Source organism: Pseudomonas sp. KBW05 (genome assembly GCF_003852405.1).
Taxonomy (GTDB): Bacteria; Pseudomonadota; Gammaproteobacteria; order Pseudomonadales; family Pseudomonadaceae; genus Aquipseudomonas.
In genome coordinates this window covers 168,076-225,746 of sequence record NZ_QAJM01000002.1, presented here as the reverse complement: position 1 = coordinate 225,746, position 57,671 = coordinate 168,076, and the positions used below count along the sequence as shown (strand labels likewise).

Annotated in this window: 43 protein-coding genes (2 of these 43 only partly in view); 23 read left to right on the top strand and 20 right to left on the bottom strand. The window is 60.7% G+C overall.

Going from position 1 to position 57,671, the window contains the following annotated elements:
- A protein-coding gene (locus tag DBR46_RS01960) for an ATP-dependent DNA helicase (protein WP_124524798.1) crosses the window boundary here: on the top strand, positions 1–1,950 show its 3' portion. 306 nt of this gene lie to the left of the window's left edge; only the last 1,950 of its 2,256 coding nucleotides appear in the window; its start codon lies beyond the left edge, outside the window; its stop codon occupies positions 1,948–1,950.
- An 81-nt stretch (positions 1,951–2,031) separates the two neighbouring features.
- Positions 2,032–2,964 (top strand): alpha/beta fold hydrolase, encoded by a 933-nt coding sequence (locus DBR46_RS01955; RefSeq protein ID WP_124524797.1) that lies wholly within the window; start codon positions 2,032–2,034, stop codon positions 2,962–2,964.
- Here DBR46_RS01955 and DBR46_RS01950 read toward each other — a convergent pair.
- Both DBR46_RS01950 and DBR46_RS01945 read right to left on the bottom strand, forming a co-directional pair.
- A complete protein-coding gene (locus DBR46_RS01950; protein WP_124524796.1) occupies positions 2,927–4,393 on the bottom strand; it encodes a HAMP domain-containing sensor histidine kinase in 1,467 nt (488 codons plus the stop codon). The two genes, DBR46_RS01955 and DBR46_RS01950, sit on opposite strands and share 38 nt — an antisense overlap.
- Positions 4,390–5,100 carry a response regulator transcription factor gene (locus DBR46_RS01945; RefSeq protein ID WP_124524795.1) on the bottom strand — a complete coding sequence of 237 codons (711 nt, stop codon included), beginning with the start codon at positions 5,098–5,100 and terminating at the stop codon, positions 4,390–4,392. The genes DBR46_RS01950 and DBR46_RS01945 overlap by 4 nt, the downstream gene beginning before the upstream one ends.
- Before the next feature lie 277 nt (positions 5,101–5,377).
- Here DBR46_RS01945 and msrB point away from each other — a divergent pair, with 277 nt between their 5' ends.
- The 3 genes from msrB to msrA all read left to right on the top strand — a co-directional run bounded on the left by msrB (position 5,378) and on the right by msrA (position 8,450).
- The gene (gene msrB, locus DBR46_RS01935; protein ID WP_124524793.1) at positions 5,378–5,878 is read left to right on the top strand and encodes a peptide-methionine (R)-S-oxide reductase MsrB; all 501 of its coding nucleotides are present in this window, start codon (positions 5,378–5,380) and stop codon (positions 5,876–5,878) included.
- A 32-nt stretch (positions 5,879–5,910) separates the two neighbouring features.
- Entirely contained in the window at positions 5,911–7,614 is a 1,704-nt protein-coding gene (locus tag DBR46_RS01930; RefSeq protein ID WP_124524792.1) for a cytochrome c biogenesis protein DipZ, read from the top strand.
- A gap of 143 nt (positions 7,615–7,757) precedes the next feature.
- Positions 7,758–8,450: a peptide-methionine (S)-S-oxide reductase MsrA gene (gene msrA, locus DBR46_RS01925; RefSeq protein ID WP_124524791.1), complete on the top strand. Its 693-nt coding sequence runs from the start codon at positions 7,758–7,760 to the stop codon at positions 8,448–8,450.
- A gap of 129 nt (positions 8,451–8,579) precedes the next feature.
- Here the strand turns inward: msrA and DBR46_RS01920 are convergent, their stop codons facing one another.
- Together DBR46_RS01920 and DBR46_RS01915 are read right to left on the bottom strand one after the other, a co-directional pair.
- The gene (locus DBR46_RS01920) at positions 8,580–9,530 is read right to left on the bottom strand and encodes an alpha-E domain-containing protein (RefSeq protein ID WP_124524790.1); all 951 of its coding nucleotides are present in this window, start codon (positions 9,528–9,530) and stop codon (positions 8,580–8,582) included.
- Positions 9,531–9,532: 2 nt separating this feature from the next.
- Positions 9,533–10,942: a circularly permuted type 2 ATP-grasp protein gene (locus DBR46_RS01915; protein ID WP_124524789.1), complete on the bottom strand. Its 1,410-nt coding sequence runs from the start codon at positions 10,940–10,942 to the stop codon at positions 9,533–9,535.
- Positions 10,943–11,362: 420 nt separating this feature from the next.
- On the opposite strand from DBR46_RS01915, the gene DBR46_RS01910 reads away from it, so the two are divergent.
- The gene (locus tag DBR46_RS01910) at positions 11,363–11,908 is read left to right on the top strand and encodes a hypothetical protein (RefSeq protein ID WP_124524788.1); all 546 of its coding nucleotides are present in this window, start codon (positions 11,363–11,365) and stop codon (positions 11,906–11,908) included.
- Positions 11,909–11,919: 11 nt separating this feature from the next.
- Positions 11,920–12,087, top strand: a complete 168-nt coding sequence (locus DBR46_RS30270; RefSeq protein ID WP_177413982.1) for a hypothetical protein — start codon at positions 11,920–11,922, stop codon at positions 12,085–12,087.
- Here DBR46_RS30270 and DBR46_RS01905 read toward each other — a convergent pair.
- From DBR46_RS01905 to DBR46_RS01890, 4 genes are all read right to left on the bottom strand, one after another.
- Entirely contained in the window at positions 12,033–16,883 is a 4,851-nt protein-coding gene (locus tag DBR46_RS01905) for a TcdA/TcdB catalytic glycosyltransferase domain-containing protein (RefSeq protein WP_256659194.1), read from the bottom strand. The genes DBR46_RS30270 and DBR46_RS01905 overlap by 55 nt on opposite strands.
- Positions 16,884–17,003: 120 nt before the next feature.
- Positions 17,004–18,248: an EAL domain-containing protein gene (locus DBR46_RS01900; RefSeq protein WP_124524787.1), complete on the bottom strand. Its 1,245-nt coding sequence runs from the start codon at positions 18,246–18,248 to the stop codon at positions 17,004–17,006.
- Positions 18,233–18,634: a response regulator gene (locus DBR46_RS01895; protein WP_124524786.1), complete on the bottom strand. Its 402-nt coding sequence runs from the start codon at positions 18,632–18,634 to the stop codon at positions 18,233–18,235. The genes DBR46_RS01900 and DBR46_RS01895 overlap by 16 nt, the downstream gene beginning before the upstream one ends.
- The gene (locus tag DBR46_RS01890; RefSeq protein WP_124524785.1) at positions 18,619–19,965 is read right to left on the bottom strand and encodes a HAMP domain-containing sensor histidine kinase; all 1,347 of its coding nucleotides are present in this window, start codon (positions 19,963–19,965) and stop codon (positions 18,619–18,621) included. The genes DBR46_RS01895 and DBR46_RS01890 overlap by 16 nt, the downstream gene beginning before the upstream one ends.
- A gap of 325 nt (positions 19,966–20,290) precedes the next feature.
- Here DBR46_RS01890 and xylB point away from each other — a divergent pair, with 325 nt between their 5' ends.
- Positions 20,291–21,751 (top strand): xylulokinase, encoded by a 1,461-nt coding sequence (gene xylB / locus DBR46_RS01885; protein WP_124524784.1) that lies wholly within the window; start codon positions 20,291–20,293, stop codon positions 21,749–21,751.
- Between the two features lie 115 nt (positions 21,752–21,866).
- Here xylB and DBR46_RS01880 read toward each other — a convergent pair whose 3' ends face one another.
- Positions 21,867–22,313: an Lrp/AsnC family transcriptional regulator gene (locus DBR46_RS01880; protein WP_124524783.1), complete on the bottom strand. Its 447-nt coding sequence runs from the start codon at positions 22,311–22,313 to the stop codon at positions 21,867–21,869.
- Between the two features lie 109 nt (positions 22,314–22,422).
- On the opposite strand from DBR46_RS01880, the gene DBR46_RS01875 reads away from it, so the two are divergent.
- Positions 22,423–23,325 (top strand): DMT family transporter, encoded by a 903-nt coding sequence (locus DBR46_RS01875; protein ID WP_124524782.1) that lies wholly within the window; start codon positions 22,423–22,425, stop codon positions 23,323–23,325.
- On the opposite strand, the gene DBR46_RS01870 is transcribed toward DBR46_RS01875, so the two are convergent.
- From DBR46_RS01870 to DBR46_RS01850, 4 genes are all read right to left on the bottom strand, one after another.
- A complete protein-coding gene (locus DBR46_RS01870) occupies positions 23,303–25,282 on the bottom strand; it encodes a U32 family peptidase (RefSeq protein ID WP_017738168.1) in 1,980 nt (659 codons plus the stop codon). The genes DBR46_RS01875 and DBR46_RS01870 overlap by 23 nt on opposite strands.
- Before the next feature lie 246 nt (positions 25,283–25,528).
- Positions 25,529–25,909, bottom strand: a complete 381-nt coding sequence (locus DBR46_RS01860) for a RidA family protein (protein WP_124524781.1) — start codon at positions 25,907–25,909, stop codon at positions 25,529–25,531.
- 66 nt (positions 25,910–25,975) lie between these two features.
- On the bottom strand, positions 25,976–27,298 hold the full coding sequence (locus DBR46_RS01855) for an OprD family porin (RefSeq protein ID WP_124524780.1): 1,323 nt from the start codon (positions 27,296–27,298) through the stop codon (positions 25,976–25,978).
- Positions 27,299–27,628: 330 nt separating this feature from the next.
- Entirely contained in the window at positions 27,629–28,714 is a 1,086-nt protein-coding gene (locus DBR46_RS01850) for a GlxA family transcriptional regulator (protein WP_256659192.1), read from the bottom strand.
- A 47-nt stretch (positions 28,715–28,761) separates the two neighbouring features.
- On the opposite strand from DBR46_RS01850, the gene DBR46_RS01845 reads away from it, so the two are divergent.
- The 3 genes from DBR46_RS01845 to DBR46_RS01835 all read left to right on the top strand — a co-directional run bounded on the left by DBR46_RS01845 (position 28,762) and on the right by DBR46_RS01835 (position 33,283).
- Positions 28,762–29,733 (top strand): ABC transporter substrate-binding protein, encoded by a 972-nt coding sequence (locus DBR46_RS01845; protein ID WP_124524778.1) that lies wholly within the window; start codon positions 28,762–28,764, stop codon positions 29,731–29,733.
- A 61-nt stretch (positions 29,734–29,794) separates the two neighbouring features.
- Entirely contained in the window at positions 29,795–30,904 is a 1,110-nt protein-coding gene (locus DBR46_RS01840) for an aryl-sulfate sulfotransferase (RefSeq protein WP_124524777.1), read from the top strand.
- A gap of 78 nt (positions 30,905–30,982) precedes the next feature.
- Positions 30,983–33,283: a TonB-dependent receptor gene (locus DBR46_RS01835; RefSeq protein ID WP_124524776.1), complete on the top strand. Its 2,301-nt coding sequence runs from the start codon at positions 30,983–30,985 to the stop codon at positions 33,281–33,283.
- A 93-nt stretch (positions 33,284–33,376) separates the two neighbouring features.
- Here DBR46_RS01835 and DBR46_RS01830 read toward each other — a convergent pair whose 3' ends face one another.
- The 4 genes from DBR46_RS01830 to DBR46_RS01815 all read right to left on the bottom strand — a co-directional run bounded on the left by DBR46_RS01830 (position 33,377) and on the right by DBR46_RS01815 (position 40,182).
- Positions 33,377–34,246, bottom strand: a complete 870-nt coding sequence (locus tag DBR46_RS01830) for an oxaloacetate decarboxylase (protein WP_124524775.1) — start codon at positions 34,244–34,246, stop codon at positions 33,377–33,379.
- A gap of 115 nt (positions 34,247–34,361) precedes the next feature.
- On the bottom strand, positions 34,362–37,412 hold the full coding sequence (locus DBR46_RS01825) for an efflux RND transporter permease subunit (RefSeq protein ID WP_124524774.1): 3,051 nt from the start codon (positions 37,410–37,412) through the stop codon (positions 34,362–34,364).
- Positions 37,413–37,421: 9 nt separating this feature from the next.
- Entirely contained in the window at positions 37,422–38,600 is a 1,179-nt protein-coding gene (locus tag DBR46_RS01820; RefSeq protein WP_124524773.1) for an efflux RND transporter periplasmic adaptor subunit, read from the bottom strand.
- Positions 38,601–38,616: 16 nt separating this feature from the next.
- A complete protein-coding gene (locus DBR46_RS01815; RefSeq protein ID WP_124524772.1) occupies positions 38,617–40,182 on the bottom strand; it encodes an efflux transporter outer membrane subunit in 1,566 nt (521 codons plus the stop codon).
- 255 nt (positions 40,183–40,437) lie between these two features.
- Here DBR46_RS01815 and DBR46_RS01810 point away from each other — a divergent pair, with 255 nt between their 5' ends.
- The 8 genes from DBR46_RS01810 to DBR46_RS01775 all read left to right on the top strand — a co-directional run bounded on the left by DBR46_RS01810 (position 40,438) and on the right by DBR46_RS01775 (position 51,040).
- Positions 40,438–41,394 carry an ABC transporter substrate-binding protein gene (locus DBR46_RS01810; protein ID WP_124524771.1) on the top strand — a complete coding sequence of 319 codons (957 nt, stop codon included), beginning with the start codon at positions 40,438–40,440 and terminating at the stop codon, positions 41,392–41,394.
- A gap of 23 nt (positions 41,395–41,417) precedes the next feature.
- Positions 41,418–42,734, top strand: a complete 1,317-nt coding sequence (locus DBR46_RS01805) for an LLM class flavin-dependent oxidoreductase (protein WP_124524770.1) — start codon at positions 41,418–41,420, stop codon at positions 42,732–42,734.
- A gap of 1,734 nt (positions 42,735–44,468) precedes the next feature.
- Entirely contained in the window at positions 44,469–45,077 is a 609-nt protein-coding gene (locus DBR46_RS01800; RefSeq protein WP_124524769.1) for a dTMP kinase, read from the top strand.
- Positions 45,078–45,170: 93 nt separating this feature from the next.
- On the top strand, positions 45,171–46,340 hold the full coding sequence (locus tag DBR46_RS01795; protein WP_124524768.1) for a hypothetical protein: 1,170 nt from the start codon (positions 45,171–45,173) through the stop codon (positions 46,338–46,340).
- 121 nt (positions 46,341–46,461) lie between these two features.
- Positions 46,462–47,604 carry a hypothetical protein gene (locus DBR46_RS01790; RefSeq protein ID WP_124524767.1) on the top strand — a complete coding sequence of 381 codons (1,143 nt, stop codon included), beginning with the start codon at positions 46,462–46,464 and terminating at the stop codon, positions 47,602–47,604.
- A gap of 266 nt (positions 47,605–47,870) precedes the next feature.
- On the top strand, positions 47,871–49,304 hold the full coding sequence (locus tag DBR46_RS01785; protein WP_124524766.1) for a hypothetical protein: 1,434 nt from the start codon (positions 47,871–47,873) through the stop codon (positions 49,302–49,304).
- Positions 49,305–49,341: 37 nt separating this feature from the next.
- Positions 49,342–50,292 (top strand): hypothetical protein, encoded by a 951-nt coding sequence (locus tag DBR46_RS01780; protein WP_124524765.1) that lies wholly within the window; start codon positions 49,342–49,344, stop codon positions 50,290–50,292.
- A gap of 256 nt (positions 50,293–50,548) precedes the next feature.
- Entirely contained in the window at positions 50,549–51,040 is a 492-nt protein-coding gene (locus DBR46_RS01775) for a DUF4019 domain-containing protein (RefSeq protein ID WP_124524764.1), read from the top strand.
- Positions 51,041–51,118: 78 nt separating this feature from the next.
- Here the strand turns inward: DBR46_RS01775 and DBR46_RS01770 are convergent, their stop codons facing one another.
- Entirely contained in the window at positions 51,119–52,732 is a 1,614-nt protein-coding gene (locus DBR46_RS01770; protein WP_124524763.1) for a methyl-accepting chemotaxis protein, read from the bottom strand.
- 140 nt (positions 52,733–52,872) lie between these two features.
- Between DBR46_RS01770 and DBR46_RS01765 the strand changes: the two genes are divergently transcribed.
- Positions 52,873–54,081: a multidrug effflux MFS transporter gene (locus DBR46_RS01765; RefSeq protein WP_124524762.1), complete on the top strand. Its 1,209-nt coding sequence runs from the start codon at positions 52,873–52,875 to the stop codon at positions 54,079–54,081.
- 167 nt (positions 54,082–54,248) lie between these two features.
- Here DBR46_RS01765 and xerC read toward each other — a convergent pair whose 3' ends face one another.
- Complete coding sequence (gene xerC / locus DBR46_RS01760) at positions 54,249–55,163, bottom strand: tyrosine recombinase XerC (RefSeq protein WP_124524761.1); 915 nt, start codon at positions 55,161–55,163, stop codon at positions 54,249–54,251.
- Between the two features lie 108 nt (positions 55,164–55,271).
- Entirely contained in the window at positions 55,272–56,072 is an 801-nt protein-coding gene (locus DBR46_RS01755; protein ID WP_124524760.1) for a M949_RS01915 family surface polysaccharide biosynthesis protein, read from the bottom strand.
- 365 nt (positions 56,073–56,437) lie between these two features.
- Between DBR46_RS01755 and arnC the strand changes: the two genes are divergently transcribed.
- Positions 56,438–57,475, top strand: coding sequence for an undecaprenyl-phosphate 4-deoxy-4-formamido-L-arabinose transferase (gene arnC / locus DBR46_RS01750; protein WP_124524759.1), 1,038 nt, complete (start codon positions 56,438–56,440; stop codon positions 57,473–57,475).
- Positions 57,472–57,671, top strand: partial view of a bifunctional UDP-4-amino-4-deoxy-L-arabinose formyltransferase/UDP-glucuronic acid oxidase ArnA gene (arnA, locus tag DBR46_RS01745; protein WP_124524758.1) — the 5' portion only. It continues 1,792 nt past the right edge of the window; 200 of the gene's 1,992 nt are visible here — the first part of the coding sequence; its start codon is at positions 57,472–57,474; its stop codon lies off the right edge, out of view. Before arnC ends, arnA begins: the two co-directional genes overlap by 4 nt.

The following is a 57,671-nucleotide window of genomic DNA, read 5'->3' as shown; positions in this document are numbered from 1 at the left end:
AAGGTCTACGGTTGGCTGCTGTGCCAGAAACTCGGGCTGGCCCAGATCAACCTGGCGCTGGTGTACTTCGATATCGTCGGTGAAGGCGAGACCGTGCTCAACCAAAGTGCCCAGGCGACGGAGCTGGAAGCGTTCTTCAACAGGCAGTGCGCGCTGTTCCTCGGTTGGGCCGAGCAGGAAATGCAGCACCGCGATGCCCGCAACCGCGGGGCGCAAAGCCTGGGTTTCCCCCACGCCGGCTTTCGTACGGGCCAGCGAGCCCTGGCTGAGACGGTATACAAAGCCGTCACCACCGGCCGCTGCCTGATGGCCCAGGCGCCCACCGGCATCGGCAAGACCATCGGCACCATCTTCCCGCTGCTCAAGGCGCTGGCGCCGCAGCAACTGGACAAGGTGTTCTTCCTCACCGCCAAGACCCCGGGGCGCAAGCTCGCCCTCGACGCCGCCAGCGTGCTGCACCGCAGCAGCGCCGATTTGCCCCTGCGGGTGCTGGAACTGGTGGCCCGTGACAAAGCTTGCGAACACCTGGACAAAGCCTGCCACGGCGAGTCATGCCCGTTGGCCAAAGGCTTCTACGACCGCCTGCCCGCCGCGCGCGCCGCCGCCGCCCAGGTGCGCCTGCTCGACCAGCGCAGCCTGCGGGACGTAGCCCTGGCCCACAGCGTGTGCCCGTATTACCTGAGCCAGGAAATGGCGCGCTGGGCCGATCTGGTGGTCGCCGACTACAACTACTACTTCGACTTCGGCGCCATGCTGTTCGGCCTCGCTCAGCTCAACCAGTGGCGCGCGGCCGTGTTGGTGGACGAGGCCCACAACCTGGTGGAGCGCGCCCGCTCGATGTACAGCGCCAGCCTCGACCAGTACAGCCTCAAGACCCTGCGCGACACGGCGCCCGAACCGCTGAAGAAACCCCTGCAACGCCTGAACCGCGAATGGAATGCACTGCACAAGGATCAGCTCGCGCCCTACCAGGCCTATGCGGCCCGCCCGGAAAAACTCCTGCAAGCCCTGAGCCTGTGCACCAGCGCCCTGGGCGACTACTTCAACGATCACCCCGAAGCCCTTAACGGCGAGCTGCAAACTTTCTACTTTGACGCCCTGCAATTTGCCAAGGTCGCCGAGCTGTTCAACGAACACTTCATCTTCGACATCAGCAAGCGCCAGCTCAACGGCAAGCGCAGCAGCTCAACCCTGTGCCTGCGCAATGTGGTGCCAGCCGAGTTCATCCGCCCGCGCCTGACCGCCGCCCGCAGCAGCGTGCTGTTTTCCGCAACCCTCAGCCCACGGCATTACTACGCCGACCTGCTGGGGCTGCCGTCCGACACCGCGTGGATCGATGTGGAGTCGCCGTTCCAGGCTGCGCAATTACAGGTGCGGATTGTCGATGCAATCTCTACGCGCTTCGTGCACCGCCAGGCGTCGCTGGAACCCATCGTCGCGTTGATCGCCCAGCAGTTCGCGCAACGGCCGGGCAACTACCTGGCATTTTTCTCCAGCTTCGATTACCTGCAACAGGTGGCGCAATTACTCGCCGAGCGCCACCCGCAGATCCCGCTGTGGCAACAATCACGGGGCATGGCCGAGGCCGAGCGCCAGGCCTTTCTTGACCAGTTCACCGAACACAGCCAGGGCATCGGCTTCGCGGTGCTGGGCGGCGCCTTTGGTGAGGGGATCGACCTGCCCGGTGCGCGGTTGATCGGTGCGTTTATTGCCACCCTGGGCTTGCCGCAACTGAACCCGGTCAACGAGCAGATGAAGCTGCGCATGGCCGCGATCTTTGGCGCCGGCTATGACTACACCTATCTGTATCCGGGGCTGCAAAAAGTCGTGCAGGCCGCCGGCCGGGTGATCCGCAGCCAGCAGGACGAGGGCGTGGTGATGCTGATCGACGACCGCTTCGGCGAGGCGCGGGTGCGGCAACTGTTGCCCCGCTGGTGGGCGGTGGAGTGAGGCATTCCCGGTATCAATGATGCTGGCATCGCCGCTGACAATCCTCCACGCTGGGTGAAAATCTCTACACAGGGCCCGCCCATGCGCCAGCAACTGATCCCCGTCAACGGCATTACGCTGAGTGTGCACATCGCTGGCCCCGAGCATGGCCAGCCGGTTTGGCTGCTGCACGGTTTCCCGGAGTGCTGGCACTCCTGGCGTTTGCAGGTCCCGGCGCTGGTGGCGGCGGGTTATCGGGTGTTTGTCCCTGAAATGCGTGGCTATGGCCAATCCAGTGCGCCCGCTGAAATCGCCGACTATGACGTGCTGACCCTGTGCGCCGATATCCAGCAGGCCATGGACGCTTTCGGCCACACCGAGGTGGTGATGGTTGGGCATGACTGGGGCGCCGTGGTGGCCTGGCACCTGGCGTTGCTGGAGCCTGAGCGCGTGACGCGGCTGATCACGTTGTCGGTGCCGTTCGCCGGGCGCGCGCGGCGGCCGGTGATTGAAATCATGCGCGAGCTGTACGCCGACCGCTTCAATTACATCCTGTATTTCCAGGAACCCGGCGTCGCCGAGCAGGAACTGGACGCCGATATCGAACGCACCCTGCGCCTGTTCATGCAGGATCAGGATGTGTTTTTGCAGCAGAAACCCGCCAACGCCCGCTTGCTTGACGGCGTTGCCGCGCCCGGCCCATTGCCGTCGTGGTGTACGCGTGCGGACCTCGATGTGTACGTGCACACCTTTGCCGAACAGGGCTTTCGTGGCGCGCTGAACTGGTATCGCAACTTCCCGCGCAACTGGCAGCGCAGCGAGTTCCTGGCCGGCCAGCAGGTGCTGCAACCCACGCTGTTCCTGATTGGTGACCGCGACCCGGTCGGCGTGTTTGAAGCCCACACCCTCAAGCGCATGCCGGATACCGTGCCCGATCTTGAGCAGCACGTGCTGCCCAATTGCGGTCACTGGATCCAGAACGAGCAAGGGCAACAGGTCAACGGCTTGATGCTTGCCTTTCTAGGGAGAACGTAAACGTCGCGCCGTGCCCAGGGCGCTCCACCAGGCGGATATTGCGCCCGTGCAATTGCAGGATGCGATGCACGATGCGCAAGCCCAGGCCGCCATCGCGGCGCGCGCCGCCAATGGTGAAGGCCCTCAGGAACAAGCCTTCACGCAGCTCGGGGTCAATCCCCGGGCCACTGTCGCTGACCGTCACGGCGACACCTTCGGGCCCTGGCACGAGGATCACTTCGACTTCGCCGTTCACCGGCGTGTGACGCAGGGCGTTGTCCAGCAGGTTGGTGAGCACCCGCTCGATCAAACCGAGGTCGGCCAGCACCGTCGGCACCTGCGGCGGCAGGGTGGCCGTGAGGGTAATGGCGCGGGCTTCGGCGCTCAGTTCGAACTTCTGGAACACGTCCTGCACCAGGTCCGGCAGGGAAAACCCTTCGATCACCGGCTGCACAAAGCCGTGTTCCAGGCGCACCAGCTCCAGCAGGGATTGGGCCAGGCCGCCGACCTTGCGGCTCTGGTCCAGGGCGATGCCCAGGTAGCGCCGGCGTTCTTCGGGGCTGAGGCTGGCGTCCTTGAGGGACAGGGTTTCCAGATAACCGTGCAGCGACGCCAGCGGGGTGCGCAGGTCATGGGAGATGTTCGCGACCATGTCCCGACGTTCCTGATCCTGGTGGGTGAGGGCACGCCACTGTTCGCCCAGGCGGTTCTCCATTTGCACGAAGGCGTGGTCGAGCACGGCGATTTCGTCACCGCTGTGCAGCGCCTCGGCGGCCGGCTCCGGGGTTTTCGGCGCGCCATTGATATCGAACTGGCCGACCTTGTCAGTCAACTGGCGCAACGGGCGGGTGATCCAGGCAAAGGCGATCAAGCCGGCCATCAGGCACAGCAACGCCACCAGACCGATGGACCACAGCGCGATTTTCAGCGCCATGCCGGTGGCATCCTTGGCATCGAACACATCGTGGGCCTCACCTAGCAGCACCACATACAGGAAACCGGTCTGCTTGCCGTTGGCCTTGAGCGGCGCGGCGCTGAACACCTTGCGTCCCTCGACGCTGCGCGGGTCATCGCCGAGGATCGGCAGCATGGCGCCGCTGAGGAAGCGCCGCACCGGCGCCAGGTCGACGCGGTCGCGCAACAAGTGGCCGCTGGGTGCGGCGTTGCCGACCACACGACCGTCGATGTCGAGCAGGTACACCTCGACGCTCGGGTTCACCAGCATCAACTGGCTGAACAGCGTGCGCACCGCCTCGGGCTTGAGGCCATCGGCGTCCATCAGTTGCGTGTCACGGGCGATATGCGCCGCGAGGTCGCGGGACAGGCCTTGCACCACTTCCAACTCGTGCATGCGGTTGGACCGTACTTGCAGCCACGCCGAGGTGCCGCTGCAAATCAGCAGCAACACGGCAAACACCACCGACAGGCGCTGGGTCAGGGTCAGCTTCATGGCGCGGTCTCGGCAAACTTGTAGCCACGGCCCCACACCGTGAGGATGCGCGCCGGGTTGGCCGGGTCGGTTTCGACCTTGGCGCGCAGGCGGTTGATATGGGTGTTCACCGTGTGTTCATAGCCCTCGTGGCTGTAGCCCCACACGGCGTTGAGCAGGTCCATGCGCGAAAACACCTTGCCCGGCTGGCGTGCGAAGAAGTACAGCAGGTCGAACTCACGCGGCGTGAGGTCCAGGCGCTGGCCTTGCAGGGTCACGTCGCGGGTCAGCGGGTTGATGAACAGTTGGCCCAGGTCGAGGCTGCCGGCGTCCATCTTCAGGTTGCGCGCCATGGCGTCCACCCGGCGCAGCAACGCCTTGACCCGCGCCACCAGCTCCGGCATCGAGAACGGTTTGGCCAGGTAATCGTCGGCGCCCAGCTCCAGGCCGAGGATGCGATGCAGTTCGCTGGAACGCGCACTGGTGATGATGATCGGCGTGTAGCGCGTCATGGCACGGGCGCGCCGGCAGATCTCCAGGCCATCGACGCCGGGCAGCATCAGGTCGAGGATCAACGCATCCCAACCGCCTTGCTCCAGCAGGCGCAGGCCCTCGTTGCCATCGGCGCTGTGCACCACGTCAAACTGCTCGTCACGCAGGTGCAGGCAGATCAAGTCGGCGATATGGGCATCGTCCTCGACCACGAGGACACGTTTGGGCTGATCCATGTAAGCGAAACCTTGGCTTGTAGTCGGCGCATTGTGCGGCTTTTGCCACAGTGTAGTTATCACGAATTGTTTAACTCTGCGTGAGGATTTGGCGACCGGCCGGGGGGCAGGATGGCGTCATTGCAGTTGGGGAAGGGCTTGTATGTGGCGAGGGAGCTTGCTCCCGCTCGACATCGCAGTTGGAGCCGGCTTTTTGGGAGCGTTGCGCACTCCAGCGGGAGCAAGCTCCCTCGCCACAACAAGCTCCCTCGCCACAGGGCCTTGAATGGAGAAACCTATGTACTCACGCAGACAAATCCTGCTGGCCGGCGGTGGCCTGGGTGTCGCAGTCCTCGCCGGTGGCTTGCTGAAGCAGCTCAACCTGGGCAGCGAAGCCGAGGCGGCTGAAACCTTCGAGGTCAGCCACAGCGACGCCGAGTGGCGCAGCCTGCTCAGCGCCGAGCAATACGCCGTGCTGCGCGAGGAGGGCACCGAGCGCCCTTACAGCAGCCCGCTCAACAATGAACACCGCGTCGGCACCTTTGCCTGCGCCGGTTGCGCGTTGGCGCTGTTTTCGTCCACCACCAAGTTCGACAGCCATACCGGCTGGCCGAGTTTCTGGCAGCCGCTGGATAACGCGGTGGCCAGCCGTACCGACCGTTCTTTCGGCATGGCACGCAACGAAATCCATTGCCGCCGTTGCGGCGGTCACCAAGGGCACGTGTTCGACGACGGCCCTCAACCCACCGGCCTGCGTTATTGCATGAATGGCGCGGCCATGACGTTCACGGCGGCTTAAGCCGATGTCTCTTTCTTATAAGGTCTTATCCCATGTGGCTTCTGCTTCTCGCGTACCTGGGCGGCGTGCTGACCATCGTCAGCCCGTGCATCCTGCCGGTTCTGCCTTTTGTCTTCGCTCGCACCGGGCAGCCGTTTTTGCGCAGTGGCTTGCCGCTGTTGGCGGGGATGGCGGTGACATTTGCCCTGGTGGCCACGCTGGCCGCCGTGGGCGGCGGTTGGGTGGTGCAAGTCAATCAATACGGGCGCTGGCTCGCGTTGCTCTGCGTGGCGCTGTTTGGGCTCACGCTGCTGCTGCCGCAACTGTCGGAACGCCTGACGCGGCCTCTGGTGGCCGCCGGCAGTCGCTTGTCGGAAGCCGCCGGGGCCGACGCCAGGCCGCGTGCGGGCGCCTCGTTCCTGATCGGCGTGGCCACCGGGTTGCTCTGGGCGCCGTGCGCCGGGCCAATCCTCGGGCTGCTGCTGACCGGCGCCGCGCTGCAGGGCGCCAATATCGGCACTACCTTGCTGTTGCTGGCCTACGCCGCCGGTGCGGCGACGTCCCTGGCGCTGGCGTTGCTGGTCGGCGGTAAAGTCTTTGGCTTGATGAAGAAGTCCCTGGGTGCTGGTGAGTGGTTGCGTCGCGGCCTTGGCGCACTGATGTTGGCCGGTGTCGCAGCGATTGCCCTGGGCCTGGACACTGGGGTGTTGTCGCGCTTGTCGACAGCGTCCACCGGTGGCCTGGAACAAAGCCTGGTGGACCGCCTGAACGCCAAGCCGCCAGCGCAGGGTGGGGCGATGATGATGGCGGCCAACCACAACAGCGATTCGCTGCCGATCGAAGGCGCGCTGCCGCCGTTGGACGGCGCCGTGCAATGGCTCAACAGCGCGCCGCTGAGTGCCGAAGCCCTCAAGGGCAAAGTGGTGCTGGTGGATTTCTGGACCTACTCCTGCATCAACTGCCTGCGCACCCTGCCTTACGTCAAAGCCTGGGCCGAGAAGTACCGCGACCAGGGACTGGTGGTGATTGGCGTGCACGCCCCGGAGTTTGCCTTTGAACGGGACGTGGGCAATGTCACACAGGCCATGAAAGACCTGGGCATCACCTACCCGGTGGCCATCGACAACAACTACAAGATCTGGCGTGCGTTCAACAACCAGTACTGGCCGGCGCATTACTTTGCCGATGCCAACGGCCAGATTCGCTATCACCACTTTGGTGAAGGCAGCTATGCCGAATCGGAGCGGGTGATCCAGCAACTGCTGCGCGAGGCCGGGGCAAAAAACGTCGCGGGCGGCTTGATCGACGTGGATGCCAAGGGCGTGCAACAGGCGCCGGACCTGAACACCGTGCAGTCGCCGGAAACCTACCTGGGCGCGCAGCGCGCCGAGAACTTCGTCAAGTCTGGCCCCTTGGCGTTGAACAACTGGACCCTGGGAGGCCAATGGAATGTAGGCGGCCAGCAAGTCACGCTGGAGCAGGCGGGTGGGCGCATTGTCTACCGCTTCCATGCCCGAGACTTGCATCTGGTGCTGGCGCCTGGCGCGGATGGCAAGCCGGTGCGCTTCAAAGTCACGGTCGATGGCCAGGCCCCGGGCGAGGCGCACGGCACGGATGTGGCGCCGGATGGCAGCGGTACGGTGACTGAGCAGCGCTTGTACCAACTGGTGCGGCAGCCGGGTGAGGTGCAGGACCGTACTTTCAGCATTGAGTTTCTGGACCCGAATGTGGCGGCGTATGCCTTTACCTTTGGCTAACCGATTTATGAACTGACAACCCAATCAATGTGGGAGCGGGCTTGCTCGCGAATGCAGTGTGTCAGCCACTGAAATGCTGACTGACCCACCGCATTCGCGAGCAAGCCCGCTCCCACAGTTGACCGTGTTCTGGAGTGAGATTTATGAAAGTTCTCAGATTACTACCTGCACTGGCCTTGGTTGCCTTTATCGGCCAAGCCCAGGCCTTTTCCTTTGGTTCTTCCGACGATGCCGTCGTCATCGCACCACCCGCCCTGGACCTGCCAGCCTCGGCCAACCTGCAAACCGCCGTGTTCGCGGGCGGCTGCTTCTGGGGCGTACAAGGCGTTTTCCAGCATGTGCAGGGCGTCAAAAACGCAGTCTCCGGCTATGACGGCGGCGCGGCGAGCACGGCGCAGTATGAGTCTGTCAGCGCGGGCGATACCGGCCATGCCGAGGCGGTTTCCGTCACCTATGACCCGAGCAAAGTCAGCTACGGCAAGCTGTTGCAGATCTACTTTTCGGTGGCCCACAACCCCACGGAACTGAACCGCCAGGGCCCGGATACCGGCACGCAGTACCGTTCGGCGATCTTTGCGCAGAATGCCGAGCAGCAGAAAGTTGCTCAGGCGTATATCGCGCAACTGGATGCTGCGAAGTCCTTCGACAAGCCGATCGTGACTCGGATCGAGATGGGCAAGCCGTTCTATCCGGCGGAGGCCTACCATCAGGACTTTCTCACCGAGAATCCGTCTTACCCGTACATCGTGATCAATGATTTGCCGAAGGTGGTGCAGTTGAAAAAGCTGTTTCCTGAGCAGTACAGCGCGGAGCCGACCTTGGTAAAAACTCAATAAACACCGCAAAACCCATGTGGGAGCGGGCTTGCTCGCGAATGCAGTGTGTCAGTCGGCTCATCTGGTACTGACCCACCGCATTCGCGAGCAAGCCCGCTCCCACACAAGCCCGCTCCCACATTTTGTTCCTTAGACCACTTCCAGGTAAGAGCTGTGTATCGCCCGTGCCAGCTCGCGCACGGTGTCGATAAAGTCCGTCAGGCGGCTGTGCAGGCCGTCTTCCAGAATTTCATCAATCCCCGTATACCTCAGCCGCGCTTCGAACTCTGCTGCCAAACGCTGCGCCGTGCGCCCGTAACTGCCGGGCAAGTCGGCGAGGATGTGGCTCAATTCCTCGATACACGCATGCAAGGAGCGCGGCACGTCGCTGCGCAGTAACAGCAGCTCGGACACGGAGCGCGCATTCAGCGCATTCGGGTACAGCTCGGTGTACGCCTCAAACGACGACAACGCGCGGAGCAGGGCGCTCCACTGGTAATAGCCGCGCGCCGAGACGTCGCTGACTTCCTCCGACTCTTCGCCAAACATCTCGTAGCGCGCATCCAGCAGGCGCAAAGTGTTGTCGGCGCGTTCGACAAAGGTACCCAGGCGGATAAACCGGTAGGCGTCGTTGCGCATGATCGTCCCCGACGTGGCGCCACGGAACAGGTGCGAGCGCTGCTTGACCCAATCACAGAAGTGGCTGATGCCATGCCGCGCCAGGCCACCGGCGGCGATGCTGCGCATTTCCAGCCAGGTGGCGTTGAGGTTTTCCCACATGTCCGCGGTGATGCGCCCGCGTACCGCATGCGCATTGCCGCGAGCGGCGCGCAGGCAGTTGTAGATGCTCGCCGGGTTTTCTTCGTCGAGGGCGAAGAAGTGCAGCATGCGCTCGGCGTCCAGTTCCTTATGGCGTTCCAGGTAGCTGTCGAGGGTTCCGCTGCTGAGCAGCGACATCGCCAGTTCATCCAGGCCATCGCTGCGCCCGGATTGGGGCATCAGCGACAGCGAATAACTGACTTCCAGCATGCGCGCCAGGTTCTCGGCGCGCTCCAGGTAGCGGGACATCCAGTACAGATCTGCGGCGGTTCTACTCAACATAATCAGCCCTCCACCACCCAGGTGTCCTTGGTTCCGCCGCCTTGCGACGAGTTGACGATCAGCGAGCCTTCACGCAAGGCCACGCGCGTGAGGCCACCGGGCACCAGGCGGGTTTCCTTGCCCGACAGCACGAACGGCCGCAGGTCGATGTGCCGGGGGGCGATGCCGTTTTCGACAAAGGTCGGGCAGGTGGACAGGCTCAACGTGGGTTGGGCGATATAGGCATGGGGGCGGGCCTTGATGCGTTGGCGGAAGTCCTCGATCTCGGCCGCGCTGGATGCCGGGCCCACCAGCATGCCGTAGCCACCGGAGCCCTGGGTTTCCTTGACCACCAGTTCCGGCAGGTGCGCCAGTACGTGGGACAGCTCATCGGGCTTGCGGCACTGGAAGGTCGGTACGTTCTGCAACACCGGTTCTTCGTCGAGGTAGAAGCGGATCATTTCCGGCACATAGGGGTAGATCGACTTGTCGTCGGCCACACCGGTGCCGATGGCATTGGCCAGCACCACGTTGCCCGCGCAGTAGGCGGCGACCAGGCCGGGCACGCCGAGCATCGATTCGGGGTTGAACGCTTGCGGGTCGAGGAACGCGTCGTCGATGCGCCGGTAGATCACGTCCACGGCCTTGGGGCCATCGGTGGTGCGCATGAACACCTTGAGGTCGTGCACGAACAGGTCGGCACCTTCCACCAGCTCCACACCCATTTCCCTGGCCAGAAACGCATGTTCAAAGAACGCGCTGTTGAAGCGGCCAGGGGTGAGCACCACGACGTTGGGGTTGTCCAGGCGGCTGGAGCTTTTCAGGGTCTTGAGCAGCAGGTTGGGGTAATGGTCCACCGGCGCTATGCGTTGCTTGGCAAACACTTCGGGGAACAGGCGCATCATCATTTTGCGGTCTTCGAGCATGTAGCTCACGCCGCTGGGGGTGCGCAGATTGTCTTCGAGCACGTAGTAGGTGCCGTCGCCATCGCGCACCAGGTCGACACCCGAGATATGCGAGTAGATGTCGCGGTGCAGGTCGAGGCCGACCATGGCCTTCTGGTAACCCTCGTTGCCCAGCACCTGGTCGGCGGGAATGATCCCGGCCTTGATAATGCGCTGGTCGTGGTAGATGTCGGCGAGGAACATGTTCAGGGCGCTGACGCGCTGGATGCAGCCGCGTTCAATCACGCTCCATTCGCTGGCGGGGATGCTGCGCGGGATGATGTCGAAGGGGATCAGGCGCTCGGTGTCCTGCTCGTCGCCATACAGGGTGAAGGTGATCCCGGCGCGGTGAAACAGCAAGTCGGCTTCGCGGCGACGCTGGGCCAGCAGTTCCGGTGGCGTATTGGCCAGCCAGCGGGAGAATTCCTGATAATGCGCACGGCACACGCCGTTTGCGTCATTCATTTCATCGAAGAAAGATCGAGCCATTCCAGTACCTTGTCAGTGCCGAGGGACGCTTGGGTGGCACTGCCGCTTTGAAAAACGCATGTTTTTATGAGCCCGTGGCTAAGGGTGCCACTGGGCCTGGTCCTTACTTTCTGATGGGGTCGGCTCTGGGTCGGGGGGTAACCAATGCTCCTGTATCCGGGCAGATGAATGGATAAAGCAATGCCTGTGCCGAAACCCCCAACGCCCCTGTGGTGAGTGGGCTTGCTGTGGCGAGGGAGCTTGCTCCCGCTGGGCTGCGTAGCGGCCCCAAAATCCTGGGAGCGCTGCGCACTCCAGCGGGAGCAAGCTCCCTCGCCACAGTTAGGTGCGTGGGTTGCCTTGGATTGGTGCATGAACGAACTTGAACTTCGGGCCAGTGCGGTTCTTCTAACGTCTCTCGAATCTTCTTGGAGCACCGCCGTGCCCAGAATCATCTCGCCTCAGTCGCCGGAAACGGCCCTGACCGACCACAGTGAACACAACGCCAAGATCTTCGGCTCGCCCAAGGACCGCCTGGACTTCTACCGGCGCGAGATCCAATACGAAACGACGATCCTGGCCAACCGCACCGATGCCTACCTCACCGCGCAATCCTTTCTGGTCATCGCCTTCGTCTCGGGCATGGGCAACCTCAACCCCGAGTGGGGCAAGTTGTTCACCTTGGTGGTGCCGGTGCTCCTGGTACTGCTCGGTATCCTCAGCTCGCTGAACGCCTGGCCGGGGATCCGTGCCGCCTACGAGATCATCGACCACTGGCACTACAAGCAAAGCGAATTGCTGCGCAGCGAACCGGTGATGGGCCTGGCGTATGACGATTCGCCGCTGTTTTGCGAGACCGAGTCGTCCCACAAGGGCTATCGCAAGTCGCTGCTATTCTCTATGCGTGCGCCGTGGTTATTCATGGTGTTCTGGCTGTTGCTGGGGGCGTATGCGTTTTATATCCAGGTGGATAACCCGGGTTCATAGAGGTACAGGTCATGTCAGATGAACGTGAGAACGAACTGGACGAGGAGCTCAACGACCCGGGTAACGAAGACCCGGGATCATTGATGGATGATGCGCAGGTGCCGCTCAAGGATGGCGGGCCGGATCAGGAATCGATCCAGGAGTGCTCGGCGCCGATCTTGACGTTGAACCGGTGCTGAAGCGGGAAGTAGTGCTCCTTCAGTTGTTTAATCTGCTTCCCCAGTGTGTCAGGTGGGACGATGCCGCTTCGCAGAAAGGACTGGCGAACATCGTTTTCAATGTTGACTATCGAACCCTGCGGTTCGAGTCTGCCCCGGACCACCTTGTTCTCCCTGGCCGCCCCGTCAAAGCCCAAGTCGTACATGTCAGGACGCTTGAGCTTGAGGTTGTCGTTGAACAGCGTCGGGCCGACTGTTTCGAAAATCTTGCTTTCATAGGCCTTGAACTCAGGGGTGTACTGCACGACACCGTTGGCGTCCCTGGCCACAGTGGGCCGGTTGGCCATGAAATAGGCTTTGTTGGCAGCGAAACGCTTTTTCATCTCGGTGATCATGTCGGTAATCACCGGGTTGTTTGCCTGGGTGCCAAAATTGCTGGTGTTGTAGAAGGGCTTGTAGTTGCTGAGGACATGACCAACCGGCCTGTTGAGCAGCACATCATTGGCGCCCGCATTCACCACCTCGGTGCTGACTTTTGTCTGAATGACATCATCGGTATCGAGATAGAACCCTCCGTATTTATTGGTAATGGGGTAGCGCGCAACATCTGAAGCCGCGGCCAGGTTTTTCCCTTGCCCTTGTCGGAAGTAATCGTACATCTCGTCGTTTTTCAATTGTTTGAAGACGTCATCTTCGTGAAGGTTCTTCACCTCAAGGCCTTGGACCTTGCTTTCCAGTTTCTGCTTTATCTGTTGAAAGAGGGCCGGGGTGTCGGCATCCACGTGCAGGATGGAGGTGTATCCGGGGGCCTGGGCAGCATTTTGGGCGATGTTGTCAGCCAGGTTGGCAGGTATGTCCTGACCCGCCCAAAAATAGTGAAGGTTCTTGGGGATCGGTTTGGCATCACTCGGGATTTTCACAGTTGACGCCGGCATGACATCAACAAACGCATAGTGATGCGCGTCCTTTTTTTTGGCTTTCAGGAAATCGCTGAACGGCCCTCGTACCCATTTGCCTTTGTCGGTTCGCCAGAAGTACTGGTGGTTGAACACGTCGATCCCGGTTGAAAGATTGGCCTCTTTCCAGGCCCCCGCCACACTGTCGAAGATGACCTTATGATCCACGCCCTTGTAGTTGAGCTTGAAGGGAGTCGTCGAGTTTTCCACCGCCTTGATGCCGTCCATCGGCACCACATAGGTATGGTCCCCCAGTTTCCAGCGCGAGGTGGAGTCGCTTGCACCACCGAGCAGGCGAGCGGACCGGCTTGAGGGCTCCCATCCCGCAGTACCCAGGTCCCTGACCGGAATATCGGGGCCCGTGCCCTTGGGGTGTCGGATGATGCGCTGGCCGTCCTTGAGCCGCGACTCGTACAGCACGCCATCGATCTTGACATATTCCTTCTGGCTGCGACCCACATACACGTTGCCTTGCAAACCCTTGGTCGCGAGTTCATCTGGGACAATGTATTTGGCTTCATACCCCAGCAGGGTCGTGTCCAGGGGCCGGACCTCGCCGCCGGCGGCAATCCGGCTAGGCGTGAAGTCTTTCAGGGGCGAGCCGTAGGGTTGTTTCTTGATCGCGTCGTAACGGTGCCAGTTGCCCTCGAACATGACGGCGGTGTCTTCCAGCGTTTTTTGCCCATCCTTGAACTTGCCACTGGCGGCCAGGCCGTGTCGCTGGCTGGCGCCCAGCACCCCATCAGCACTGCCAATCGCTCGCAAACTGTCGGAAGCGGCGGCACCCGGGCCGTCAGCGACGAAGTTGTCCAGCGCTTTGCCATAGGCTTGCTGGGTGCGTGGGTCCACGGCGTACCACTTGCCTGCCGCCTCATCGAATTTGGCCAGGGCTTTGCTTTCAACCGTGGTGTTGATTGCCTTGTAGGTGCCTTCGGCGATGTCCGGTTGTTTGGCCAACTTGAGCAGGTCGCCGCTGCGGTAGCTCCTCAGGTGGTTGACGCCCCTGTACCCCGCCTTGAATACGCCTGACGTGGCTCCTAGCGCGCCACGCGCCAGATCATCCAGCCCGCTCACTGGATTGAGCGCGCCCAGCCCGGCGCGCCCGACAATCTTGAGCGTATGCCCGATCCTGGCGAGCGCGGAAGCCCCGGTGGCTACCGCTTTCGCGCCTTTGAGCCCGGCGCCGAAGCCAACGAGGAAGCCGAATATATCCCATGACAAGTCCCCCAACCCCTGGGCGACGTTACCCTTTTGGAAGTTGACGATCGCCGATCGGAATGGAATGAGGTTGAGGGCAAATTCCGCCGCTTTTTCATGGGTTGGTACTTCGGTATCAAAGGTGGTTTGACCCTTGGCCCATTTTTTCACCCCGGGCAGGTCCATGTCGTGGAGGATGGCATCTGCAAGGTAGGCGATTCTCGCGCTGGTGAAGCTGTCAGGGTGACCGGTCGCGCCTTTGGACTCTTCGGTCAGCCCGTCCGGGTATTGGCCCTCGGGGGTGATGACCTTGAATTCGTTTAAGGGCCGTCCTTCCTTGTAATAAGGCTCCCCGGTCTTGAAGTCGCCCAGGTCTGGACGTTGGGTGATGGTTCCGCTCAGGCGGTCCAGTTGATAGTTGTGGACCTTCCCATCGCGCTTGATCTTGATTTGCAGGCAACCTTCGGGAGTTTCTTTGCGTACACCGCCCCATTCATAATGGACTTCCTTGGCGATTGTGATTTTGCCGAACTCGAAGTTCTGACGATCTGCCAGGGGCAGTTTCGATACCATGTGCTTTATGTGCGCGGCAGTTGCCGTCTTGATCGCACCCGAATAAGCCGAAAACGCCGTATTGAATGCCTCGAACAGCGGCGGCAATTGTTCAAGCTTTGGCATGACAGCGTTGATGTCCAATGCCGCCGAAGACGAAACCCAGGCACCCGGTCTGCCGTCCTCGGGTGAGTTCACCGCGCCAGATGTGAAATGCCGCACCAGGCTTCTGCCCGTTTCCCCCCAGTTGTCCGCAGAATCAGGTGCCTTCGGAATCCCCCGGCCATCGATGTACAAATCCAGTATCGAATAGGGCCCTGGAAAATGTCGGTTGGACGGTTGAACGCTGATGCACTTTTCTTCGAATAGCTTCGGGTCTGTATCTGGCAGGGCCTGTTTCAGCTGCTCCAGTGCCATGTCCTTGGCGGTCGGCATCTCTACCATGGAGGCCTCAGACGCCTTCTTGAGTTCGTTGACTTGTGCTGAGAACGCCTCACGCGCGCGTGTCAATGCGGCTTTGTTGGTCGGATACGGCATGCCATTGGCGACGGCCCACTCGTTGATCGCTGCACCCTGGGCGACAAACTCAATGCGCTGCTCCTCCTCGGAGATCGGCGCAATGCTCGCCCGGAGCATCACTTGGGCGTAGCTCATTGTCGCTGTCGCCCCCGGGGCCAGTGCTTCGATACGGGCGACAGCGGTGGTAAAGCTGACCCAGCTGTGGGTGCCTACCACCAGATCCTGCGGAATGTCCTTGACCAGAAACTCCGGTGCCCGGCTGGCCAACATCAGTGTGGCTTGAATCGCGGCCTGCTCAGGCGACGAACCCTTGCCAGCCTTGGCCAGCTCGGCCGTCAATTCACCCAATACCGTCGTGGTGCTCTTGCCTGCATTCTGTGGGGCTAACAACGTATAACCCGCGATAACGGTTGACCCGGTTGCCCGAGCGGCCTCTGCCGGTGCGGACGGGTCCAGTGTCAGTGCGGCCAGCAACCAGTCGTTGGCATTGCCCTTGACCGAACGCGCCTCGAACTGCGCCTGAATCGCCTGGCCTAATGCCTGGCCTTTGGGTGACGCGATCAGACGATCGATCAGGCGCCTGGGATCAGTGGTGTGTGAAGGAAGCGCTTGTTCGCCATCGAGCAAATATTCCAACACGCTCGTGGCGGGATGGAGGTCAATCTCGCCGATCTTGCCCTGCAGGATATGGGCGCTCAATTGTTGCGCACTCTCGGTATCCAGCGGCACAGGCCAGGCGCGCGCGCCGCCGTAGTTGCCGTTGACGGGTGCTTGGGGGAAAGGGGTCAGCAGCGCGTTGACGAGATTGTCCAATTGATCGAGGGTGGTGGGGATGGTCCAGCCCTGGTCCTCAATAAATTGCTTCAAACTCACGCTGTTATGATTGCCGGTGTTCGCCGGTGTGTAAGTACCTGAACTGTCGACATAGACAACACGAGCGCTCAACTCGTCGGCTATCTCCGTTTCATCCCGGGTGCCTTCCCTGACGAAGTCTGCAAGGTGCCGCAAATCGAAAGCCGCCTGGTAGCGATTGCGGATATCGGCCAGTTGCGCCCGATGTTCCGCCAGCCGCTCCTCATTGCGGTTGTTGTGCAACGGCGAAAAGACTGCCGTTGCCTTGAAAAAATGCTTCATCAGCGCTAACGGAGCGTTATTGGCAGTGGCTGACAACGGTGGGGAAAACGTTGTGGCGGTGCCGTTGGCCACGATGATACGGCCAGCATCCAGGATCGGACCGCTGACGGCTGCCCAGCCCGGGTCGTCGAGGCCCACGGTATGCACCCGTTGCCCAGGCTCTGTTTTAATCGTGAACTGGATCTGGCCTGAGGTTGGGTTGAGGCTTATCGAGCTGGGGGTTATGCCTCTGTCTTGTATCCACTGCTGGACGTCAGGGGACTGAAACGCTTGCCCCAGTTGGTTCCACCATTGCTCGAAGGTCGAATTGGCGGGAACGGGAAGGAGCGTGGGGGCGCCCTGGGGAGGCGTATCAGCCGCACGACGCTGCGGTGCGGCATGTACCTGAAGCTTGTCGGAGGGGAATGGGTGATTGGAAGTCGCACGGCTTGGATGGATCATCGTGGCATCGCTCGTCATGTGGTTGGCAGGTTTTTCGTTGAGGCATTGCAGCCTCTCGGATAAATCTGTGTGTCACATGCGCATTCGATGATTCCGGTCATGGGCTTGTTTTATATTGCCGCGCGTATCCGGCCCGGTTCATTGAGGCTTGAGCAATTTCCCCCGAAACCATCGCTCCAGCGCCGCCACCGGCAGCGGCCGGCTGAAGAGATACCCCTGCAACTGATCGCAGCCAGCCTCTTTCAAAAACGCCAACTGCGCTGGCGTTTCCACCCCTTCGGCCACGGCGCGCAGGCCCAGGCTGTGGGCCAGTTCGATGATGGTACGGGCAATCGCCGCGTCCTGAGGGTTGCTGGTGACTTCGCGGACAAACGCGATATCGATCTTCAAGGTGTCCAGGGGAAAGCGCCGCAGATAAGCGAGGCTGGAGTAGCCGGTGCCAAAGTCATCAATGGCGATCTTCACCCCCATCGCTCGCAGGCGTTGCAGGCTGCTGATGGTGTGCGGGGTGTTTTCCATCAGTGAGCTTTCGGTGAGTTCAACCTCCAGCCAGTGGGGTTCTACCCCGGCATCGGCCAATAGCTGGCCGATATCGGTAATCAGGTCGCCTTCGATCAATTGATGGCCGGACACGTTCACCGACACTTCCATCGCGCCAATGTCCGAATGTTGCCATTGCGCGATTTGCTGGCACGCCTGCTCGATCACCCAGCGCCCCACGATGTTGATTAACCCCAAGCGTTCCAGGATCGGCACAAATACCCCTGGCGACACTGCACCGTAACCGGGGCGCTCCCAGCGCAGCAGCGCCTCCACGCCACTGATCCGACCGTTGGCCAAATCCAGCTTGGGCTGGTAGTGCAACGTGAATTCACGCGCAGTCACCGCCTGGCGCAGGGCATTTTCCAGGTCGAGCATTGCCAGGTTGTGAACGTTCATCTTTGCCGTTGCGCTGCCACGTTCGCGCAACTGTTGTTCCAGTATGAGGCTATGGCTTTTCAGCTGGTCGCCATAGGTCTTCAGACGCAGCAGGTTGCGCACCCGCAGCCATAACTCGACACGCTCCACTGGTTTGCTGATGAACTCTTCGGCACCGGTTTGCAGGCCACTGAGGCGCGCACTCGGTTCGCTCAGTGCCGAAAGCATGATGATCGGGATGTTTGCCGTGGCGGGGTCGCCCTTAAGCTGGTGAGCCACTTCATAGCCGTCCATGCCGGGCATCATGATGTCCAGCAGGATCAGGTCCGGCGGTTGCTGCGCCACCAGCGCAAGGGCTTCTTCGCCGCTGGCGACGCTTTGGGTGTGGTAACCCTCGTATTGCAGCAAGGTTTCCAGGAGTTTGCGCACCTGGAGTTCATCATCGACGATCAGCAGCGTGGCCATAGTGGGGACTCATCCGAGTGGGGCTTTGCAAGTAGGGCGTCAATCACCTGATACAGCTCCTTGTAGCGCAAGGGCTTGATCACATAGGCGTCGCACCCGGCCAGGCGGGTTTTTTCGCGGTCTTCCTTCATCGCCATGGCGGTCAGGGCGATCACCGGGATGTGCGCGGTGAGCGGGTCGTGCTTGAGCAGGGCGGTCGCGGCCAGGCCGTCCATGCCCGGCAGTTGGATATCCATCAGGATCAATGCGGGTTGGTGTTCGCGGGCCAGGGTCAGGCCGCTTTCCGCATCGGAGGCCCAGCGCACGCTGTGCCCGGCATTGGTCAGCAGCAAGCGTGCCAGACGCATATTGGCTTCGTTGTCTTCGATGATCAGGATATCGGCCATGGGCTCTCCAGGCTGGCTGTGCGCAGCAACGGCAGCCACACCACAAACCGTGCGCCCTGGCCCTCGCGGCTGGCGACGGCGACGCTGCCGCCATGCAGGTCGGCCAGTTGCTTGACCATCGCCAGCCCCAGGCCGGTGCCTTCGAATTTGCGTGCCAGGCTGCTGTCGATCTGGCTGAACGCCTTGAACAGCTTGCCCATGTCGTTTTCGGCGATACCCAGGCCGGTGTCGCTGACGCTGAACTGCAAAAACGCCTGATGTGCGCCGGGCGGCACGTCAAAGCCACGCACCGGCCAGTCCCCGGGGACCTTGCCGACTTGATCAGCCTTGACCTCGCGCACCGCCAGGGTCACGCAACTGCCGTGTTCGCTGAACTTCACCGCATTGGCCAACAGGTTGTAGATGATCTGTTTGGTCTTGCGCAGGTCCAGGGCCAGGGGGCCGAAGTCGTCAGGACTGTCGAGTTTCAACTGGATCCGTTGCAGCGCCGCCTTCTCACGCACGATCAGCAGACTGTTGGCCAACAGCCCCGGCAGTTCTGCCGCTTCCAGCTCCAGTTCCATCATCCCGGCCTCGACCTTGGACAGGTCGAGAATGTCGTTGATCAACGACAGCAAGTGCTGGCCGCTGGTGAAAATATCGCCGATGTATTCGCGCTGGGTCTCGGTCATGTTACCCACCAGCCCGTCTTTGAGTGCTTCGGAAAACCCGATCACCGCGTTCAACGGCGTGCGCAGTTCGTGGGACATGGTGGCGAGGAACTCGGACTTCATGTGGCTGGCGTGCTCCAGCTCCAGGTTCTTCTCTTCCAGGGCGCGTTCAAAGCCTTTGCGCTCGGCTTCTTCCTGCTTGCGCGCAGTGTTGTCGGTGCCGATCAGCAGGTAACCGATGATGGTGTCATGGCGGTTGCGCAGGGCGGTTACCGAGACCATGGCGGACAAGCGGCTGCCGTCCTTGCGGATGTAGGTCAGCTCGTAGATGTCTTCAATGCCCCGCGAGGCCTTGAATACCAGGGCTTCAAAACCCGGCGTGATGGGCGTGTCGAGTTCCAGGCTGAGGGCGGCGGCACGGGTGATCAGCTCGACGGGGTCGGAGATGTCGGCGGGGGTGATGCGGTTGACCACATCAAAGGCGGCATAGCCCAGCATGCGTTCGGCGCCGACGTTGAAGATCTGGATCACGCCTTTTTCGTCAGTGGCGATGCTGGAAAAGTACGCGCTGTTGAAGATGGCATCCTGCAAGGCACCGGCCTTGAGCAGGGTTTTCTGGCGTTTGAACTCGACGATCTTTTCGGCGCGTGATTGCGCGGGGCCGGGTAAAGGTGTGTCCATCGCTGGGTCATTCCGTGAGGTTCAGGCCCGCCATCGTCAAGTGGCGACGGCGCAGAGCATGCTCACAGAAGATCGCGGTGAGGCGACGAGGAGGAGATGAGGTCCTTGGACAGTAGCAGAGATTGTGGCGTTTTGATGTCTGGATTGCAGCGATAAACCCTCAATTGGATAGAAAGGCGGGCAAATTGAATGTGAAGCCATAGTTGCAAGATTAAACGTTTCATCTACTGTCTGCTTTAGAGTCGCTCGCGCTCGACCGTGCGCCTGGCGCCCAGCCTGCAACTGCGCCATTCATGTGGCTGTATCTGATTGGAATGAAACGCGTATGAGCAGTCCTGTTTCCCTCGGCATTGACCTCGGCACTTCGGAACTCAAGGCGATCCTGATGGACCTTGACGGCACGGTATTGGCCCACGCCGGCGTGCGTTTGAGCGTGTCGCGGCGCCACAGTGGCTGGTCCGAACAGGCGCCGGAAGACTGGTGGCAGGCGTGCTTGCAGGCGCTGGCGCAATTGCGTGGCCATCCTGCGTTTGTGCGCGTGGCCTGTATCGGCTTGTCGGGGCAGATGCACGGCGCCGTATTGTTGGGGGCGGACGACCGGGTGTTGTATCCCGCGATCCTGTGGGACGACTCCCGCGCCATCGCCGAGGCTGAGGCGTTGGGCGCAGGCTTTGCCGACGTCACCGGCAGCCTGCCGATGGCCGGGCTGACGGCGCCGAAACTGCTGTGGCTGCAACGCCACGAGCCGGAGGTGTTCCAGGCGATTGACTGTGTGTTGTCACCCAAGGACTACCTGCGGTTGCGCTTGAGTGGCGAGCGCGTCAGCGAGATGTCGGACGCCGCCGGTACGCTGTGGCTGGATGTGGCCCAGCGCGAATGGTTCAGCCCGATGGTGCAGGCCAGCGGCCTGACCCCGCAGCAGTTGCCGAGGTTGGTGGAAGGCGGCGCGGCGAGCGCGGTGCTGACCGCCACCGGCCTGGGGTTGCCCGGCGGGGTGGTGATCGCCGGTGGCGGGGGCGACAACCCGGTGGCGGCGGTGGGCATCGGTGCAATCAACGCCGGCGACGGCTTTATCACCCTGGGCACCAGTGCCGCGATTGTGGCGATTACGGACCACGCCGCCGGCAACCCGGCCAGTGCCGTGCACAGCTTTTGCCATGCGCTGCCCAATCGTTGGTACACCATGGGCGCCATGCTCGCCGGAGCCAGTTGCCTGCGTTGGGTCACGCGCCTGACCGGTACGGCGGATGAGCAAACGTTACTGGCGTTGGTGCAGGCACAACTGCCGATTACCCAGGCGGTGTCACTGTCGGCGCCGCTGTTTCTGCCTTACCTGGCTGGAGAGCGCACACCCCATAACGACCCCTTGTTGCGCGGTGGTTTCATGAACCTGGGCCACGACTGCACCCCGGCGCTGCTCGGCTATGCGGTGATGGAGGGCGTGGGCTTTGGCCTGCTGGACGCCCTGCACGCGGTGCAATCGGCGGGGGCCGACGTCGGCGCCTGTGCCTTGGTGGGCGGTGGGGCGCGCAGTGAGTATTGGGCGCAGTTGCTGGCCAATATCCTGCAACGGGAGATCTACACATTGCACGGCAGTGAGCTGAGCGCCTGCGTGGGGGCGGCGAAGCTGGGGTTTATGGCGATCGGGGAGGGGGCTGACCTGTTGCAGGCCGGTATGCCGGTCAAGGCGCGCTACTGGCCGGATGCCCGGCAGCAGCCGGTGTTGGCGGCGCGGTATGGCAAGTTCAAAGGGTTACTGGCGGCGGCGAAGGCGCTGCATGACTGAGGGGCTTTATTGGCCTTTCTGCCGTCATCGCAGGCAAGCCAGCTCCCACATTTTGAACGTGTGAACCCGATCAATTGTGGGAGCTGGCTTGCCTGCGATGGGCTCACCTCGATCCTCAATCCCCACCACCCAGCGGCGGCAAGCGCCGCTTGACCGGGGTTTTCTTGACGATGGCCGTGTTGGTCTCGGCGTAGACGTTGAGCCGATCGAGCAGGGTGTCCAGTTGTTCCATGGTGCGCACATGCAGGCGTGCGATAAAGCAGTCATCGCCGGTGACCTTGTCGCACTCGGTGAACTCGGGAATCGCCTGGATCTGGCGCTCCACTTCCTGCAACTTCCCAGGCAACGGACGAATGCGCACGATGGCTTGCAGCAGGTAGCCGAAGTGTTTGGCGTCGATGTCCACGGTGTAGTGGGTCAGCACACCGCGCTCTTCGAGGCGGCGCAGGCGCTCGCCGACGCTGGGCGACGACAGCCCGGTGATGCCCGCCAGGGCCTTGAGGGACAGGCGCGAATCGTCCATCAAGGCGGCGATCAGTTGCTGGTCGATGCTGTCGATCATGCTATTTGCCTAATAAGAAAAGGTAATCCGGGGTTCTGGCCTTTTTTAGTCGCTGGAGGCGCTGCCCAGCAGATTGCCATAATTGAGCCTCACTTGAGGAGCAGCAATCGTGGATACATCCATCCGTCGCGGTTCGTGGGAAATGGTCGCCGCCATGCTGATTTCGGGAACCATTGGCTGGTTCGTGCTGGTGTCAGGTGTTTCGGTGATCGAAGTGGTGTTCTGGCGCTGCGTGATCGGCGGGCTGGCCTTGCTGCTGGTGTGCGCCGTGTTGGGTTACCTGCGCGTGGACCTGCTGAGTGGGGCCACGCTCGGGCTGGCAATGCTCAGTGGCGTGGCCATCGTCGGCAATTGGCTGCTGCTGTTCGAATCCTATTCCCACGCGTCCATCGCCATCAGCACGGCGGTGTACAACGTGCAGCCGTTCATGTTGGTGATGCTGGCGGCGGTGTTTCTCGGCGAGAAGATCACCATGCAGAAACTCACGTGGTTGAGCGTGGCGTTTGCCGGGATGTTGGCGATTGTGACCGCCCATGGCTCGCAGCAGAGCGGTGGGGATTACCTGGCGGGCATCGCGTTGGCGTTGGGCGCAGCGTTTCTGTATGCGATTGCCGCGCTGATCATCAAACGCTTGAAAGACGTACCGCCCCATCTGATGGCGCTGATCCAGGTGACCACCGGCGCCGTCTTGCTGGCGCCTCTGGTGCCGTGGGGCGGCGTGCCCGTGGCGCCCACTGCCTGGGCGGCGCTGGTTACTTTGGGTGTGGTGCACACGGGTGTGATGTATGTGTTGCTGTACGGCGCGATCCAGAAACTGCCAACCGCATTGACCGGCGCCTTGTCATTTATCTACCCGATTGCGGCGATCTTCGTCGATTGGATCGCCTTCGGGCATCGCCTGGGCTGGCAACAATGGTTGGGAGTGGCGGCGATTCTATTGGCCGCGGCGGGGTTGCAGCGGGGCTGGTGGTGGCCCCGCTCCCAGAGGGTCAGTGCGTACCCTGGAAAATGATGTTTTCCGGGTTGAAGTGCTCCACTGCGCTGCCCGGTTGCGGCAGGCCGAGGATATGCCCCTTGATCTTGCCCACCACGTGCATCTCGCAGGGTTTGCAGTCGAACTTCAGGGTCAGCACTTCATCCCCATGGATCAACTGCATCGGCGCGACCTTGGTCTTCACGCCCGTGACACCCTTGGCCTGTTTCGGGCATAGGTTGAACGAGAAGCGCAGGCAGTGCTTGGTGATCATCACCGGCACTTCGCCGGTTTCTTCGTGGGCTTCGAAGGCGGCGTCGATCAGCTTCACGCCGTGACGGTAGTAGAAGTCGCGGGCCTTCTGGTTGTAGACGTTGGCCAGGAACGACAGGTGCGCTTCCGGGTACACCGGCGGCGGCGTGGTTTCGGCTTTACGCCCACCACGCGGGTGCGCGGCCACACGGGCGGCGGTCAGCGCTTCGATCACTTCGCGGCGCAAGGCCTTGAGCTGCGAGTTGGGGATGAAGAACGCTTGCGGCGCATCCAGCTGGATGTCGGTGGCGTGGTATTCGGTGGTGCCCAGTTGGCCAAGCAGGTCGCGCAGGGTGTCGAGCGCCTGTTCCGGCTTGTTGGCCACGCCGAACGGGCCGGGCAGGGTGACGCTGGCGCTGATGCCTTCTTCGCTGGTGGCGGTGACTTCCAGCTGTTCTTCACGCAGGCGTGCGGCCCAGGTCAGGCCGATACGGCGCTCGGACGAAGTCTTGAGCAGCGCCTGTTGCCAGTTGTGGTCCAGGTTGCGGTTCAGCGGGTGGTTCGGGCGCAGCTGGTGCAGGCCGGCCGGCATTTCATTCGGCTCGACGCGGTAGCGGTAGCGCTTCTCGCCGTCTTCCTCGAATTCGCCTTTGGGCTCGGCGATGTTGGCGCGGAAACCCACGACTTCGCGCTTGACCAGCACATTGAGGCCGTCGCCATTGGACAGCGGCTCATGGGTCACCACCTGCAAATCGCGCTTGCCGGCTTTTTCCACCACACCCACCGGCAGGCCGGTGAAGGTCGGGGTGTCAAAGGCGCCGATGTCGACCTTGCGGTCGGTGACGAAATAGTCGGTGCTGCCCCGGTGGAAGGTTTTTTCCGGATCGGGCAGGAAGAAGTGCACGGTACGGCCGCTGGAAGCACGGGCCAGGTCCGGGCGGTCTTCAAGCACGTCGTCGAGGCGCTGGCGGTAGTAGGACGTGATGTTCTTCACGTAGCCCATGTCCTTGTAGCGGCCTTCGATCTTGAACGAGCGCACGCCGGCTTCGACCAGGGCGCGAATGTTGGCGCTCTGGTTGTTGTCTTTCATCGACAGCAGGTGCTTTTCAAAGGCCACGACGCGGCCCTGGTCGTCTTTCAAGGTGTACGGCAGGCGGCAGGCCTGGGAGCAATCGCCACGGTTGGCGCTGCGGCCGTTCTGCGCGTGGGAGATATTGCACTGCCCGGAGAACGCCACGCACAGCGCGCCGTGGATAAAGAACTCGATGGCGGCATCGGTTTCGTCGGCGATGGCGCGGATCTCTTGCAGGTTCAGCTCACGGGCCAATACCAACTGGGAGAAACCGGCCTGGTCGAGAAACTTCGCGCGGCCCAGGGTGCGGATGTCGGTCTGGGTGCTGGCGTGCAGCTCGATGGGCGGGATATCCAGCTCCATCACACCCAGGTCCTGCACGATCAACGCATCCACACCGGCGTCGTAGAGCTGATGGATCAGCTTGCGCGCGGGTTCCAGTTCGTTGTCATGCAAAATTGTGTTGATCGTGGTGAACACGCGGGCGTGGTAACGGCGGGCGAATTCCACCAGCGAGGCGATGTCGCTCACGTCGTTGCACGCATTGTGGCGGGCGCCGAAGCTCGGGCCGCCGATGTAGATGGCGTCGGCGCCATGCAGGATCGCCTCGCGCGCGATGGCCACATCGCGGGCAGGGCTGAGCAATTCAAGGTGATGCTTGGGCAAGGACATAGTTTTTTTAGTCAGGCTTGTCACGGTTGAGGCGGGCATTGTAGCTGTGAAACGCTGGGGGGGCACCTACCACAGGGCTGGCGGGGGTTTCCTGTGCCTTGGGATTGCAAACCCAATCAAATGTGGGAGCGGGCTTGCTCGCGAATGCGGTGGGTCAGCCCATGAATCTGTTGACTGACACACCGTATTCGCGAGCAAGCCCGCACCCACACAAGCCCGCTCCCACATTTTCAGACTGTGTCTGGCTTAGGCTTTTGCGGCCATCGCGGTCACTTCGACACGCATGCCTTCAACCGCCAGGGAAGCAACACCCACCGCCGCCCGCACCGGCCACGGCTTGGCAAAGAAGCGCTTATAGACTTCATTGAACGCCGCACGATCAGCCATGTCCGTCAGGTAGATGGTCAAATGCATCACCCGGTCCATCGAACTGCCGGCCTTTTCCAGGGCGACTTTCAGCGCTTGCAAGGTGCATTCGCTTTGCAGGGTGATGTCGCCCAGTTCCAGGCTGCCGTCGGCGCGGGTCGGGATCTGGGTGGAGACCAGGATGCCGTTGAAACCGACAACGTCGGAAGAAATCGAGTCGGCATCCGGGTCGGGGGTGTAGGACAGGTCGTGGTTGGCCATGGGCGCCTCTCATTGGCAGGTATCAGAAAGGCGCCCATGGTCCGCGAAAATGACCGCAGGGGCAAACTACAGCAAGGTAAACGGGTAATCGACGATCAGCCGCAGTTCGTTCAACTTGCCATCACCCTGGTCGGCATTCGACGACACGATGGCATCGCGCATCCGTAGCGATAGATTCTTCGCCGGGCCGCTCTGGATCACGTATTTGGCTTCCACGTCGGTCTCGTGGTGCGCGCCATCCGAGCCGTAGTCGTTGACGTAGGCGCTATGCTCCGGCGTGTGCGTGCCGTCGATGTCCGAGCCGTTGATATAGCGGCTCATGAAGCTCAGGCCGGGTACGCCGTAACTGGCCATGTTCAGGTCATAACGAATGCCCCAGGACTGTTCGCCCGGGCCGTTGAAGTCGCCCCACTGCACCGAGTTGGCGAGGAATACCGAGTCGCCACCTTCGCCCGCGCCGTTGTTGCCGGTGCCGATGTAGTCAAACGGCGTGTCGCCATGCACCTTCTGGAACGACAGCGTCAGCGTGTGGGCCTGCAAGAACGAATAGGCCGCCGCCAGCGAGTAGGTGGTGTTGTTGATCGCCCCGGCCTTGGCGCTGCCGGTGTCGAGGGTACGGTACAGGTTACCGTCCAGGGCCAGCGACTGGTCATTCGGCAACGGGATCACGTAGTTGAGGTTGGTGTAGTACTGGCGCCAGATATCTTCCAGCTCACCCGCATACAACGTGGCACTCAGGTTCGGGGTGAAGGTGTATTTGCCGCCGACAAAACTCGCGCTGTTGGCGGGGATGTTGGCGTAGGTTGCATAGATATCGTGGTCATGGTTGCTGGTCATGCCGCTGTTGGTGCTGGTGAAGTGCCCGGCTTCCAGGTCGAGGCCGGCGATTTCGCTGCTGGTCAGGTCGAAACCGGTGGCGGTCTGCGGTAGCAGGCGCGTGCCGCCGGTGGCGAAGACGGGGGCGGTGGGCTGCATGTCACCGAATTTCAGCTCGGTCTTGGAGATTTTCACCTTCACCGCTGCGCCCACGGAACCGTAGGCGTTTTCCGGATCGCCATGGCGATCGGTGGGCAGGTTGCCGGTGCCGGCGTCTGCATGGGTGGCGTCCAGCTTCAATCCGCCGTAGGCGTAGGCATCCACACCGAAGCCAATGGTGCCCTGGGTAAAGCCCGAGGCGTAATTGAGCATGGCGCCTTGGGTCCAGTCGCGGTTATCGGCCTTGCCGCTTTGGCGATCGCGGTCCATGTAGTAGTTGCGCAACAGCCCGGTAATGCTGCTGCCTTCGATAAACCCCTTGGCATCCGCCTGGTCCGTCACGGACTCGGCAAAGGCCATCTGACTGATACCGGCACACACCGCCAGCGCTAACAGGCTCGACTGCTTAATCATGGTATTCACTTCCCCGGGTAATGAACGCGCGCACAGAAACACTGCACTTTTTAAATGGCGCAAAACGTATGATCGGCAGAGTTTTACAAGGTGGGCGTTACAGTTTTTTATTGTGTTCGGCGTGGTTGCCGAAGTTGATTCTAAGCCCACTTTGCGGGGGCTACAGCCAGGCAAAGGATGAAACTCGATTAATTAAACTTCACGTTATTCAAGCGTCGCAGGGTGTAGCGTGGGACCTGTCTTAGCCGCTCTGCTTCGACAAAATCCTTTGGTTGCCGCCGCAGACTCTGCGGCGGATTTTTTTGTTGGGATAATTTCAAGTTGAGGCGCTTAGTGCGCCAAGCCGTGTAAAGCGATACCCATCGGGAACGGCGGCTGGCTGGCGGGCGCAGCCTTCATCTGCGTGCGATAACCGAGCGGGCTGGTGCCCAGTTGTTTTTGAAACGCCCGGCGCATGCGCTCCTCTCGACCAAAGCCCACCGTTTCGGCAATCCGCTTGATCGGCTCGTTGGTGGTCGCCAGCACCCGGCAAGCGGCCTCCAGGCGCAGGCTTTCTACCGCTTGCGCGGGCGTATCGCCCGTGGCGGCGACATAGGCTCGGGCAAAGTGGCGCGGGCTCATGCCGAATTGCTCGGCCAAGCGTTCTACCCGTAGATCACCGTTCAAGTTCCCCGCAATCCAGGCATGCAAACGCGCCAGACGCACATCGGGATCGGTGCGCAAGGCCGTGGACTGCGCATTCAGCGAAGCACTCAGCTGCGGCTGTTCGCCCGAACGCCACAGGAACACCGTGAAATAACGCGCCAATGACAGCGCGGCCTCGGCGCCGAGATCCTGTTCCACCAGCCCGAGGGCCAGGTCGATGCCAGCGGTGGCGCCGCCACAGGTCCACAGGTTGCGGTCGTGCAGGTACAACACGTCGGTCTGGCAGATCACCTTGGGATAACGCGCCTGCAGTTCATCGGCAAATTTCCAGTGGGTCACCACCTTGCGCCCATCCAGCAAGCCGGCAGCCGCCAACGCAAAGGCCCCGGTGCCGATCGAGCACAGGCGGCGGATCTGCGCCGCGCGCCGCTGCAACCAGGCGCACGCCTGTTCGTTGGCCTCCAGCGCGGCCATGCCGGGGCCGCCCGCGACAATCAAGGTGTCAATCAGCGGCGCCTGCCCGTCGATCTGCGCTATTGACAGGGTGTTGGCGCTGATCCCCGACACGGACGTAATCGTGCCCCCCTGCGGTGAAGCCAACAGCAGCCGATACGGCGCCGCACCGCCCAACAGGCGCGGAATCGCCGCAAACACCTCCAGCGGGCCGGCCGCGTTCAGCAGCAGCAAGTCATCGAACGCCAGCACGACGACCGTGCGCACGCCGTTGTCCGGCGTGGCAGTAAAGGAGGGGTGTTTGGCATGGAGCGTCACGGCGTGCCTCGACATACTGGGTTCAACGCAAAAATGAGGGCACGACAATGACGCTAAAACCTGACGCTGCCAAGCATCCCGTACTGCGCCGCCTGGCCGGGCTGGCGTGCCTGGCGACGCTGTTGATGGTGCAGCCGGTGTCGGCGGCGCTAAAGGTCGGTGACCAGAGCGGCCTGATCCAGGCCATGCTGCATGCGTCCGGGGAAGACAAGGACCTACCGGCCGCGCTGATGTGGCATCCGTTCAACGCCGGCACCACGCTGCTGGAGGCGCTGAGCGCCGGTGCCATCGATATCGGCGTGGTCGGCAATGCGCCGCCGGTGTTTGCCCAGGCCGGTGGTTTTGATGTGCGCATCATTGGCGTGGCGAGCGGGGCGCAGAACAACAATGCGCTGTTGCTGCCGGAAGGTTCCGCCGTGCAGCGTGTCGCCGACCTCAAGGGCCAGCGCGTGGCCGTGGCCAAAGGCACCAGCGGGCATTACCTGCTGCTAGCGGCGCTGCACGAAGCCGGGTTGACGACGCGGGATGTGAACATTGCCTACGTCAGCCCGCTCGACGCGCAAACCGCATTTGCCAGCGGCCGGCTCGACGCCTGGTCGGTGTGGTACCCCTTTGTCGGCCAGGCCACTTCGCGGGGCGCTCGGGTATTGGTAGACGGCGGCGCCTGGCCGGAAACCGGGCAGAACTTCACCCTGGCGAGCCTCAAGGCGTTGGCCGACCCACAGCGCGCCGCCGAAGCCGGCGATTTGCTCGCCAGGCTCGCCCGCGCGCAAGCCTGGGCCACGGCCAACCCGGATGCCTGGGCGCAGGTGTTCGCGCAAACCACGCGACTCCCGCTGACATTGGTGCGCGACATGCTCGCTCATCAAAACCTGCGTTATGTGCCGATTGATCCCTCGGTCATCGCCTTGCAACAGCGCCTGGCGGATCTGTTCGCCGCCGAGCGGGTGATCCCGCACCCGCTGGACGTCGGGCAGATCTTCGACGCGCGCTTCAACACCGTTCTTCCCCCTAACTGATCCCTGTTTTTGACCTTGCCGGTGTGCCGCCGGCAGGGGTTCCTGCACCCGGAGAAAAGCCATGCACAGCACCACCCTCAAGCGCCAGAAGACCGGCCTGATCGGCGTCGACCACGCCCGCAGCGCCGGCGGCTACACCTTGTTCGCGCCGCAAACGGCCGACGGCAACGTGTTCCTGGTCGACCTCGACGGCGAGGTCGTCCACCGCTGGAAGCTGCCCCAACGCCCCGGTCGCGACGCAGTGATCCTGGCCAACGGCAACCTCGGCTACAACGGCAACCACCCGGACTCCCCGGAGCTGTTCCCCGGCTGGTCGGTGTGGCACGGCGGCGCGTTCAGTGAAGTGACTCCCGAAGGGGAAGTGGTGTGGCAGCACACCGACCTGCTGCACCACCACGATGCCCAATGGCTGGGCAACGGCAACCTGCTGTACACCACCGTCGAGCCCCTCAGCGCGGAACTGGCCAGCCGTGTGGTCGGCGGCATTCCCGGCAGCGAGGCGGCCGGTGGCGTGATCTATGCCGATGTGGTCAAGGAAGTCAACCGCCAGGGCCAGGTGGTATGGGAGTGGCGCAGCTGGGAACACCTGCTGCCTGAGGACTACCCCCTGCACGCGACATTCGAGCGCTACCACTGGCCGATGACCAATGCGGTCTCTCCGGGCCGTGACGGCAAAGTCATCCTCAGCCTACGCAGCGTGTCGTCGGTGATTGCTATCCAGCGTGGCAGCGGTGAGGTGCTGTGGCGCCTCGGTCACGACCTGGTGGCGCAGCAACACTGCCCGAGCGAGCTGGAAAACGGCAACATCCTGGTGTTCGACAACGGCATTTCCCGCCCGCACATCAGCATGCCGCACTCGCGCATCCTCGAAATCGACCCGCAGCAACAGCGCATCGTGTGGCAATACGCCGACACGCCGGGCTATGCGTTCTTCACCCCGTTCATGGGCGGCGCCCAGCGTCTGCACAACGGCAACACCCTGGTGACCGAGGCCAACTTCGGTCGTTTGTTCGAAGTCACCCCGGCCGGTGAAGTGGTGTGGGAATACGTCAACCCGCACTTCGCTACCTATCCCGATGCAGCCTCGCGCCGCTACTTGCCGGGGGAAAACAACGCGATCTTCCGCGCACACCGTTACCAGCGCCAGGACATCCCCTGGCTGCGCGACTGACTCAACCCCGCAACGATCACGCTCACGCAGGCCACGCGCAGCGAAGTATCGACTCATCCCAGCAATAAGGAACCACCGATGATTCTGCTTTATTCGCGCCCTTTGCGCGTGGCTGCACTGGGCGTTTGCGCGCTGATCCAAGGGCTGCCGGCAGCGGCCGAGCCGTTACCCGAGCCCGCCGACACCGTGCTGCAAGCGGTGACGGTGGAGTCGCGCCGGCGCAGCGAAGACGCCCAGCACGTGCCCGTGGCCATGAGCGTGCTTGGCGCGCAAACCCTGGAGGAGCAACGCCTGTATCGCTTGCAGGACTTGCAGCAGGCGATGCCCAGCGTCAACGTTGCGTTTATGCATGCGCGCCAATCCAGCCTGTCGATTCGCGGGCTGGGCAACAACCCGGCCAGCGATGGCCTGGAGGGCAGCGCCGGGATCTACCTCGACAACGTGTACCTCGGTCGCCCGGGCATGGCGGTGTTCGACCTGCTGGATGTCGAGCAGATCGAACTGCTGCGCGGGCCCCAAGGCACCTTGTTTGGCAAGAACACCACGGCGGGTGTGCTGAACATCACCACGCGGCGCCCCACGTTTACCCCGCAGGGCAGCCTCGCCAGTTCACTGGGCGAGGACGGTTACGTGCAAACCCAGGCGAGTCTTTCCGGCCCGCTCAACGACACCTTGGCCGGGCGGATTGCGCTGTATCGCACCCATGAAAACGGCTACGTCGAGAACCAATACAACGGCCACACCCTCGGCGGCGGACAACGCCAGGGTTTTCGCACACAGTTGCTGTTCCAGCCCAACACGGATTTCAACCTGCGCTGGGTCGCCGACTACCACGAAGAAGACTCCAGCGCCGGCACCCGTTCGCTGTTCAGCACCGGGCCGACCATTAACGGCGTCAACCGCTACGAACAGCGCGCCGCCGCGGTGGGCGCGACCTTGGTGAGCGGGCGCCGCGTCAATCTGGACGCCAAGCAGAGCGTCAAGGTGTTCCAGGGCGGCACCTCGCTGGAAGCCAACTGGACATTGCCCAACGACTACACGCTGACCGCCATCAGTGCCTATCGCTGGTGGGATTTCACCCCGCGCAACGATGACGAACTGAACGTCGATGTCATGCACAACGTCGGTCAATCCGCCCGCGACAAGCAATACTCCCAGGAACTGCGCCTGGCCTCGCCGGTGGGCGAACACTTTGATTATGTGCTGGGCGCGTATTACTTCCGCCAGGAGATGAGCAATACGGTGTTCACCGATTACGGGCCGCTGGCCGACACCTGGAACGGCACCGCCCAAGGTGCGCTGAACAATGTCAGCAGCGTGGGGCACGGCACGGTGGATACCGACAGTATTGCCACGTTTGCCCAAGGCACCTGGCATTTGACGCCGAGCCTGGATTTCAGCCTCGGCGTACGCGGCACCTACGAACGCAAGCTGGCGCAGGTGACGCGCAACGCGCCGGTGGGCGGTGCTTCGGTGTCGGGCGCAGCGGCGGGCGCCAGGGCCGGACGGCTCGGCGCCTATGATTCGGGTGACTTGAGCCTCTACAGCTTCAGCCCGTCGGCGCTGGCCAGCCTGGCCTGGCAGGTGGACGAGAACGTGCTGGCGTACGCGTCGTTGTCCCACGGCGAGAAGTCCGGCGGGGTCAACCTCAGTGTGGCCAGTGCGCCGGTGGCCGGGGCCGACTCGCTGTTGATCGGCAGCGAACGTGCCAACGATGCCGAACTGGGGGTCAAGACCACTTTGCTCGACCAGCGCCTGCTGCTTAACGCCAACCTGTTCTGGACGGTGGTGCACGGCTACCAGACCAACGCCTATGATGACGCCAACCTCACCAGCTACCTGACCAACGCGGGCACCGTGCGCAGCCGTGGCCTGGAGCTGGACAGCAGCTGGCGGCCACTGCGAGGCCTGACGGTCAACGTGAATGGTTCATGGAATGACGTGCGCTACCTATCTTACGAGGACGCGCCATGCCCGGCCGAAGTCGCCTTGCGCCCGGGAGCGCCGGCTGCCTGTGACTTGAGCGGGCACGCGGTGGTCGGGGCGTCGAAATGGATCTACAACACCAGCGCGAGTTATCAATGGCAGTTGAATAACGGCTTGCAGCCCTATGTGAACGGCAACTATGCGTGGCGCTCCCACGCGGTGGGTACGGTGGATGATTCGCGCGAAGCCCAATTGCCGGGCTACGGGTTGGTCAACCTGTCTACCGGGGTGCGGGGGAATTGGGGGGATGGGCAATGGGACGTGTCGCTGTGGCTGAAAAACGCCTTCGACAAGACCTACTACACCACGCTGTGGAACTCGCCAAACGGCGCTTATACCGGGGTGCTGGGCACTCCGCGAACGCTGGGCGCAACGGCGCGTTATGACTTTTAAGAGGGGGGGGTGACGGGTAACTGACCCGTGCCAACGGTGGCGGTGAGCCCAAGGCAGTAGGAGGGCATTCACCGCTTACCTGGCAGGTAAGGACTACTCTTTTACATCCATGAACTCTTTGGCCCACGCCACGTAGTTCTCGGGCAACGTGTAGGTGTGCGTCAGTTCGGTCGCGCTGAGGTTGGAAGTGCTGTGGGTCAGCTGGCGCTGGGCGCGCAGGCTGTCGTAAGTGGCTTTGATCGCCGCGAAGTAGGCACCATGACCGGCTACCACGATGCGTACGCCAAGACTCGCCAGGCGTGCGGCGTCATTCAGCTTTGGATTGCCGTAGGTCACCAGCATCAACGGCACTGTGAGGTGTTCTGCGATCTTCTCCAGGTGTTCGAAGTCGCTGACGCCAACCATGCAGATCCCATCCGCACCGGCTTGTTGATAGGCCAGGGTGCGTTCGATCACGGCTTCGGTGGGCAACACGCCGGCGTTGGTGCGGGCGATGATCGACAGCTCGGGGTCAACCCGCGCTTCCAGGGCAGCGCGAACCTTGCCGATGCCTTCTTCGATGGAGATCAGGTCGGTGGATTTGCGCCCGAATTGCGCTGGCAGCAAGGTGTCTTCAATCGTCAACGCGGCCACGCCGGCACGCTCAAGTTCTTCGACGGTACGCATCACGTTGAGGGCGTTGCCGTAGCCGTGGTCGGCGTCGGCAATGAACGGCAGTTGGGCGACGCGGCCGATGCGGGTGGCCTGCTCAACGAATTCACTCAGGGTGATCAGGGCAAAGTCGGGGGCCGCCAATACCTGAAGGGAGGCGACGGAGCCACCGAGGATGCCAACTTCGAAGCCCAGGTCGGCGGCGATGCGGGCAGACATCGGGTCAAAGACAGAAGCGGTTTCAACGCACGCAGGCGTTGCCAGCAGTTCACGGAAATTACGGCGCAGGGCTGTGTGGGACTTTTTCGGCATGATCTTTCCTGGTGGGGCCATTGACTGCATACGATCAATGCCTGTGGGTGGACGTGGCAGATTACCATGTAGGAAAAGGTAGGATTATGACGTTTAAGAATGGCCCATGCGCAATTCACATAGGCTGCTGCACCGATTCAGCAGCGTGGGCGTGAGTGGCGCCAATAAACATATACATCGCCGGCACCATAAACAGCGTGAGCAGGGTGCCGATCGACAGCCCGCTGAAGATCACCAGGCCCATGTCATGCCGCCCCGCAGCCCCGGCGCCCGAGGCCCAGACCAGTGGCGCCACGCCCAGCACCATCGCGGCGGTGGTCATCAGGATCGGGCGCAAGCGCACTGCGGCCGCCTCTTCAATTGCCTCACGTTTGCTGCGGCCTGCCCGTTGCAGTTCGTTGGCGAATTGCACGATCAAGATGCCGTGCTTGGTGATCAGCCCCAGCAGCGTCACCAGGCCGACCTGGGTGTACACGTTGATCGAGGCGAAGCCCATGGTGATGAACGCAAGCGCGCCAAACAGGGCGGGCGGCACGGAAAAGAGGATCACCACCGGGTCGCGAAAGCTCTCGAACTGGAACGCCAGTGCCAGATAGACGATCAGGATCGAAAACAGCAACAGGCCGACAAAACCACCGGATTCCTGGATGAACTGCCGGGATTCGCCGGCGAAATCCGAGGTGTAGCCCGACGGCGCGATGTTGTTGAGGATCGCGTTCAGCTTGCCCAGCAGTTCGCCCTGGGCCACGCCACTCACGCCGGCCAGGGTCGCCGAGTTGAGTTGCTGGAAGTGGTTGATCGACTCCGGCTGCGTCGAGGTTTCGATATGCGCCACGGTGCGCGCCGGGATCATCGCGCCGGCAGGTGTGCGGATGTAGTAGTCGAGAATCTGCTCCGGGTTGAGGCGGTCCACCTGTAATACCTGGGGAATCACTTTGTAGGAGCGCCCGGCGGTGGAGAAGTAGTTCACGTAGTTGCCGCCCAACGCGGCGGACAGCGCGGCGCCGACATCGGCCTGGGTCATGCCGAGGGCGGCGATTTTTTCCCGGTCGACCACCAACCGCGCTTGGGGCTTGTCCAGTTTCAGGTCCATGTCGGCAAACCAGAACAGCTGTTGTTTCTGCGCCTCGGCCATCACCGCCTGGGCGACTTCGTTGAGGTTTTCCACGGAGTCGGTGGTGGTGATCACGAACTGCACCGGCAAACCTTGCGCCCCCGGCAGTGACGGCAATGGGAACGCCGCGATGGTCGCGCCCGGCACCTGGTTCCATTTTTGCTGCAAGTCCAGGATCAGCTCGGCCTGGGAGCGTGTACGGTCGCCCCAGGATTTGAGCAGCACGCCGCCCAGGCCCTGGTTCAACTCAGGCAGGCCGGTGAGCTGGAACATTTGCGCGTACTCGGCCTCTTTGTTGGCGATCTGGAACGCCTGGTCGGCAATGCGTTCCATCTGCTGCGGCGAGGCGGTCGGCGGCCCCTTGATCTGCATGAACACCAGCCCTTGGTCCTCGGTGGGCGACAGCTCGCTCTTGGCTGTCATGCCGCTGGCGGCCACCAGCAGGAACAGGACAAAACCAAAGGTCACCAGCACCGGCCAGACATCCAGGCCGCCGGACAAGATGCGGTGATAGCGCCCGCGCAACCAGTCAAAATAGCCGTCGAGGCGCCGGGCGAAGCGGCCTTCTTCCTGGCCGGGCTTGAACAGGCGCGAGGTCATCATCGGCGACAGGGTCAGCGCCACCACGGCAGAAACGGTCACCGCACCCGCGAGGGAGAAACAGAATTCCTTGAACAACGCCCCGGTCAGACCGCTGCGCAGGCCGATGGGCACGTAGGCGGCCACCAGCACCACGGTCATCGCCACGATCGGCCCGCCCAGCTCCCGCGCCGCCACCAGCGCAGCCTCCAGCACGCCTTTACCTTCCTCCTTGATATGCCGGTCGACGTTTTCCACCACGATAATCGCGTCATCCACCACCAGCCCGATCGCCAGCACCAGGGCGAGCAAAGTCAGCAGGTTGATGGAGTAACCCAGCAGGTACATCACAAAGAACGTCCCGACCAACGACAGCGGGATCGCCACCAGCGGCACAATCACCGCGCGGAAGGAGCCGAGGAACAGGTAGATCACCACCGAGACAATCACCATGGCTTCGGCCAGGGTCTTCACCACTTCCACAATCGAGGTGTTGATGAAGGCCGTGGAGTCATACACGATCTCGCCGCGCACGCCAGCGGGCAACTGCGCTTGCAGCTCGGGGAAGGCCTCGCGCACGCTGTCGGCGACGGTCAGGATATTCGCGCTGGGCGCCACCTTGATGCCGATGAACACCGAGCGCTTGCCGGAAAACGCCACGCTGCTGTCGTAGCTTTCGGCGCCGAGGGTGACGTTGGCCACGTCCTCCAGGTACACCAGGGCATCGCCTTTTTGCTTGATCACCAGTTGCTTGAACTCATCCACTGTGTGCAAGTCGGTGCCGGCGGTAAGGTCCACCGTGACCGTTTGCCCACGGGTGGAACCCACGGCCGACAGGTAGTTGTTGTTGGCCAGGGCGGTGGCCACATCCTGGGCGGTGACGTTATGCGCCGCCAGTTTGTCCGGGTCCAGCCAGGCGCGCAGGGCGAATTGGCGCCCGCCGAGGATCTCGGCGGTTTGCACGCCTTGCACAGAGTCCAGCTTGGGCTTGACCACGCGCACCAGGTAATCGGTGATGTTATTGGTGGGCAGCGTGTCGCTGTAGAAGCCCAGGTACATGGCGTCGGTGGTTTGCCCGACCGCCACCGTCAGCACCGGCTCCTGGGCCTGCGCCGGCAACTGGTTCTTGACCGAGTTGACCTGGGTGTTGATCTCGGTGAGCGCCTTGCTCGCGTCATAGTTCAGCCGCAGGGTGGCGGTGATGGTGGACACGCCGGTGATACTGGATGACGACAGGTAGTCGATGCCCTGGGCCTGGGCAATCGCCGATTCCAGCGGCTGGGTGATAAACCCGGCGACGGTGGACGCGTCTGCACCGTAGTAGGCGGTGGTAATGGTCACCACGGTGTTTTCGGTGCGCGGCCATTGGTTGACCGGCAGCTCAAAGATCGAGCGCAGCCCCAGGATCAGGATGAACAGCGAGACCACCACGGCCCAGACCGGTCGATGGATAAAGGTGTCGGTGAATTTCATGGCGCACCCTTAGTGTTCTTGGGGAGTCGGGGCGGGATCGTTCAAGGGCGCGGCGCTGTTGTCGACTTTCACCGGCGAGCCATTTTTCAGCTTCATCTGGCCGCTGGTGATCAACAGGTCGCCTTCCTTCACCCCGGACACAATCGCCACTTGATCGCCACGGGTCGGGCCGGTCTTGATAAAGGTCTGTTGCGCCGTGAGCACTTCTTCACCCTTGTCGTTCTTGCTCGCGGTGGCGATGAACACGGTGGTGCCGTAGGGGTTGTAGGTCACCGAGGTCTGCGGCACGGTGAGGTAGCGCTGCGGGCTGCCGGCGTTGACCACCGCGCGGGCAAACATCCCCGGCACCAGGCTTTGCTTGGGGTTGGCGACGGTGGCCTCGACCGTGACGTTGCGCGTGGTCGCATCGAACTGGGTGTCGAGGGTCGTGATGCGCCCGGTGAAGGTTTGATTGGACAGGCCGTCCGCCGTCACCGCGACGGTTTGCCCGATGGCGATGGCTTCCAGTTGGGTCTGCGGCACGGTGAAGTCGATGTAGATGGGGTCGAAGGTTTGCAGCGTGGCGATCTTGTCACCGGGGTTGAGGTACTGGCCGGGGTTGACGCCGGTAATGCCGATACGCCCGGCAAACGGCGCGCGGATGGACTTTTTCTCCACCAGCGCGCGTTGTTGTTCGGCGGCGGCGAGCTTGGCTTTCAAGTCGGCGGTGTCACTGTCGACCAGGGCCTGGGACACCGCGTTGACCGCCAGTTGCGCCTTGTCCCGCTTGAGCACGATGGCGGCCAGGTCGGCGGTGGCTTCCAGCGCGTGTAACTGGGCGATGTCCGAATCGGCATTCAATTGTACGAGCAGCGCCTGGGCCGCCACCTCCTGCCCGGGCTTGAAGCCGAGGGTGCGCACGATGCCGCCGACTTCGGTGGTCACATCCACGCCCCGCACAGCCTTGATCGAACCGACGGCGGTGACGCTGGGCTGCCAGTCTTCGAACGGCACGTGCAGGGCCGTGACCACGGCGGCGGGCATGGGCTGTTTTGACTGGGCGATCAGCGCGGAGATCTGCACGAATTTCACCCCGGCAATGATCGCGACAATCACCAGGACCACCACGACCATGATCAGCATGGGCCGCCACAGCCGCCGCTTGCGCGGGGCCGGGGGCAGGGGAGAGGCAGTCTGGACGTCGGCCATGGGGGTTCTCGCTGTATCAATGAGTCGGTTCAGTCGCCGCCGTGTGGGCCGGCCGGAGTTCTTGCCAAGTGGGCAGGCCGAAGCGATCCGGGCGGCCTGCGGTGGCGGGGTCTACGTCGCTGCGGTTCCACCAGCCGCCGCCCAGGGCCTGGAACAGCGCCGTGGTGTCGCTGTACCGCGCCGCCTGCGCGCGCACCCGCGCCAGCACGGTGTTCTGGTAGGTTTGCTGGGCCGTGAGCAGGTTGATATAGGCCACGGCGCCGAGCTTGAACTGGGCCTGCACCAGGTCCAGGTTGGCTTGCGCCGAGCGCTCGGCCACCACCTGCTGGTTGAGCGCGTCGGCATCGGCTTGCAGCGCGCGCAGAGCGTTGGCCACATCCTGGAACGCGATAAGCACGGTGCCGCGATAACGCGCGGCCGACTCGTCATAGGCGGCCACGGCGGCGCGCTTGCGGTGTTCCAGCGCGCCGGCATCAAAGATCGGCTGGGCAATCGCCCCGGCCAGGCTCCACACGCCGGTACCGGCCGAGAACAGCTTGGTCCCGCTGGCCACCGTAGAACCCAGCGACCCGGTAATGCTGAACTGCGGCAGTTGGTTGGCCACGGCCACGCCAATATTGGCGCTGGCCTGATGCAACTGCGCTTGCGCCGATTGCACATCCGGCCGCTGGCCGACGAGGGCCGAGGGCAGGCTGACCGGCAACGCTTGCGGCAAGTGCAGGGACGCGAGGTTGAACGCCTCGCCACGGTCCTGGTTGGGGAACCGGCCCAGGTACGCCATCAGCTGGTTGCGGGTTTGCGCCAACTGCTTTTGCAGCGGTGGCAACGTCGCGCGGGTTTGCGCCAGGGTGGTTTGCTGGGTGAGCACGTCGGTATTGCCGATGGCACCGAGTTGGCGCTGGGCCTGCAACAGATCGAGCTGGCCGCTTTGCAGGCGGATGATTTCTTCGGTGGCGGCGACCTGATCGCGCACGGAGGCCAGGTTGATCGCGGTGTTGACCACGTTGGCGGTCAAGGTCAGGTAGGTCGCCTCCAGCTGGAAGCGTTCGTACTCGGCTTGCGCCGTGGTGGACTCGATTTGCCGGCGGGTGCCGCCGAACACATCCGGGGCGTAGGACACGCTCAATGACGCCGAGTTGACCGTGAGAATCGGTGACGACGGGCTGCCGGTCTGCACCCCGGAGAGCTTCTCGCGGGTTTTCGACGCGTTGGCGCTGACCGATGGAAACAGCGACGCCTGGTCGGCGTAGACCAGCTCGTTGGCCTGGCGCAGCGCGGCCTGGGCGGCGCTGACATCCGGGTTGGCGCGCAAGGCTTCTTCAACCAGCGCATTGAGCGCGGGTGAGCGGAACAGCGTCCACCATTGCCCGGGGATGTCCATTCCGGCGACCAGCCGTTGTGCGGCGCCACCGGGGTCGATATCGGCGTGGGCGGTAGTGGTCAGGTTTTCTTTTGTATAGCCCGCGCCTGCGGGCACCTCGGGGCGCTGGAAGTCAGGACCGACGGTGCAGGCGGCGAGGGCGAGACACAACAGGCTCAAGGGGGCCAGGCGAGAGGCTTGTCGAGGGAGGCCGATCTGCATCAGGCGGGCTCGCTGAAAAGGACACGGGGAAAACCGGGTTCAAATCAGTGTAGGTGGTGCCGGGCACTGCGCAATGTGCCGTGGGGTGCACCGATGATGAAAATGCATATAGCGCATTATTATAGAATTAGGTTATGCATTACAGGTATTTTACACGGCGTGATCCTGGCCTCATCGTAGCCCACCTTGTGAATACTGCCGAGACCGCGCGCGCGGATCGACCTGACCTGCCTGAGAAGGCATCTGGAGATTGATGTGCGTTACCTGACAACACTGGCGGCGAACCTGGCTGGCGCGATGCTGAGCCTGACGGCCCAGGCGCAGACCCTGACCGTCGGCGACCAAAGCTACAACGCCCAGGCTGTCATGGAGGCAGCAGGGGTGCTGGATAACCTGCCTTATACCCTGGAGTGGAAACAATTTACCGCCGGTTCGCCGGTCGCTGAGGCATTGAACGCCAACAGCCTGGATATCGGCTTGCTTGGCGATGCGCCGGTGCTGTTCCTCGGCGCCTTGGGCGCGCCGATCAAGGTGATTGCCGTCACCCGGCAAAATCTCGACGGCGTGGCCATCCTGGTGAAAAAGGAGTCATCGATCCATAGCCTGGCGGACCTTGCCGGCAAGCGCGCGGCCATCTGGAAAGGCTCCTGGAGCCAGCAACTGTTGCTGACGGCACTCGACAAGGCCGGCGTTGCTCGGGATTCGCTGGAGTTCCGTTACCTCAGCGCGTTGGATGCCTCCCATGCGCTGGAAGGTGGCTCAGTGGACGTCATCGCCACCTGGGAACCCTACGTCACCCAGCAAGAACGCCAAGGTGCGCGGGTGCTGGCAACGGCTGACGGCTTGATCCCGGCCCAGAGCTACATCGCGGCCAATACCAAAGCCGTGGACACCAAACGCGCGCAGATCAGTGATTTCCTCCAACGCCTGAAAAAAGCCCGTGATTGGACACGCCTGAACCCGGCCAACGCCGACGCGTATGCCGATGCCTGGGCCAAACGCACCCGCGCCGACGCCGACATCGCCCGCGCCTGGTTTGCCCGCGCCCGCACGACGGTTGAGCCGGTCACCGCCCAGTCGCCGCTGGATGCGCAAAAAACCGTGGACTTTTTCGCCAGCGAAGGCCTGGTCAAATCCTACGCAGCCGCCAGCCTTTTCGACGCCACCTTTGCCGGCGCCTTACAGCCCGCCGTCGCCAAAACCCAGCCCTGAACGCCGCAAGGACCACCCCACACATGAGCAAACGACAGCTAAAACTCGGCGCCCTGACCATGGGCTGCGGCGGGCCGGGCCGGCACAACCTGTGGCTTGACCCACAATTGCCGGCGGATGCCAGCGTGAACGTCGACTGGTACATCGACATCGCCCGCCAGGCCGAGGCGGCACTGTTCGACTTGATGTTTATCGTCGACAGCCAGTTCATCACCCCGGGCTCGCCGTCCCACTACCTCAACCGCCTGGAGCCGCTGACGCTGTTGTCCGCACTGGCGGTGAGCACACGACATTTGGGCCTGGTCGGCACCCTGACGACTTCCTACAACTCACCGTACAACGTCGCACGGCGACTGGCCTCCCTCGACCTGATCAGCAAAGGCCGCGCCGGCTGGAACGTCGTCACCAGCGGCGATGCCGGCACGGCGGGCAATTACAGCCGTGACGAGCACTACGACTACGACACACGCTACGGCCGCGCGGCCGAACACGTGCAAGTGGTGCAAGGGCTGTGGAACTCCTACGAAGACGATGCTTTCGTGCGTGACCGCGCCACCGGCCAGTTCCTCGACCCGAGCAAACTGCACAGCCTGAATCACAAAGGCGAGCATTTCTCCGTGGTCGGCCCGCTGAACATCCAACGATCGCCCCAGGGCCAACCGGTGATTTTCCAGGCCGGCGACTCAGAGCAAGGCCGCGACCTCGGCGCCGCCACGGCGGACGTGATCTTCACCCACGCCGCGAGCATCGAACAGGGCCAGGCGTTTTACCGGGATATAAAGGGCAGGGCAGTACAACACGGCCGCGACCCATCACAGTTATTGGTGATGCCCGGCGCCGAAATCTATGTGGGCGACAACGACGCCCACGCCCGGGAAATCGAACAGCACTACCATCAGGTCGACCACAGCTTTGAACTGGCGCTGAAGGAATTCGGGCGCAATTTTGGCTGGCATGACTTCAGCCAATACGACCTGGACGCGCCGTTTCCCCAGGAGAGTCTGGAGGCCGCGCGCAGCAGCTTCTTCACCGCCGCCAAACGCATTGCCGACCAAGCGCGGGAGAAAGGCTTCACCTTGCGCCAAGCGGTGGAGTTTGGCCGACAGCTACGCCCGGGGGCGTTCGTCGGCTCGGCGGAGACCGTCGCACAGAAAATCGCCGATTGGTTCGAAGCACGGGCGGTGGATGGTTTCAACATCTATATAGGGCACCCAGAGCAGTTCAGCCGCTTCACCCAGGAAGTCATTCCGTTGCTGCAAGAGCGCGGCGTGTATCGCACGGCGTATGAAGGCACCACCTTGCGCGAAAGCCTGGGGTTGGCGATTCCACGGTTCGGCTAGGGGAGGTCACACAGATTGTTCATTCCGACAAGACGTTTATCGGCAAGGTCGAGAAAGGCTTTGATTGGATGGGATTTCTGTTTACGGCTGTGGGATGCGCTGCAGTGGCACCGCGCGCCCTCGCCAACCATGCCCTGAAACTCCGCCGGCTTTACGAGCGCGGGCGGCATCCCCCCCCGCGAGATCGGGGGGGGCATGTGGCGGCATATCGCGCACGGTGGACCGCCTGGGTAAAGTCATGCGCACCGTGCGGCACGCTTGTCGCCACATCTATGCACAAATTCCTGTAGCCTGCGGAAGGGGGTGGCTGGGGCCACAGTTAAGCGGCTACACGTCGGTTCCTCCGCGATAATTAGTGACGCCCGACCGCAGCTTCGTGCCGCATATATCACATCTCCCCCACGCAGCCCGAGGAAACCGCTCGACACTGCGAACCGCTCCGCGCCACGGCATGGATCCACGTTGGGGTGCTACGTAGATGTGTCGTCCCGCCGCAGTACATTCATTACTAAAACCGTCTTGCACATTCCACTCCCGTTATCTAGCACCAACGCCTGTACTTCTTCCTCCTTGTCCGGCGTGGGACGCCGCGTCGGTGTCACCGGATCGGGCGGATACACTGTCGCAAACCCACCGCCTACTGCCGGGTAGAACCTCGCGGCAAACGGGTGATGCGCATCCATGCTCCCGCCTGGTTCCAGGGGGCTGCCCCCGTATTCTGCATCCGTGAACTCCACCGTTCCGTCTGTGGTATTAACAGTCGCTGAGGTAAACCCTAAACCCGCCTGCTTGGCGATTTCGATGTGGTCTTGGTATGTGATCGCAGGGTTGAGCTTTCTTAATATTAAATCAACCATTCCGTTTCTCCTTTCGTCTTTCCGGGTTTTTGCCCGTCGCTGGGCAGTGGTGATCCCGTCCATGGGTCCTGCAGTGCGACGCCGCCATTACGTATAACGTTCCATGTCGGTCCACTCCTCGCGGATGGTTCAGGGCCTCCTATCGGTGCGACTCTACGTCTTGACCTCGCGTCGCTGGGTGTATTGTGCATCGATATCCGTTGCCTTCGAACCTGTTAGAAATAACAGGTCTTAAGATTCAATCTGAATATCAGCTTGCGTTTACAAACCCCGTCCATGGTGGCGTGCGGGCGTGAGGCGGCAGTTCATTTCTCACACCTCAGGCCTGCTGGCCGATGATCGCCCGGGTAATTTTCGTTTGCAGGTCTCAGGTCACTGAAACTTCTAACGGCTGCCGAGTTCTGGGTTTTGCCACCCGATGGCCACGACACGGAGATCCGCGAGGGGACGACAGCTCGTCGGTCCTCTGAGCGGCAAAACAAAATGGGCACCTGGGCACTGGCCATTCCGATCAAGGGGCTGGCCCGTGGAGAGAACACGGGTTGCCGACCGGTTACCCCGAATGATCGCGCCATTACAGGGTATTCAGTCTTAGCAACTCAAGCCCCCGGTAAAGCTGAACGATGCGCCCCGGCTGTTGCCGCTACGCGATCGTGGCTTGTGTGAGTGGGATGTGAAAATCGAAGAGTAACTCACGACGCATTGACATTAACAATGCTGATTTCCCTTCATAGATACCTGCATGACAGACTTGAAAATATACCGCTGCGAGCGTCCGAAAGTATTAGCGTACGATTTTTTCCGAATTCTGTAGGCTCCCCGGCTAGGCAGAAATCGGGGTAGAGTGGACGCCAATTTTTCACTTGTTGTTTGCCGCATGAATCGTCCGCTGTTTGTAGCGCTTGATGGGCCCAAGGGAACCGGGAAAACCACGTTGTTGGAAGCGGTTACCCGAGAACTGCGGGCCCAGGGCAAGAAGGTCATTCGCCTGTGTGAGAAAAAGAGTGATCCCTTCAGGGGGGAAACCATGGCCCTCGTCAACAAACTCGCGAGAGATCCCTGCCGGGAGTTGGAATGGGCGGTGTGTGAGCGACTGGCGGATAGTCGGGCTTGGATCTCGCAGCATGTGCTGGTCAAGCAGCCGGTGGATAGCATTATCCTGATTGATCGGTGGTATCCGTCGGATGCGGCGTTTCGCAGGATGGTGCCGTTTGCGGAGATTTTGCAGTTGAATCTGGATCGAGGCGTGCGGGTGCCGGATTTGCATGTGGGGGTGGTGACGGACCCGGAGATTTCATGGGCGAGAGCGGCGGGGCGAGGGCGGGGGTTGGGGAGTACGGTGATTCACAGGTTGGAGGAGCAGGTGGCTTGTACGGAGGTGTTTGAGAGGGTGGTTGGGGAGCAGGGGTGGGTTTTGTGTCGGAATGAGGGGCGGGTGGAGGAGGCGACGATGCAGGTGGTTTCGGATATTTGTCGTGTACTTTGATACGGTGTGGCCAATTAAACGTTGCCATGAGCAACCCGCGCGAATGCACCGTGAGCTTGTTAGATTGAACTCAGAAATCATGCCAATACTATGATGTCCCTACATCGTTCGCTCGTCGCCTTGTGTCCTATGTGCCATGCAGATTTTCATTTTGTAGAGCGTGCCGAATCTAATCGCGTTGAACAAGGTGAATGGATAGTGAAATGCATGGCTTGCGAGGATCGTTACAGAATTAAAATTCGAGATCCCTACAACTCTTATACCGAATACATGTTTCAAGTCACTCATTCAGACGGCGAGAAAGATATCGCCACGCTGAAGTTAGCAACCGATATCATTGAGCACAATATCCCTTCAATAACGCTGGATTTAAAATACGATAAAACAGCCCCAGCGCTCTATCGCTGCGATTACAATCAGTCAGATTTAGACCTTGTTGCGTACGCGGCATTGGAGGTCGAGCGTGAGCATTTACAAGCCTTCTGGGTTAAATGGCACAGCTGGATATCAGCAAAAGGTACCAGGGCGCCCGAGATGGATAAAATATTGGTCCAGCTTGAAATTCCTTGTGTTTGCGGAAATCCTCATCGCGCCACCTTCGGCGCGCCAACATTACTGAGTCATATCCCGCCGGATCTTGTTAATCATTGCTTACTGATAGACATCAGCTCTGCAAGCCTTGAAGATAGATTGAATTGTCTCGCCAGTAAAACAGAGGTGATGAGCTCTCTTGAGAAGCTACTTATTCGGTGGCACTTCATTTGCGACCAGATAATAATTGCTAGTCCGTTTGTGGGTCACCAGTACATGAGTGCTGAGGATATTTTGGCTATTTGGAAATGGTTGTTCAGAAACTCTGATCCGCGGAAAGTTACAGTGATTACAAGAGGAGAGGCATGGGCAGACTTAAAGGAGGCTTATAGTGACTCGGCAATGCCGTATGAAAAACGTGAGCGCTACGGCCTGCCAGAAAAAATCATCACCAAGGGTGTGACCCTAAGACATTTTCACGCAAAATTTTTTGCAGGTTGTTCGCCTGAGAAAGTCGAGCTTTTGAGCGGTTCTGCTAATTTGGTGCGCGGGCCATCGCTTGAAAATATTTCGTTCAATACCATGCCGGCAACGCGGTTTAAGAAAAAATATTTGGATGTGCTTTGTACTCCGTTGCCACAGGCAGGCAACGTCGATCGTGTTGCGAGAGCATTCGTTCTTTCGCACAAAGTTTGGGAATACACCATTTTGAAATCTGAAAGCTGGATTTGAATCGCAGGCGCACCGGCCTACAGCCTCCTTAAATTTAACGTTTTGGCATTGATATCATTTGGCTACTATGTGATGCTATCAATATTTAGATGATTCAGTCATATCAATGGATTGGTAAAGTATGCAAGCATCTCAATTGGTAGTTTCGAAGCCGCTTTTCATTTATTTGGATAGTAGTGATTTTTCATATCTTTCTGATCCTGCAGGTGATCAAGAGAAAAATCTTGCCATCAAGAATAAACTCAAAAAATGGGTGGGTGCTGGGCAGGTCGAAATTCGATATTCGATGACCCACATCATGGAGGCACTTCCCACACAGGAAAAAGCCATGGAATTAGGGCGCCACCGCCTCTCTTGCATACAGGAACTTTGCGGGAAAAAGGTCTTTTTGGATCAGATTACGCTCATTACAGATGAGTTGTCATCCCAGAAAAAACAAAGTGTTGTTAATGATGATGGCTGCTGGTTTCCGATTTCGGCATTTTCAGATGGGATTTTTGAAGACGGTGAGAAGGCTGCTGCTTTTAACCGAAAAGAACGGAGGCTACTCGCTGCTGAGTTAAGGAAGTCACGAGGAGAGCTGGACTTTGCTAAAGAGAAAGCGAAACTTATAAGGCAGTTCCCTGTTACTCGCAGTGGTGCCTCTAAGATTTTGAGCAATCCAAATAATTCGGCAGCGTTCCAAAGTGTAATGGTCGAATCCCTCAGCGATTTGCCCAATCTATTCAGCTGGCATGAGCAGCATTGGCAAATGCAGACGGAATTTTCGAATATTCTCCGTGAGTCTGGAGTAGGTATTCGCGATATTTTCATTGATGCATCGCGGGAGCTCAAAGCCTACTATCAAGAGCAGCAGGTGTTAGGTGAGCCTGACAAAGTGGTTGACCAAAAGATAAAAGCGTTTGTGGCGAATCTAACGAGCAGCGCCCCTCGAGATTTAGCAGCGACTCTAAGCGATGACCGGGCTCCGCATTCGGAACCCGTGGTTATAGGTATAGAGACCACACCAATGTTATTCGTACTATCAAAGCTGATGATGCATTATGTTCAAGCATCTGTTGTTCCAAGGCAGCAGTCAAGAGTGCCTAAAACCAGCGATCTTGGGGATGTTATGCATGCTCTTTATCTTCCGTATGTAGATTTCTTTAGGGCAGACGCCGCGACGGCCCATGCTATAAATAGTCAGCACTTTGGGTTTGATGCAGTGGTTGTTACGAGCTTGGATCAGTTGGTCTACGAGGTAGGTGTCAGATTGGGCGAGTGAATTACCTTGGATGCACTAGACACCTTTTCAAACTCGTTTGGATTGTCTCTGGGGTGTTTCCTACAGGTTGCCGAGATGAATCCTTCGTTCCAGGTAAATTTGTGTCGCAAGAACCCTGATATCTAGCGGGGAGCAGGGCAACCCTGGCGTTCGGCGATCAAACTGAATGACTTGGTGGCATATAGCCATGCTCTCGCTTAAAATCGCCCCTCAAGAAAACCTAAGGGCGCAGGGCCCTAGGGTGTTAGGACGGATCCGACTCCTTAATGAGCTATGACTTACTGTCTGTACCGGACGGCTATCGCACGGAAGTAGCGTTAGTCGTCGCCCCTTACGTTGACGCGGTGTTTTTAAATCACCTGGCAACTAAGTTGAAGCCTGGCCGGTTCTGCCTTTTGGTAGATGACGGAATACAACTCGAGGCTCTTTCGAAAATCCACGACTGCCAGCGTAAAGGGCTCAAAATCGAGATCCGGGTTGCTCGCGCGGTTGGCCTCATGCATATGAAGGCCTTTTACTTCGAGTTTGTGCGCAAGGAAGCCCCTCGAAGGCGAAAGCGCCGCTTGCTTTTTGGCTCGGCAAACGCGACAAACGCCGCGTTTAGTGGGGGTATCAACGCCGAGTTGGTCGCTGAATCTGAGCTAAAGATTAATGAAGACTCGGAGATTGCAGCTTATTTCTCTGATGTCTTGTCGACATTCGACTCGCCAGAGGAGCAAAGCGTCCCAGGGCTTTCAACGTGGATGAGTCAATTACCTTTCATCCGCTTCCCCGCACTCAGAAGTGCACGCCCTGGTGAGTTGCCATCGGGATTTGATGCATGGTTGCAGCAAGGAATGCTAGCGGCTCAATATCGGAATGCCCCCCAATTTGCGACGCTCAGTATCCAGCTGAAGAAGAGTTTGCCTCAGGACCTGGTTGCACGGATCTTCGCCAGAAGTAGTTTCACGGAGAAAGGGGAACGTAACGTTGTGCGATACAGCTACCTGAATGGTCCTGACACTCAGGAAGCCGAGGCAGCAGAGAGTGAACAACCCCGTTGGAAGTCTCGCCTTGCAGTGTGGACCCATTTGGGAGATTGGATCTCGAATGACTGCCATCGCAAGCGCAGCAAAATTATGACATCCAAGGCGTTCGCTGCTCGAAATAGAAACATCTCCCGCATTCTGGAGAATGGATGCGACGAAAAGTGGATAGAGAGTCGGATTGAACAGCTTCTTGCAAGGCTCAATCAGGTATGGAGAGAACTCGAAGCCGCTGGCGTCGCGCCGGAGCAATACATCGAGGGTTGGAATGGCAAAGTGAATCCAACCTCATATCGACTTCGCTTTCTCAAAAAACTTGATCAGGATCTTCAGCTTGCACGGGATGGGGATTTCAAAAGCCGGTATGTAAACGGATACGAATTCCCAGCGATGCCTCGGTTCAGGCAAGACACGATAGCCTGGGAAGCGTTTGTCCGATCCTGGTGTGAGTCCATCGCTGTCGAGACAGCGAAAAATCGGACGCTCTCGTTGGTAGCCAAGCGAATCAAGGATGTCATGAAATACCTGCAGAAGGATCTCTCGGAATTGTCTTGGTCGGAAATCGCCGAACTCCTTCGACAGAATTGGGAAGCGGAGTGGGAGGGCGAGGGCATATCCCTGGGAGACTGGATCGTGGGATATCACGAGAGCTTGGGCGTTGAATTTAAATTCTAGCGCTGAGACTTCCGATAAATTTCTTTAGGATTGGCTAATGGATCGAGATGCTTTTTTGCAGCAACCCGACGTACAAGGCTTTGTGAGATGGATGGGGGGAAATCTGCCAAACCTGACCGTCGATCTGCGCTTTGCTCGCAGTAATTACGTACGAAAAACGCTAAAGGAAAAGGTCATTGGCATTCAGGGCGCGCAGCAGGCCTACCAGTGGGACGGGTGCTGGGACGACGTAAGCAAGATCCTTAAAGCATTCCGTGAACGCCTGCGCGATGCCGCGCTGGGTGAAGACGTGGCGACGGCGTACACCGTATGCGAAGAGATCCTCAAATGGGGAGGGGTGTTGAATCCGGCTTCCGTCACATTCCTTCAAGGTCTGGCGGCAAGCGGTGAACTGCCTGGTTATCTGATCGCCGTTGAAGCTTTACTGCGCCTGGATAGCAGTAATCGGATATCCCATATCACTCTCAAGTCTGTACCGGTATTCAACTCCGGAATGACTAAGATACACGCGATCTTCGATGAGTCAGGCTCTCCTATTCTGGATGGACGAGTCGCTGGTGCTGCGGCGACCCTTTATCACTTATATCGCTCGGGTGTTTGCCATCAGACCGCGCCTGCAGCTAACCACCTAATGTTCGCCTGGGAGGAAGGCCCCGGAATTCAGGTGAGGAACCCGCAAATGCTCGGCCCACAATATATGGGGACCCAGCGATTGAATCGCGGTAAACCACACGAATGGGCAGCCCGCCAGCTTCAGCTAGGTTGGATTATCCGGCACTTTCTGGAAACCCATGTTGAGATTTTTCCGGCGCTGGCAATTGAAGAGCGCTGCCATCGTTTTGAGGCTGGGCTTTTCATGATGGGGTATGACCTAAGGTCAATTGTCCCAAATGGCTGGGATATTCCTGAACCACCGGCTCTCGCTAGGAAGCGTAAGACTCAAGCTGATTGGAGAAAACGTAAGCGACCAGCGAAAGCAGATTGCTGAATGGACATGGCCCGTTGAGAGAGTAGGCGTCAGAAACGAATCCGTCGAATCAGTGACTTACATAGCTTATGAACACGTGATACATAGCACATGATTTAACATAATATACATTATGCGTAACTCCATATACGCCCACCAGGGTCGTTGCAGCCCTGATTGCAAATCCCACACCTCATATTTTCCCTCTACCAATGGCGCCCCCCGCAATCCTCATCTTTACTCGCCTCACGGACGCCACTACCCAATGAGGCTTTGCATGAAGCAACTCGCCGCTGTGCTCTTATCTTCGTTGCTGCTATCGGGCTGCGATGTCAGCTTCAACAAGAACCCGCCCAAGGTCATCGCATCCGAACCAGCCACCGAACAACAACAGCGCGATGTGTTCAACGCTACGGTCGAGTTTTTACGGCTGCTCGATTCAGGCAGTGTCGATCAGACTTGGCCGGTTGCCAGTCCGTTGCTCAAGGCGACGACTTCCGAGACGGTCTGGACTGCCGGGATCAAGGCGATGCGTGTTGGGCTCGGTACGTTTGTGGAGCGTAATTCCGCACAGATCGGTTTCACTACCCAGATGCCAGATGCTCCGGCTGGCAGCTATGCGATTGTTGAGTGTGTCACCACGTTCAGCAGCGGGCCCGCAACGGAAAAGGTGGTGCTTCGCGAGGATGACAGTCAATGGCGTGTAGCCGGTTATTCCGTTAACAAGCGTTTGTTCAGCCTCGGTGACAGTGACAAGAAAGCGCCCTGACCTATCTGGTCTAATATTCAATATAATTATAACTAAACTAAATAGTCATTTAGTTTAGTTATATGTTGAGCCGCCAACCTACAACCGAAACCGATCCACCGACTGCGAAAGCTCCCCCGCCAACGACGACAATTCGTCCGTGGTCGACGCCGTCGCGGCGATTACTCGGCTGTTACTCTCCGACATGCCCGCAATCATTTCCACCTGGTGCGCAATTTCGTTGCTGGCCAGGCTCTGCTCGCCGATGGTGCGGGAGATGTCGTTCACCAACTCCGTGGTATTCAACGTGGCCTGCAGAATCTCGCGGATCGCGCGTTCGACTTCGGCAGTCACCGCCATGCCTTTATCTACCTGGGCGACGCCCTCCTCCATGCTGGTCACCGCTTCCCGAGTGTTTTGCTGGATACGCCCGACCATGCTGGCGATTTCCTGGGTCGATGCGCTGGTGCGGCCTGCCAGGCTGCGTACTTCGTCGGCGACTACGGCAAAGCCGCGGCCTTGTTCGCCGGCGCGGGCGGCTTCGATGGCGGCGTTCAAGGCTAGCAGGTTGGTTTGGTCGGCGATGCCTTTGATCACCTGGATGATGCTGAAGATCGCTTCTGACTCCTTGTCCAGCGTGCGGATAACCTGTGCCGACTGCTGCGCTGAGCGGGCGATGCCATCCATGTCATTGACGACTTGGTGGATCACCCGGCCGCCGTCTTTGGCCAGGGCTTCTGCCTGGTTGGCCATCACCAGCGCGCGGCCGGCATGGCGGGTGATTTCTTCGATACTGGCGGTCATTTCGCTGGCGGCGGCGGCCATGGTGCTCGCCGCGGCGCTTTGCTGCTGGCTGCTGCCGGCCACTTCATGGCAGCCGTGGCTCAGTTGCTCGCTCTTGCCGTTGACACCGTGGGCGTTGCTGCGCACGACTTCAATCATGCCGCGCAAGTCGCGTTGCATGGTGGCGAGGCTGCGGATCAGCGCGCTGGCTTCGTCCTTGCGCGGGGGTTCGACAATCGGCTCGCTCAAATTGCCACGGGCGATGCTGGCGGCAATGCGACTGGCCGTCTGCAACGGGCCCATGATGCTCTGGATTACCCAGCGGCCCTGAGCCAAGAGCAATAACAGGCTGGCGATCAATACCGCGCCCAAGGTGAAGTTGGCGTTCGCAATGGTCTGCCGTGTGCCCGCGCTGGTCTGCTGGGTGTTGCTTTCGATCAGTTCGCTGAGGCTCGCCATTTGATCTTCAAGCTGGCTGAAGGCGCTGTTAAAGGTCGTCAATTGTTCGCGGGCGGCCTCGGGATTGTCCAGGGCCAGGGCAACAATGCGCTCGCCGGTGCTTATATAAGTGTCGAGGCTGGGTTTGATCTGTTCCAGGCTGCCCCTGAGCGTGTCGCCCAGCGGCAGCTTGAGGTTGTCCGCCAAGACCTGGCGAAAGTGTTCGGCGTGTTCCTGCAAGGCGCTGTTGACCTCGGCTGGGGTGCTGGTGCTTTTACCCAACCCCACCAACATGGCCGACAACACATCGGCGCGCAGGGCGTCGTGCATCATGTCGGCTTCCATGTGGTTGCGCAGTACCGTCATGCTCACTTCGTTTTCTTGCACGGCGTTGCCCATCCGCGCATTTCCCACATAACTGGCCAGGCTCATGAGCAAGGCCGTTGCCAACCCTGTCGCAATCAACAACATCAAGCGGAGTTTGATCGTCATGCTGGTATCCCCATGCCTGGCTGCCGGTTGGGCTGCGCCTGTACTGTTATCGGCATCAACTGCTTGTTATTGAAGCCCAAGTTTGCGGATCTGCACGAATCCCTTAAGCTGACCGACCCTTGTTCCACGCGGAATCGCCCATGTCTCGAAGCATCGCCCACCTCGCCCTGTTACTGGGCTTGATCACGGCTGTCGGCCCCTTCGCCATCGACATCTACCTGCCCGCCCTCCCCACCCTCGGCGCCAGCCTGCACGCCTCGCCGGCAGCGGTGCAGATGAGCCTGACGGTGTTCTTCATGATCATCGGCGTGTGCCAGTTGTTCTACGGGCCGATCAGTGATGTGTTCGGGCGCAAGCCGCCCATTTATGCCGGGCTGGTGATCTTTGCGATAGGCAGTGTGGGCTGCGCGTTGGCGCCGACCATTGAAGTGCTGATCGGCTTTCGCGCCGTACAAGCGTTTGGCGCCTGTGCCGGGATGGTGATTCCCCGGGCGATTGTGCGCGACCTGTACACCGGCCACGAAGCCGCGCGCCTGATGGCGTTGCTGATGCTGGTGATGAGTGTGTCGCCGATTCTGGCACCATTGGCCGGCAGCCTGGTGATTTCGATCTGGAGCTGGCGCGAAGTGTTTGCCGTACTCGCCCTGGTGGCCGTGGCGTGCCTGGTGATGACCGTCGTGCAACTGCCCGAAACCCATCCCGCCGAGCGACGCCTGGGGAAAAACCTGGGCAACGCGTTTGGCAGCTACGGCGCGCTGCTGCGTGATCCGGTGTTTACCGGCCTGTCGGTGGTCAGCGGTTTTGGCTTGGCCACGTTCTTTGTGTTTATTGGCAGCGCGCCGTTTGTGTACATCGAGTATTTCGGCCTGACACCTACGCAATTCAGCCTGTGCTTTGCCCTGAACGCGGCGTCGTTCTTTGCCATGAGCCAGCTGACTGCACGTCTCAGTGCGCGCTTTGGCTTGGCGCCGTTGATTCGCGGGTCGGTGATTGCGGTGACGGTGGTGTTGGCCGCACTGGCAATTACCACGCTGTGGATCGACAGCCTGGCCGTGATGATGGCGCTGCTGTTTATTGGTTTCGGGTTCCTCGGCTTGTTGCTGCCGGCGGCCGGGGTGTTATCCCTGGAGGATCATGGCGCGGTGGCGGGTTCGGCGTCGGCGTTGCTGGGGGCGATCCAGATGATCGTGGGGGCGGTGTCGATGACGGTCGTGGGCGTGTTCGCCGACCATACGCCGGCGCCGATGTTGGTTGGCATCGCACTGTGCGCCATTGCGGCGATGCTCACCACACTGTGGACATTGCGCCGCTTGCCGGCGCATCTGGCGAGTGTCCCGCCCTCCTCCTGAGTCAATGTGGGAATACCATCCCTTGTAGGAGCGGGCTTGTGTGGGAGCGGGCTTGCTCGCGAAGGCGGCGTGTCAGCTAATGCATGTTTGACTGACACACCGCATTCGCGAGCAAGCCCGCTCCCACATTTGGATCTTCATCCCTCCAGAAAAATGGCGGTGGTTATCTACAAATCAAACCGATCCACCGCCCGCCGTCGCTCGTTGTCCTCGCGTACGTCGTAGCTGGCAGTGGTCTGGATATTGGTGTGGTGTGCCAGTTTCTGCGCAATCGACAGGTCGTGTTCTTCAATCACCCGCGTGATAAACGAACGGCGGAAGTCATGGGGCATGATCTTCACCCCCACTTGCTCACCGCGCTGACGGGCGATGTAGTAGATCGCATGCTTGGTGATGCGCTCCCGTGTGATGTGGCTGCCACGGCGAATGCGGTTGAACAGGAAGCTATCGTCCTGCTCGCCTTCCTTGAGGTGTTCACGACGAAAATCCAGCCAGGCCTGCAACTTGGCAAAGGCCCAGGCCGGGGCGTATTTGATCAGCTCCTTGTTGCCTTTGCCGATCACCCGCAAGCTGCGTTCTTCGAAATTGACCTGCGCCAAGTCAAGGTTGACCGACTCCGACTTGCGCATGCCCGAGCCGTACAGGATGCCGATCACCGCCGCATCGCGCAGGCCCTGGGGGCGTGGGTCGGCGGCGCAGACGTCCATCATTTCGCGGATCAAGGTGCGGCGCAGGTTGCGGCCCTGGCTCAGGCGTGTGCCCGGTGCGGCCTTGACCGTGCGCATGCGCAACAGGTGTTCCTGGCTGATCAGGCTGAGGCGCCAGGCTTCATTCATCACGCCGCGCACGGCGTTCACATACAGCGATGAGGTGTTCGGCGCATACCCGTCCTCACGCAGGGCCGCGACCAGGGCGATCACGTGTTCCGGCTGGAGCAGGTGCCAATCGATCTCTTCGAGGTTGATGTCCTCGAAGCCCAGGCGGTCGGCGGCGTCCTGCAGCACGTAGCGCATGGTCAGTTGGCTGGAGGGCGCCAGGCGAGTGAGGTAGAGGGTCAGCGGGTTGCGAATGGACTCAGTCAAAATAGATCAGCCTTTGGATTAAATACCTCGAACAAGCCTTTGTTTAATCGAGATATTTAGTGAATTGGCGAAGGCTGAGTCTAACGCAGGAATGGCGGCGGCACAAAATCAGGGTGCCGTGTCATCATCCTCTACAGCGTCTTGCGGTTGGGTCTGGGTCTGGCTCCATTCAGTGTCCTGCTTCTGCATCAACGCGAACCAGTGCTGGCGCATAAAGGTCAGGTACGCCTCCGGCGCCTTGGCAAAGTCTTTCTCTTCGCTGTAGCAACCCGGCAACGGCAATTCGGTGCCCTGCTCCTTGTACTGGCTGACCAGCGCCTGCTGCGCGGCGACGCTGCAATCCTTGGGCAGCGGCATGCCACGCAGTGCGCCCGCGTCTTCGTCCCACCAGCTGGCGCCATAACGGTCGACGCCGCGCAGGCGGTATTTCTGTGACTTGCCCACGTGCATGATCAGCTTGAATTCATTGGGGCTGACATCGCTGGTGCAGGTGCGCGAATAGCCCACGGTGGCTTGGGTGATGCCATCGCCAGTCAGGTCGGTGACCTTGGTCGCAGCCCTGTCAAAGCGCAGCGAGGCGTCGAACTCACAATGCTGCACGTCGTCGTAGAGCATCCAGAGGCGCTTGGGACGGTTGCCATCGATCAGGTATTGGGCCGCGTAGACAAACGCGGACTGGGTGCCATCGTCATCGCGCTCGCTGACCTGCTCGGCGAGCACCAGCAGGTTTTTGCCCTGGTGGTCGTCCCAGGTATAAGCGGCGATCTGCTTGCCACGCACTTCCACGCCGTCCGGCACCTGGTCAATGCTGGTGAGCGCTACCCCATCGTCGGCCCGCACCGTGGTGACACACGCCACGGTCATCAACAACCCCATCAACACTGGCCGTAAAAGCTGCACGCTATTCATCCGATTACCCTGGCAAGAGAGTGCTTACTTTACCGGCACTTGCGGGGTCTTGCAGAGAAGATTCTTCAATAAATGGCATTGTGCAGGGTTTGAACGAATGCCCTACTCAAGCGCCGGATCATGTAGCTGAACCCTGGCTGTCTACCTGTCAAATAAACGAGTTTTTCATCCGCCTTTCATATTCGTTCAACATTTTTACGCTTAGTCTTTAAGACAGAACTTCAGAGCAAACCGCGCAACACCGGCTAACCTGTTGATTATGCTTTCACTTTGGTACTGCATTGGCCTCGGCCAAATAGATTTTTGCCTGATGATCGCTGCTGTTTTCACGCGCCAACCTGCTCTAAACCCGAGGTCTTGAATCTTTGAAACCCTACCCTATTCATTGCGTGTCGATCGTTATCCCGGTCTACAACGAAGAAGAAAGCCTGCCTGAACTGCTGCGCCGCACCACCGCAGCCTGCAAGCAACTGGCCTACGAATACGAAATCATCCTGGTGGATGACGGTAGCCGCGACCAATCCGCGCAAATGCTCGAAGACGCCGCCGCAGAAGACGGCAGCAACGTGGTGGCGGTGATCCTCAATCGCAACTACGGCCAGCATGCCGCGATCATGGCCGGGTTCGAGCAGTGCCGTGGCGAGGTGGTGATTACCCTCGACGCCGACCTGCAAAACCCGCCGGAAGAAATCCCGCGCCTGGTGGAGCAAGCCGCCCTGGGTTACGACGTGGTCGCCACTGTGCGCAACAACCGCCAGGACTCGGCCTTCCGCCGCTGGCCGTCGCGCCTGATCAACCTGGCCGTGCAGCGCTCCACCGGCGTAGCCATGACCGACTACGGCTGCATGCTGCGCGCGTACCGCCGCACCATCGTCGATGCCATGCTCGCCTGCCGTGAGCGCAGCACCTTTATCCCGATCCTGGCCAACGGCTTTGCCCGCCACACTACGGAAATCCTCGTGCACCACGCCGAGCGTGAGCACGGCGAATCCAAATACAGCGCCATGCGCCTGATCAGCCTGATGTTCGACCTGCTGACGTGCATGACCACCACCCCGCTGCGCCTGTTGTCCATCGTCGGCTTCAGCCTGGCGGGCCTGGGTGTGCTGTTTGCGTTGGCGTTGATCGTCATGCGCCTGGCCTTTGGCGCCCAATGGGCCGGCGACGGCATGTTTGTGCTGTTTGCGGTGCTGTTCGTGTTCACCGGTGGCCAGTTCATCGGCATGGGCCTGCTGGGTGAATACCTGGGCCGCATGTACAGCGACGTGCGCGCCCGCCCACGCTTCTTTATCGAAAAAGTGCTGCGCAACACCCCGGCAGCACCGGCGCCAGTCGTCATTGTTGACGGCCTGGTGTCCTCCCATACCACTTCTACTTCTCCTTCTGATCAGGTTTCGTCATGAATTCAAGCGCCGTTGTCTTCGCCTACCACGATATTGGCTGTGCAGGTATTGAAGCCCTGCTGACTGCCGGCTACGACATTGCCGCGGTGTTTACCCACGCCGATGATCCCAAGGAAAACAACTTCTACGGTTCCGTCGCCCAACTCTGCGCCCGCAACGGCATCCCGGTGCACGCGCCGGAAGACGCCAACCACCC

Excerpts from the sequence above, each read along its gene's own strand:
- DBR46_RS01945 (WP_124524795.1), bottom strand. The coding sequence starts at position 5,100 with ATGGATCAGCCCAAACGTGTCCTCGTGGTCGAGGACGATGCCCATATC.
- DBR46_RS01855 (WP_124524780.1), bottom strand. The coding sequence starts at position 27,298 with ATGATTAAGCAGTCGAGCCTGTTAGCGCTGGCGGTGTGTGCCGGTATC.
- DBR46_RS01845 (WP_124524778.1), top strand. The coding sequence starts at position 28,762 with ATGACGCTAAAACCTGACGCTGCCAAGCATCCCGTACTGCGCCGCCTG.
- DBR46_RS01815 (WP_124524772.1), bottom strand. The coding sequence starts at position 40,182 with ATGCAGATCGGCCTCCCTCGACAAGCCTCTCGCCTGGCCCCCTTGAGC.
- DBR46_RS01825 (WP_124524774.1), bottom strand. The coding sequence starts at position 37,412 with ATGAAATTCACCGACACCTTTATCCATCGACCGGTCTGGGCCGTGGTG.
- DBR46_RS01840 (WP_124524777.1), top strand. The coding sequence starts at position 29,795 with ATGCACAGCACCACCCTCAAGCGCCAGAAGACCGGCCTGATCGGCGTC.
- xylB (WP_124524784.1), top strand. The coding sequence starts at position 20,291 with ATGAGCAGTCCTGTTTCCCTCGGCATTGACCTCGGCACTTCGGAACTC.
- DBR46_RS01860 (WP_124524781.1), bottom strand. The coding sequence starts at position 25,909 with ATGGCCAACCACGACCTGTCCTACACCCCCGACCCGGATGCCGACTCG.
- msrA (WP_124524791.1), top strand. The coding sequence starts at position 7,758 with ATGAAAGTTCTCAGATTACTACCTGCACTGGCCTTGGTTGCCTTTATC.
- DBR46_RS01915 (WP_124524789.1), bottom strand. The coding sequence starts at position 10,942 with ATGGCTCGATCTTTCTTCGATGAAATGAATGACGCAAACGGCGTGTGC.
- msrB (WP_124524793.1), top strand. The coding sequence starts at position 5,378 with ATGTACTCACGCAGACAAATCCTGCTGGCCGGCGGTGGCCTGGGTGTC.
- DBR46_RS01880 (WP_124524783.1), bottom strand. The coding sequence starts at position 22,313 with ATGATCGACAGCATCGACCAGCAACTGATCGCCGCCTTGATGGACGAT.
- DBR46_RS01835 (WP_124524776.1), top strand. The coding sequence starts at position 30,983 with ATGATTCTGCTTTATTCGCGCCCTTTGCGCGTGGCTGCACTGGGCGTT.
- DBR46_RS01950 (WP_124524796.1), bottom strand. The coding sequence starts at position 4,393 with ATGAAGCTGACCCTGACCCAGCGCCTGTCGGTGGTGTTTGCCGTGTTG.
- DBR46_RS01785 (WP_124524766.1), top strand. The coding sequence starts at position 47,871 with ATGAGCTATGACTTACTGTCTGTACCGGACGGCTATCGCACGGAAGTA.
- DBR46_RS01930 (WP_124524792.1), top strand. The coding sequence starts at position 5,911 with ATGTGGCTTCTGCTTCTCGCGTACCTGGGCGGCGTGCTGACCATCGTC.
- DBR46_RS01900 (WP_124524787.1), bottom strand. The coding sequence starts at position 18,248 with ATGGCCACGCTGCTGATCGTCGATGATGAACTCCAGGTGCGCAAACTC.
- DBR46_RS01905 (WP_256659194.1), bottom strand. The coding sequence starts at position 16,883 with ATGACGAGCGATGCCACGATGATCCATCCAAGCCGTGCGACTTCCAAT.
- DBR46_RS01790 (WP_124524767.1), top strand. The coding sequence starts at position 46,462 with ATGCAAGCATCTCAATTGGTAGTTTCGAAGCCGCTTTTCATTTATTTG.
- DBR46_RS01890 (WP_124524785.1), bottom strand. The coding sequence starts at position 19,965 with ATGGACACACCTTTACCCGGCCCCGCGCAATCACGCGCCGAAAAGATC.
- DBR46_RS01830 (WP_124524775.1), bottom strand. The coding sequence starts at position 34,246 with ATGCCGAAAAAGTCCCACACAGCCCTGCGCCGTAATTTCCGTGAACTG.
- DBR46_RS01775 (WP_124524764.1), top strand. The coding sequence starts at position 50,549 with ATGAAGCAACTCGCCGCTGTGCTCTTATCTTCGTTGCTGCTATCGGGC.
- DBR46_RS01800 (WP_124524769.1), top strand. The coding sequence starts at position 44,469 with ATGAATCGTCCGCTGTTTGTAGCGCTTGATGGGCCCAAGGGAACCGGG.
- DBR46_RS01780 (WP_124524765.1), top strand. The coding sequence starts at position 49,342 with ATGGATCGAGATGCTTTTTTGCAGCAACCCGACGTACAAGGCTTTGTG.
- DBR46_RS01805 (WP_124524770.1), top strand. The coding sequence starts at position 41,418 with ATGAGCAAACGACAGCTAAAACTCGGCGCCCTGACCATGGGCTGCGGC.
- DBR46_RS01820 (WP_124524773.1), bottom strand. The coding sequence starts at position 38,600 with ATGGCCGACGTCCAGACTGCCTCTCCCCTGCCCCCGGCCCCGCGCAAG.
- DBR46_RS01870 (WP_017738168.1), bottom strand. The coding sequence starts at position 25,282 with ATGTCCTTGCCCAAGCATCACCTTGAATTGCTCAGCCCTGCCCGCGAT.
- DBR46_RS01770 (WP_124524763.1), bottom strand. The coding sequence starts at position 52,732 with ATGACGATCAAACTCCGCTTGATGTTGTTGATTGCGACAGGGTTGGCA.
- DBR46_RS01920 (WP_124524790.1), bottom strand. The coding sequence starts at position 9,530 with ATGTTGAGTAGAACCGCCGCAGATCTGTACTGGATGTCCCGCTACCTG.
- DBR46_RS01895 (WP_124524786.1), bottom strand. The coding sequence starts at position 18,634 with ATGGCCGATATCCTGATCATCGAAGACAACGAAGCCAATATGCGTCTG.
- DBR46_RS01795 (WP_124524768.1), top strand. The coding sequence starts at position 45,171 with ATGTCCCTACATCGTTCGCTCGTCGCCTTGTGTCCTATGTGCCATGCA.
- DBR46_RS01955 (WP_124524797.1), top strand. The coding sequence starts at position 2,032 with ATGCGCCAGCAACTGATCCCCGTCAACGGCATTACGCTGAGTGTGCAC.
- DBR46_RS01765 (WP_124524762.1), top strand. The coding sequence starts at position 52,873 with ATGTCTCGAAGCATCGCCCACCTCGCCCTGTTACTGGGCTTGATCACG.
- DBR46_RS01755 (WP_124524760.1), bottom strand. The coding sequence starts at position 56,072 with ATGAATAGCGTGCAGCTTTTACGGCCAGTGTTGATGGGGTTGTTGATG.
- DBR46_RS30270 (WP_177413982.1), top strand. The coding sequence starts at position 11,920 with ATGTCAGATGAACGTGAGAACGAACTGGACGAGGAGCTCAACGACCCG.